Consider the following 57671-nt stretch of genomic DNA (forward strand, 5'->3'; position numbering starts at 1 on the left):
GCTAAGGCGTTGATTTTAATGGTGCCCGGAGCCGGAATCGAACCGGCACGGCCCGAAGGCCGAGAGATTTTAAGTCTCTTGTGTCTACCAATTTCACCATCCGGGCATAGGAGGGGAAAATCTGAAGGCCGAGATTGTATAAGGCCTCGGAGCCTAACGCAATTCCGATGGCGCAGTTTGTTTATGATCTGGTTACTTCTTGAACAAAACCGCTATTTCAGCGCTTTCGTCGCCCTGCCCTTGTAGATATAACCTGCAATTTTCGGTGACTTGGGTATGTACAGGTTTTCCAGTTCCTGAATTTCAAACCCTGCGTGTTTGATCAGGTCTGCTATGTTGCGGTTCAAATGACAACCACCGGCTACTTTTTTCCAGCTTGGGTTTATGCGGTGCTGCCATTTATTTGTGTTCATGTCAGGCGACTCACCGTGCTCCAGGAAAAGCAGATCTCCCCCCGGTTTTAATACGCGTTTCATCTGTTGCAGGGCTTTGTGCCAGTCGGGGATTGTACATAGTGTGAACGTCAGCAATATTGTGTCGATAGAGTTGTCCTGCAGCGGAATTTGTTCTCCCGGAAGATCCAGCCACTCAACTTTGATGGGGGACCGGCTCAGATTAACCTGGGCTTTTCGGCGCATGCCCGCAGAAGGCTCAAGGCCGTAGATCATCTCTACCTGCTCATGATTGTAGTACTCAAGATTGATGCCTGACCCCATTCCAACTTCCAGCACTCGCCCTTTTGCTCTGGGCACCACCTGGCTACGAAGTTTCATAAGCTGGCCAGACGAGCAGACTTTATCAATGATATGCGGAAGTATGCGGTTCTCGTAAAAGCTCATCAGGCCACCATTTTGTTGTAGGTATTTCGTTGTCATATATCAAGGGTGCGACAAACTGCCCTACCCATCTCTGCTAAAATATTAGTACTATCAGATGTAACCGATGGTAATAACAATATAACTAACCGTCTTGTGCTGGTGAGCGGGTGCAGATCCGCTTGTTAAGATTGTCGTGTATTGCCGGAGGTTCCTATGGAACTAGATCCCCTCATCTTATCGCGAATCCAGTTCGCGTTTGTCGTGTCATTTCACGCCATTTTCCCGGTATTTACTATCGGGCTTGCTTCCTACATTGCCGTTCTCGAAGGCCTTGGGTTCAAAACCAAGAATCCTGTCTGGTTTAAGCTTTCCGGGTTCTGGACCAAGGTGTTTGCCGTAGTGTTCGGCATGGGGGTCGTCTCTGGTATCGTGATGTCGTTTCAATTCGGCACCAACTGGAGCAACTTTTCCCAGGCATCAGCCAACTTCCTGGGGCCGATTCTGAGTTATGAGGTGATCACCGCCTTTTTCCTGGAAGCGGCCTTTTTGGGTGTTCTGCTGTTCGGGCGTAATAAGGTACCGGCAGGTGTTCACCTCTTTGCCGCAATCATGGTGGCATCAGGTACCTTCATATCGTCTTTCTGGATTCTGTCGGCTAACAGTTGGATGCAGACTCCGGCCGGCACTGAGCTTCGCGATGGAGTCTTCCATGTTGTGTCATGGAGTGATGCCATCTTCAACCCTTCATTCTGGTATCGCTTCAGCCACATGGGTTTGGCGTCATTCCTGACTGGCAGCTTTGTCGTTGCGGGCGCGAGTGCCTGGTATTTGCTCAAAGGGCGGGAAGTTGAAGCCAACCGTAAAGCATTGTCTATGTGCTTATGGCTGTTGTTGTTCATTGCCCCTGCTCAATTACTGGTCGGTGATTTCCATGGTCTGAACACTCTGGAACACCAGCCTATGAAGGTCGCTGCAATGGAAGGCAACTGGGAAACTTCCCGGAATGTGCCTCTGCTGTTGTTTGCCTTACCGGATCAGGAAAATCAGACCAACCATTTCGAGATTGGTATTCCCAGCATGGCAAGCCTGATTCTCACGCACGATTGGGATGGAGAGGTGCCAGGGCTTAAGGAGGTTGCTGTCGAAGAGCAACCACCGGTTGCGATTGTGTTCTGGGCGTTCAGGATCATGGTCGGCCTGGGTACTTTGATGATTCTGTTTGCGTTGGTTGGCTTTGTCCTGCGTAAAGGTGGCCGTTATTACCAGGCCCGCTGGTATCTTCAAGGCTTGCGGTTTATGAGCATTACGCCCTTTATCGCGGTGTTGACTGGTTGGTTTGTAACGGAGGTCGGGCGTTCTCCCTGGTTGGTCTACGGGATAATGACTCAGGCAGAATCCGTTACCCCGTCACTGACAGGTGGCATGGCTCTGTTTACGTTGATTGGCTACATCCTTGTCTATGCATCGGTGTTCTCTGCCGGTGTCTATTACATGATGCGTGTGCTTTACGTTGGGCTGGAAGGCGATGACAGCGATATTGAGAACGAAGCTGACCGCCCTGCACGTCCGCTGTCTGCAGCCCATGTACCGTTCGAATATGAATCCGGTGATGGAGCATTGAAACACGCCATACCTGCCAACAATGGAGGTCAGTCATAATGGAAATGTTCGATCTTGCCCTTATCTGGGCATTTATCATCGGCTTCGGGCTGATTATGTATGTGCTGATGGATGGTTTTGATCTGGGCGTAGGAATTCTGTTCCCTTTCGCTCCATCAGAACAGGACAGGGATACTATGATGAATTCCGTTGCCCCCGTTTGGGATGGTAACGAGACCTGGCTTGTTCTGGGTGGCGCGGGCCTGCTGGCAGCCTTCCCGATGGTCTACACCATCCTTCTGCCCGCCATGTACATTGGCGTATTCCTGATGCTCGCGGGCCTGATCTTCCGCGGTGTTGCTTTTGAATTCCGGTTCAAAGCCCGTACCTCCCGCTACTTGTGGAACTGGGCTTTTGCCGGTGGTTCAATCGTCGCTACTTTTGCGCAAGGTGCTGTTGCAGGTGCCTATATTCAGGGTTTCAATACTGTTGATGGCGTCTATGTAGGCGGCGCTCTGGACTGGCTGACCCCCTTCACCGTGCTGACGGGTCTGGGTACAGTGGCTGGATATTCGTTGCTGGGTTCCACCTGGCTCATTCTGAAAACCGAAGGTCACCTGCAAGACTGGGCCTACCGGATTACCACGCCCTTGCTGGCTACGGTATTGGTGATCTTTGGTATCATCAGTGTGTGGACGCCGTTTGTGGACGACATGGTTCGGGAACGCTGGTTCTCCAATCTGGGCGTAATCTGGATTCTGCCGGCGTTAACACTGCTTTGCGCTTTCCAGATCTGGAACTCCGTGCGTAACCGTTCCGAAGGCATGCCGTTTGTGTCCACAATGGGCTTGTTCATCACCACTTACCTGGGGCTGGTTGTAAGCCGGTGGCCTTATGTTGTTCCACCTAATCACACCCTGTGGGATGCGGCCTCTGCCTATGACTCTCAGTTGTTCCTGCTGATTGGTCTGCTGTTTGTTATCCCCATTGTCCTTGTGTATACCGCCTGGACTTACTGGGTATTCCGCGGCAAGGTTCGTGCTGGCGAGGGGTATCACTAAGTGAGTTCGCCGGCCCAGTCAGATGTCAGGCACTGGCTGTCCGGGTTAGCCCGGAACAGCCGGCGCTGGGTTCAGGCAACTGTTTGGGCTGGCGTTCTGGTTGGGCTGGCGACCATCATTCAGATGGTTTTGCTGGCCTGGATTGTTTACCTGGGCGTTATCGAGGAACAACCTGTATCGAGCCTTACTCCCTGTTTTCTGGCTTTGATTTTGGTACTTGTGGTTCGGGCTGTTGGTCAGGCCCTGCAATCACGCTTTGCTGCTCGTTGCAGTGAGCAGGTTCGGAAACACGTTCGCCTGCAGCTCCATGAGCACTGGCAGTCACTTGGGCCGGTTGCCCTGTCAGATGCCTCATCTGCCTCCCTGACACGGGAATGGCTTGACCACGTTGAAGCGTTGCACGGTTACTTTGCCCGCTTTCTTCCGCAAATGATGTTGTCTGTTATTGTTCCGCTGGCAATACTGGCTCTGGTGTTTTGGCTGGACTGGTTAGCGGGTATTTTCCTTCTGCTATCTGCGCCTTTAATCCCCCTGTTTATGGCTTTGGTGGGTATGGGGGCGGAAAAAGTAAATCAACAACATTTTGAAACAGTCAGCCGGTTATCCGGCCAATTTCTCGACAAGGTGCGGGGGTTAACCACCCTGCAGCTTTTTGGCCAGACAGAACAGGCCAGCGAGACTCTCTACAAACGTTCTGACCAGTTTCGATTGATTACCATGAAGACTCTGAAAATCGCCTTTTTGTCTTCTGCGGTATTGGAGTTCTTTGCTTCGGTGGCCATTGCGGTCATCGCTATTTATATCGGTTTTGGCCTACTGGGCTACATTACCTTTGGCCCAAGCTCTGAGCTGACCCTGTTTTCGGGCCTTTTGATTCTTCTGCTTGCACCGGAATTCTTTCAGCCTTTACGTACGCTTTCCCAACACTATCACGACAGAGCTGCCGCCCTTGGCGCCAGTGCTGAGATTCTGGCCCGACTTAGCCAGCCAGCCACCGGTTCTGGCAGGCCGGCCAAGTTACCTCAAACGGTTTACGACAACACCGTGAATCTTAACGGCGTCAGTCTGAGCTACGGCGATGGCCCGGCGGTGTTCAACAATATTTTTCTTACGTTTAAACGGGGTGAAACCATTGTCCTTACTGGCCCTTCCGGAGGTGGGAAGTCTTCTTTGCTGCACCTGCTGGCCGGTTTCATCAATCCCGATACTGGTTGTATTTCTGTATTCGGACAGTCTCCCGGTGCTGCGCCATTTGGCTGGCTTGGCCAGAAAGGTTTCTGGATTCAGGGTTCATGGGCCGACAATCTTCGCATGACTAGCCCGGATGCTTCAGACGCAGCCATTGAAGCGGCACTGCGCAAGGTTGGGCTGGCGGATTTACTGGATAGCCGGGAGCAAGGTATCAATAGCCGCATTGGTGAAGATGGCCAGGGTTTATCGGGCGGACAGGCCCGCCGGCTTAGTCTGGCCCGGATCTTTCTGGCCGATTATGACCTGATTCTTCTGGATGAACCCACGGCCGGGCTGGATGCCACCAGCGAAATTTGTATTCTTGACGCTCTTCACAAGCTTTCTGAAGCCGGTAAGACTCTGATTTTATCCACCCACCATCAGGCGCTTTTCACGCTCGCTGACCGGGTGCTGGTTGTGAGCGATGGAGAAGTTCAAAATGCATGAACTCCGGCCCTGGCTTACTCTGATATTCCAAAGGCGGCGTCGCCTGTTCGTTGGTGCGCTGCTTCTATTGGCTACGTTTATATCCGGCATCGCATTGCTGGGCCTGTCAGGGTGGTTCCTCACTGAAACAGCTCTGGTTGGGCTAATGTTTGCTGCAGGCATTCAGGCTTATATCAATCTGTATGTGCCAGGTAGTGGCATTCGGTTTTTTGCAGTATCCCGAACGGTGGCACGTTATTTCGAGCGGTTGTATAACCACAACACGGTTCTGCGTCTGCTGACCGACATCCGTGTCACTCTGTTCAATCGGATGGCGGTTGCCGGCCACCGCGACAGGGGCCGTAAAACCGGTGCGCATTGGTTGTCACGACTGACTGCCGATGTAGACGCTCTGGATACGCTGTATTTAAGGCTGGTAGCGCCTGCGGCTTTGGCGGCCGTTGTTGCTTTGATGGTGGTTGTCCTGGCGTGGATACTGTTTAGCCTTCAGATTGCCCTGGTGTTACTGGCACTTCTGGCGCTAGCCTTTGTGATGGCCACCTGGAGTGTTTATCGAAGAACCCGGGAGCTGGCGGGGCAACTGAATGATCGGCAAGAGCATTTGCGTAGTGAAGTTATTGAACACCTGGAGGGGTTTGCCGAGCTGACAGCATCGGGTCGTACCGGTAAGCATGCTTCCCGCTTGATACGCCATTCGTTGACTCTGTCTAAAGAACAGGCCGTTGTCGACGCTCAGGTGGGCTGGCACCTTGCCCTTACCCAGTTTTTGATCAATCTATCATCAGTTGTGGCACTCTGGGCCGGGTTTGAGCTGTTCCAGAGCGGTGTTCTTTCGGGGCCTGTATTGGTTTTACTACCGATCGTTTTAATGGGGCTGGGAGAAGTTTACGCCATGCTGCCAGATGCATTCGGAAAGCTGGGAGCCACGGTGTCTGCGGCAAAACGCCTGAATGAAGATATTTTACCGGCTCCGGCGGGCTCTGTTTCGGGGATACTGAGCGCCACGTCTGATCACTCAGAACTAGCGCTCACCGCCACGGACATTACAGTTGGCCATCCCGGTTCTGCGCCAATCCTCAATCACTTTTCGATTGAAATCAAAGCGGGCGAGCGCCTTGGTATCGTGGGCGCGTCCGGGAGCGGTAAATCCTCCCTGGCAGACACCTTTGCCGGCGTTATACCGCCAATATCTGGCAACATCACTGCCCTGCCCTGTGCCTACCTCACTCAGACGACGGTGGTGTTTGAAGACACCGTTAAAGCCAACCTGTTGTTAGGTAATCCTGAGGCTTCGGATGCTGAGCTCTGGCGTGTACTTGAGTTAGTAGAGTTGGCAGATCGCTTTGCCCGCGAAGCAACTGGACTGGACACCTGGCTGGGCAGTGGAGGAAACCGGTTATCCGGAGGAGAAGCCCGCCGATTGGTTTTAGCGAGGGTATTACTCAGTAATGCGCCCTTGCTGATCCTGGATGAGCCCTTTACTGGCGTGGATTCAGAAACCCGAGACCGTATTGCACCACACATTGATCACTGGCTGGAAGGTCGGGCGGTTATCAGTCTGGGGCATGGGCCGGAAGCATTACTGCCATCCGGCCACACACTGCACCTGAATTAAGCTCAGCGGGTCTCAACCACCTCGAAAGTCAGGCCTGCGTTGCTGGTCAAACGCTCTAAAAGATGGCCGTTCAGGGCGGAGGCAGGTGTCCAGAAACCACCCGGAAGATCGTCTTTAACGTCTAAGGCCAGGCACAAACCTGCCTCGCCGAGCATTTTCCCGGTAGAACCGTACCCAGGGTCCCGATCTCCGGTTACTTTGGTGATCATGGTTTTGCCGTCTGGAGTACGCCCGACAAACCGGATATCGTAGAAACCCTTTTCCTGAGCCTCAGGGCTTGGGCCTTCTCCGGGTTTTGGTACCAGTTTTTCAACGATCCAGCGCGTTGGTTTGATGGCCGATGCGGTGAAAAAAGCGCCCAGTGCAGCCACCATACTATACGCGGTCAACCGGCCTTTGGTGCCCTTACCTGTCATGATGGCTTCATCGTATGTGAATTCCTTGCCATAGCGAGCATTCTGTAAGGCATTGGAGCGGTGTACAACACGTATGTTAATCGCCCCCATCACGAAGGGAGCTATCCATGAATTGAAGTCTTTGTCGAATTCGGCAGATTTAATGCCTGGCTGTCGCGTTTCTGATCTATGTTCAGGCGGGCAAATGGAGAACGGGTTAGCAAGTTCTTTTCGTAGCTTGGGATCAGCCCCGGCTTCCTTAGCAATGTTGATCATTGAAGCCACTGTGCCACCGGACAGGCCACCCTTGGCAACTTTAACCCTCAACCGTACGTCCTGGCAGGGTTGCCCAAAGGTTTTTTCGGCTTGCTGTTGAAGGAACCATACACCCATATCTGAGGGGATAGAGTCGAAGCCACAACAGTGAACAATACGCGCCCCGCTCTTTTTTGCCTGGTTTTCATAACGTTCAATCATCTTGCGAATCCACTGAACTTCGCCGGTCAGGTCACAGTAATCCGTTCCTGTTGCAACGCAGGCTTTAATCAGCGGTTCACCATACAGTGCATATGGGCCTACGGTTGAGATAACCACCCTGGCCTGATTGCACATGGCGGCTAGTGCTGCGTCATCGCTGGCATCGGCGAGGATAACGGGCAGGTTATCTGCGTTAGCGCCCAGCTCAGATTTAAGACCCTTGAGTTTACCTTCCGACCGACCTGCTATAGCCCATTTGATTTCTGCCCCCACGCCATAGTTTTCTGCAAGATAGTGGGTAAGAATCTGGCCCACAAAACTGGTCGCACCGAAGATGATCAGGTCGTAATTTGCCTTTGCCGTAGTGGTCATTTTTATTGTCCTTTTTCAAATGGATGACTGGCAATGATGGTAACAGGTTTATACAAAGGTTTTTCGCAGATTGCCTACCAATTAAGGGTTCATCACCCGGTATATCAAACCATTGCCCTGATCGTTAAAAAAACAAAAAAAGGCACCCGAAGGTGCCCTTTTTATAAGAGAATACAGAAAGTTACAGAACTTTCTTCAACTCTTCTTCAAGCTGAGGAACAGCTTCGAACAGATCTGCTACCAGGCCGTAATCGGCAACCTGGAAGATCGGTGCTTCTTCGTCTTTGTTGATCGCAACGATCACTTTGGACTCAGACATACCCGCCAGGTGCTGAATAGCACCGGAGATACCAACAGCTACGTACAGCTGAGGAGCAACGATTTTACCGGTTTGACCAACCTGCATATCGTTCGGTACGAAACCAGCATCAACTGCGGCACGGGACGCACCCACAGCTGCGCCCAGCAAATCGGCAACCTGCTCAAGCATCTTGAAGTTGTCGCCGTTCTGCATGCCACGACCACCGGAGATAACGATACCGGCGGATGCCAGGTCAGGACGGTCAGACTTAGCTTTCTCTTCACCTACGAAAGAAGACAGACCTGCGTCTTTAACAACATCAATCTGCTCTACAGAAGCTGAACCACCTTCGGCGGCAACCGGATCAAAACCAGTCGGGCGTACGGTGATTACTTTGATGCTGTCGCTGGCTTTAACAGTAGCAATAGCGTTACCAGCGTAGATCGGGCGTACAAATGTGTCAGCAGATTCAACACGGATGATGTCGGAAACCTGAGCAACGTCCAGCAGCGCTGCAACGCGCGGCATGAAATCTTTACCCGTAGTACCGGCAGAAGTCAGGATGTGGCTGTAGCCTTTACCTACTTCAGCAACCAGTTCACCCAGGTTCTCAGCCAGGAAGTGGCCGTATGCTGCATTATCTGCAACCAGAACCTTGTTAACGCCTTCTGCTTTAGCAGCGGCTTCAGCGATGGCACCTACGTTTTCACCAGCAACCAGCACGTCGATGTCACCACCGATGGCCTTGGCTGCCGCTACAACGTTCAGAGTAGCCTGCTTCAGGCTGCTGTTGTCGTGTTCAGCAATTACCAGGATGCTCATTTAGATCACCTTCGCTTCGTTCTTCAGTTTATCAACCAGCTCAGCAACGTCAGCTACCTTGATACCAGCCTGGCGTGAAGCAGGCGCTTCTACTTTCAGAGTGGTCAGACGTGGAGCGATTTCAACACCCAGATCGGCTGCGCTCATAACATCCAGAGGCTTCTTCTTAGCCTTCATGATGTTAGGCAGAGATGCGTAGCGTGGCTCGTTCAGACGCAGGTCTGTGGTAACGACCGCAGGCAGATTCAGAGCAACAGTCATCAGACCGCCGTCTACTTCGCGGGTTACGTTAACTTTGTCGCCGTCAACAACCACTTCAGAAGCGAAAGTACCCTGACCCATACCAGTCAGAGCAGCCAGCATCTGGCCAGTTTGGTTGTTGTCGGAATCGATAGACTGTTTGCCCAGAATAACCAGCTTCGGCTCTTCTTTCTCAACGACAGCTTTAAGCAGCTTGGCCGCTTCGAGGGACTGAACTTCTGCGTCAGTCTCGATGTGGATACCACGGTCAGCGCCCAGCGCCAAAGCAGTACGGATCTGCTCTTGAGAAGCTTTAGGGCCAATGGATACAACAACGATTTCAGTGGCAACGCCCTTCTCTTTCAGACGAACCGCTTCTTCTACAGCGATTTCGCAGAACGGGTTCATTGCCATCTTGACGTTGGCGAGATCAACACCGGTGTTGTCCGGCTTGACGCGCACCTTTACGTTGTAGTCGATAACTCGTTTTACAGCGACCAGAACCTTCATAGATTCCTCGTTCTTCTACAATGGGTTAAATGATGCACAATCCTTGACGAAGCGCCTGCTAAATAGTGCGTAACAATAATGCAGGGGATGCCCAAATGGGTAAATGCCCATTCGACGCGCCAGGACTGCGTTCACAGCCAATAGACCGGGTTGACCCAGCCAGGCAATGAGACGATACTAAAAATCGACTCAAAACACACGAAATTTCGGTGTATACGTACAATGCCAAAGGTGAGTGCAAATTTCAAACAAACGTTTGTTTGATTTGTCAATTGCGTTTATCCTTCGGCCTAATAACATTCATTAAAGCTGTATGAGGAGACCAACGTGGAACGCGAATCAATGGAATTTGATGTTCTGATCGTAGGCGGGGGCCCTGCGGGCCTATCGGCAGCCTGCCGCGTCATGCAACTGGCGCAAGAAGCCGGTGAAGAACTGACTGTCTGTGTAGTTGAAAAAGGTTCCGAGATTGGTGCACATATCCTCGCAGGCACCGTATTTGAGCCCACCGCTCTTAATGAGCTCTTTCCTGACTGGAAAGAGAAAGGTGCGCCTCTGAATACCCCTGTTACCCGTGACGATATCTTCCTGCTGAAAAACCAGGAAAAAGCCACAAAAGTTCCGAATGCCTTTGTGCCCAAGAACATGCACAACCACGGCAACTACATTATCAGTCTGGGTAACCTGTGCCGCTGGCTCGCTGAACAGGCTGAACAGCTGGGCGTTGAGGTTTACCCCGGTTTTGCCGCTTCTGAAACCATCATCGAAGATGGTCAGGTTAAAGGTATTATCACCGGCGATATGGGCGTAGCCCGTGACGGATCCCATAAAGACAGCTACATGCCTGGCATGGAACTGCGAGCTAAGTACACGTTGTTCACCGAGGGTTGTCGTGGTCATTTGGGCAAGCGCCTGATCAACGACTTCAAGCTGGATGAAGGTAAAGACCCGCAACACTACGGTATCGGTATTAAGGAATTGTGGGACATCGATCCGGCTAAACATGAGCCAGGCCTGGTTATTCACACCACTGGCTGGCCGCTCAACGAATCCGGCTCTACCGGCGGTTCTTTCCTGTACCACCTCGAAGGTGGCCAGGTGTATGTGGGCCTGATCACTGATCTTTCCTACAGCAACCCGCACCTGAGTCCGTTCGAAGAGTTCCAGCGCCTCAAGCACCACCCTGAAATCAAGAAATACCTTGAAGGCGGTAAGCGTGTTGCTTACGGTGCCCGCGCTATTGCCAAAGGCGGCTATAACGCTCTTCCGAAAATGAGTTTCCCGGGCGGTCTGCTGCTGGGTTGTGATGCCGGTACGCTGAACAGTTCCAAGATCAAAGGCTCTCACACAGCCATGAAATCCGGTCTGCTGGGCGCAGAAGCTGTGTTTGAAGCTCTTAAAGAAGGCAAAACTGGCGAAGAAATCACCAGCTTTGCGCAACGCTTTGAAGATAGCTGGCTGTACAAAGAGCTCTACGCGGAACGTAATTTCGGCCCGGGTATGCACAAATTCGGTAACATTGTTGGTGGAGCAATTGCATTCTTCGAGCAGAACATTCTGAATGGTAGTCTGCCCTTCACGTTCCACGACACCACTCCTGATTATGCCACCATGAAGCCGGCTGCAGAGTGCAAGAAGATCAACTATCCGAAGCCGGATAACAAGCTGACCTTTGACCGTTTGACCTCAGTGTTCATATCGAATACTAACCATGAGGAAGATCAGCCTATTCACCTGAAGCTGGCTGATCCCGACATCCCACTGAAGGAAAACCTTCCGAAGTACGACGAGCCCGCACAGCGTTACTGCCCTGCTGGCGTCTACGAGGTGGTTGAAGCGGAAGACGGTAGTGGTAAGAAGTTCCAGATTAATGCCCAGAACTGCGTTCACTGTAAGACCTGTGATATCAAGGATCCTGCACAGAACATTACCTGGGTCACGCCAGAAGGCAGTGGTGGGCCAAATTACCCCAACATGTAAGTTGCTGTTCTGAAAAAAGCCGGGATATTCCCGGCTTTTTTTTGTTCTTTGGCACAATAAAAAAACGGCTCCCGAAGGAGCCGTTTTCAATCAACCTTTCGGAAGAAATCAGTGCACGTGGCCGTGCTCTTTTTCTTCGTCAGTTGCTTCGCGAGCTTCTACCACTTCAACATCGAAATGCAGAGTCTCACCCGCCAGAGGGTGATTAGCATCGATAGTGACAGTTTCTTCGCTTACTTCAATAACACGAACAACCTGAGGGCCGCCCGGAGTCTGTGCCTGGAACTGCATGCCCGGCTCGATGGTGTCTACACCTTCAAAGGCGGAGCGAGGAACAGGCTGGATCAGCTCTTCGTTAACTTCGCCGTAGCCTTCAGCAGGAGCTACAGAAACTTTAACCTGATCGCCAGCGTTCTTTTCGTTCAGTGCGCTTTCCAGTCCACCGATGATGTTCTGTGCACCTTCCAGGTAAGACAGGGGCTCGCGACCTTCTACGCGGGATGAGTCAAGCTGCTCTCCCTGGTCATTAGTGAGCGTATAGTGGATGGTGACAACACGAGGTTGGGCCATGTGATCTCCTTGCGAGTCGCAGTGACTGTTTATTTAAATTGAAGGTAATCGAAAGTGAACGTGAACAGCCATACTGCACAGAGGAACTAACGACCACCGGCCTCGTTAGAGAGCCAGGCTCGATAACAAGAAAGAAAATACAGTTTAACAAGTGAGGGACTGCGTTTTCTACCTTCTTTATTGAGACGGCTTAACGGTTTTCAAGCGCTCGCCCCGATTTTCCAGAACTTTCCGTTGCTGACAACGCCAACAACGGACTTCCCGCCTATCTCACGCTCTTCAGCCAAAGCGACTAAATCATAAAATGTCTGGGTTCCCAGACGCGCTTCCACCCCATGACGCACAAGGATGACCGGCCGGGGCTCATCACTGCCTGGGTAGTTGCATACGATCAACGGGTGCTCGTCACTGATCTCAAGGGTTTCATCCATGTTTGTAGTGAGCGTCAGAACCTGGCTCTCACCTTCTCCGGTGGTATTCAATGTGTGCGCCAGTAACGGTGCATCTTCCACCTTGATTCGCCACTTTTCGACGGGCGTCAACAGGTAATAATGTCCATCGTCTTCGCGGCGCAAAATAGTGGAGAAAAGCTTAATTGTTGCGGTGCGCTTAATCGGCTCGCCTTTGAAAACCCACTGGCCATCCCGGGTTATCACCAGGTCCATGTCACCAGATAATTCGGGGTGCCAATTTTCAAGGGGCGGCAACCCCTGTTGCCCGGTATTCTGTGTCACGGCTTTAGCGATATCGTCTGGTTTTGCGCTCACTACAGAACTCCTGCTTCGTCAGTAAAGCCGTGGTTAAAGGCCGCGCATTGACTCAGGCCTCAAAGGCACTGCGCCAGGCTGAGTAATGGCAAGATTAACCTGATCAAGCAAACGCTTCTTGTCTTTTCCGAGCGTACCTTTCAGAACCAGGTAGTTTGATGCGTGGTCACTCCGGAAAATGGTATTTTCCAGTTCAAGATGCTCAAGAAACAGACGAATCTCTTCAAACAGCCCTTGCTGATTGAGGGGTTCAAAATCATCACCAAAACCTTCACGAAAACGTTCTTCACCTTGCGGAAAACTGACCACCAAGGTTGACAGGTAATCTGGCTGTGTTTCGTTGCACAGAGTCGCTGTATTGATCGCATGCTGCCGGGACAGAGTCTGGCCTCCGAGCCCATTCAGCACCATCACAGAGCTTGTCAGGCCGGCCTGCTTGATTTTATTCAACGCAGCCCGGGTAGATTCCCAGCTTTCCCCTTTGTTCACCCGTCGCAGTACTTCGTCATCACCTGACTCCATACCAACATAAAGGATTCCGAGCCCCGCATCGCGGAGCTCTTTGAGCTCTTCTACTGATTTTTTAGCCAGGTTTCTGGGAAGACAGTAACTGGATACTCGCTGAAGCTCCGGGAAGCCCTTTTTCAAGTCCTGAAGAATGTCGAGTAACCGGCGGGTAGGCAAAACCATGGCATCACCATCTGCCAGAAATACGCGAGGAACTCGACCAAAAGCCTTGGCGGCTTTCTCTATATCGGTACGGATATCGTCAGGCTTACGGGCGCGGAATTTCTTCTGGGGCTGCGTGTACATTTCACAAAACGTACATTTATTCCAGGAACACCCGTTAGTCACTGGGAGGATAAGGGATTTTGCCTCACTGGGAGGCCTGAACACTGGTTCGATATAGTCAATCGGAAAGCTGTACATAGTGGCTCAGCATTAAAAACAAGAATGAAGGTTCGTTATAACTATCGGGGCAAAATTTGTCTTTTCAAACTCGCACAGCCCGGCCCGACAACCTGCATATCTAACAACACCGCCTGGGATGTCATGAATGGCATGCCTCTGCGGTGGCCTTCCGTTAATAATGTGGTCAGGGTTCCAACCAGTGGCATATGGGAAACCAGCATTAACGGAGACTCGTGGTTTTCCAGGAGAGCATCAAAGCAGTGCCCTGGGTCGTCATCGGGTGTAATGAAAGGCTTTTCTTCTACCGGACAGCCCAGAATATCCGCTACGATAGCCGCCGTTTGTTGTGCACGAACCAAAGGGCTGCACCAGATCAGGCTTGGTCTTGAAGATGATTGGGCTATTTGTTCAGCCACTTTAGCTACAGCCTTACGGCCGGATTCTGTCAGCTCTCGCTCATGGTCCAGAGAGTGCCAGTCTGCCTCACCGTGGCGCATGATGATCAGTTCCATAACACTCTCTCCTTTGTTTCTTACCCGGCTTACGGGGTAACAACCGTGCGAGGCAGAATAAATTCAACATCAGAATTCTGGATAGCGCCCATCAAGCTACTGATAACCGCTTCAATAGAAGCCTCTTCATATAGAATTGCGTAAAGGCCTCTTACCAGAGGCATATGAATGCCAATCGCTTCTGATTTTTCACGAACCAGTTTCAGAGTATAAATTCCCTCCGCAACCTGCCCCAGCTCCTTAGCGGCTTCTTCCAGCTTCTTGCCATGCCCCACCGCACATCCAATCCGGAAGTTCCGGCTTTTGCTTGAGGTGCAAGTGGCAATTAAGTCCCCTACGCCAGCCAGCCCCATGAAGGTCATTGGGTTAGCGCCGAGGCTCACCGCAAACCGGCTCATTTCCGCGAGCCCACGGGTTATCAGCATGGCCTTGGCGTTCTCACCCAGCCCTTGGGCTGAAGCCAGGCCGGCAACTATGGCGTAGATATTTTTCAGAGCACCAGCGAGTTCAACGCCATATACATCAACGTTGGCGTATACACGGAAATATTCGCAACCCAAAAGCTCCTGAACCGCATGACGAACCTCTGGATCTTTGGCGGCAATAACGGTTGCTGTCAGCTCTCGGTTAACGATCTCACCTGCCAGGTTCGGGCCACTGAGAACACCGGAGCGACAGCGTGGAATTTCTTCGAGCAGTATTTCACTCATCAGCTTGAAACCGTGCTCTTCAATACCTTTGGTCAGGCTGACAACTATTTGACCGTCTTTGAAAGATGCACTGTTATCCCGGATAACGGAGCGAAAGGCCTTGGATGGAATAGCAACCAGGACAACCTCGGCGCTATCAACTGCTTCGGCAAGGTTGGTAGTTGGACGAATGTCGCCCTCAAGGACTATGCCCGGCATGTAGCGAGCGTTGATGCGAGTTGTGCGAATTTCCTCAACTTGTTGCTCATCGCGCATCCAAAAATGCACGGTATGGCCATTCTCACCAAGTACCTTGGCCATAGCCGTTCCAAAGCTGCCACCGCCGAGCACAGTTACATTCTGTGAACTAGCCAGTTCTTTCACGGGCGTTGGATTTTCTGCCATATCTTTTCCGTTAGTTGATGTTGGGCACTGCCATAGATGGGGCTGGCTTATCAGCCAGGCTCTTCACATTCGAGGGCGCGCACAAGATTCTTGAATTCTTCCCGGTTTTTGCTGTTCATCCCCATCAAAACCTTATGGGCGTCCAGCACTTTCTCACGAACCTGTTGCTCGCTGGCTTTCAGAACGGGAATTTCTTCGAGGTCTTCAATTCGGGATGCGGGCTCACGGACAATAATGAAAATCTTGTCAAAGCCCATGGAGGTAATAATGCGGGTGACATCGGGGTTAGTAGAAATCAGTGTCGGTAAGAAGTGACTCTGCTTATGAGCCGCCAATGCAATCTTGGCAAGCAACCCTAGCGTAGTACTGTCGACAATTTCTGTTTCAGTAAGATCGATAACAACGGTTTTGAAATCAGGATCCCGCGTTATGGACTCAACAAGATTATCCAGCGTCGAACACAGGTTCAGCCGGATTTCTCCAATAAACTTCAGGACATAAATTCCCTGCTTATCTGCTTGCAGGATCTTGTAGCCAGCCATTTTTTTCACATTGCCACTAAGTCGACGACGTTTTATCTGACCCATTTAACTGGTCAGTTACCGATACTATCGCTATATCGTCAGGCAAGTCTGAGATTGTACATAACCCCAAGGCTTTGCTCAGCGATGCGATAGTGTGACTACCTCCTGAAACGAGTTCAAGTAGTGTCCTCTCCTTTTCATCCAGAGACTTCTCGGAAATCACCTCCAGAATACCGTCTGAAAACAGCAACAGCCGGAACGGGCGGTCCAGCCTGACCTGATATAACTCCCATTCCGGATCTTCAAAAAGACCAACCGGCAGGCCGCTTCCTTCAAGAAACCGAGTCTCACCGTCAAGAAAAGAAAGAATCGGCATTGGGAAGTGCGCACCCACCGCATAACTTAACATTCGCTCAGAGAGCGAAATAATGCCAACAAATACTGTAACGTGTTTACCTAGCCCGGTATCCATTAATTCCGAGTTAATGCGCTCAAGAAAACGTTCCGGGTGAAGAATGTCATCGCTGGACTGGCGACGGAAATTACGCTTCAGGCGATTGGTCAGGTTTTTCAACAGCACAGTGACGAAGGCTGAGCTGGCTCCATGGCCAGACACATCTGCGATATACACCAGCACTTTGTCTTCCGACAGGCGAAAATAGTCCAGAAAGTCACCACTCAGGTAAAGTGATGGTTTGATCAGATGGTCCACGTGAAGGCCACACAGCTCAAGTTCGTGATCCGGAAGCATCTTGAGCTGTACTTTCCGGCCGGCGTTCTGGTCTGCTCTCAGCTCAGCAATACCACTACGCAGATCGACGTTCGTTTCTTCGAGTTCTTGCCGGTAGAGTTTGTTCAGGCGGTTAACGCGAATCCGGTCAAATAATTTTTTAACGACATCATCCAGCGCTTCTTTGTCAGTATTGCAGGGTTTGAGGACTACGTCTGCTGCACCGGCACGAAGAAGCTGGACAACCACGGCACTGGAAGAACTGTTGGTACAGGCAACAATGGGAGTAAACCGCTGGGCGTCGTCCAGGTAAACCGACAAGTCCCGAATGACATCCGGTGCAAGGTCAGCAAAGATAACATCAGGAATGTTTTCGCTGAAAAGAGTGCGCGCAGCACTTAAATCCGAGCACCCCGTCACGTAGAAGCCTCTGGCATCCAGGTAACTGGTCAGGTCCGCTCGGGCTTGTTCATCGGCGTCAATAATCAGTATGCGCTCGGTGCGCGAAGTCATGTTGTTTGCCCTAAACTACCAGCGGTAAAAGAAAAACAGGCTTTATAAAGCCTATTCTGGCATGCCCTTGTGATATAACAAGGGCAGACTGGCTTTTTTGGGAGATTTGCAACGATGCGACGTGCCGTCAATGACCTGCTCGGTGCTTACGACAAACTGATTATGGACCCTGTGCACGGTGGAATCCCCCTGTACAGGCATGAGATACAGGTTATTGATCACCCTCTGTTTCAAAGGCTAAGAAATATCTGCCAGAACGATATTCTGAGCCTGGTGTTCCCGGGCGCAACGCACTCCCGCTTCCTCCACAGTATTGGCGTGATGCATGTGGGCACTCGCATGTTTCGCTCGATGATCGACGCTTACCTTCGGGAACGCCAGCTCAGCGAGCGAATGGAGCTCAGCCTGAGCCAGCTGGATGCGATTGACTACCTTGTTAAAATTATTCGCTTAGGGTGCTTGTTACACGACAGTGGCCACTCAAGCTTTTCTCACCAATTTACCCAGGCTCAACGAATTCGGGAGCTGATGTCTCGCCCTCAACGTTTTCGGGATCTCTGGCAGGGTGAGGATTACACCCGCTATCATCCGGTAGAGCCCGGAGAGCTGGAGCATGAACATTATTCCGTACGGGTGGCCCATGAGGTGCTCTCTTCGATAGATCTGGATAACGCAGGCCTGTATTCCGAAGATATTATTGGCATCATGGAAACAACGCAGGTAACGCCCAGCAGTACTTTCTGCCGCCACGCATGTACATTCTGGGATTTCATCGCCGGCGACAAAGCTGTATCCGGTTCCCTCACCAGAGAAAACGTCCCTGCCCTTGTCATGGGCCTTCTGTCTTCTATCGTTTCCGGAGAGATTGATGCAGACCGGGCGGACTACATGCTCCGGGACGGATTTCACAGTTCTGTCACCATTGGCGGCTTTAACCTGGATCACCTGCTAAGCAACCTCCGTTTTGGCTGGGATGTGTCTGAACCCTGGATGGGCCTGGCGATTACTCAAAAAGGCCTGGGCGCGCTGGAGGACTTCGTTTACAGCCGGTATCAGATGTACCGGAAAGTTTATGGCCACAAAACCGCGCTCGGTTTTGACTGGCTTTTGCGGGAAGCCATAAATGAAGTTCTGGAGGATGCTGAGAGTTTTGAGTGGATTGATACCTGCCTGAGCGACATGACCTTTTTTGCGGAGCTGACCGATAACTTCTTCTGGGAAGCCTTCCGGAAAGTTGCCCGAAGGCAGCCGAAGAGTTACTCCTTCTGCATTGTGAATCGCGTAAAACTAAGCCACCTTGATACTCGGGAGAACATGAGCAAACCTGAGATCCATAATCACAGTCATTGGCTGGCCGGTGAGCTCGGGATGGACGCCGATAACGTGGTGACATGCTCTATGCGAGCACGTTTCTCGAACATTCAGGACAACTTCAATGGTATTAAGGTGCTCGTTAAGAATCCGATCACCCGAGAGCGTTCACTTCGCAAGATCACCGATGTCAGCGCGTTCTTCTCCAAATTTTCAGACGGCACCATCACCCACTTTTACAGACGCCCGGAAGTCGCCTCCAACACGGCTCCGGATATTACTGAATAGCACATATAAAGGATCTGTCAGCCTGCCCCTGTGTACCAATCGTACGCTACACAGAGTGTAATCATGACATTTCTTAAGGTGCGTCGGCGTCCACACAGCAACACTGTGACTGTGTGGTAAACTCCGTGAAAACCCATTCGGAGACCCCGCAGCCATGATGTTCGTGTCGTTCAACGTCAACAGTATCCGCACCCGCCTGCACCAGCTTGAGGCTGTGATTGAGCAGCTTAATCCCGATTTTATCGGGCTTCAGGAAACCAAGGTCAGGGATGAGGAATTTCCGGAGGAAGCCATTCGGAAACTGGGTTACCACGTTCACTTTCATGGTCAGAAAACCCATTACGGTGTTGCACTGTTATCAAAACAGGCACCAGATAAAGTGGATAAGGGCTACCCTACAGATACCGACGAGGCTCAGCGCCGCCTGATTACCGGTCATTTCACCGTCAACGGGGAGCCTTTAACTGTTATAAATGGCTATTTTCCCCAAGGTGAAAGCCGGGATCATCCTGTCAAATTCCCGGCCAAACAAAAGTTTTACGCCGACCTGATGGCCCTGCTCGACGACCTGAACAAACGCCCCGGACATATTGTTGTGATGGGCGACATGAATATTTCCCCAACAGACCGTGATATTGGTATCGGCCCGGAAAACGCAAAGCGCTGGCTGCGCTCCGGTAAATGCAGTTTCCTGCCAGAAGAGAGGGAATGGTTAAGCCAGGTTGAAGCCCGGGGGTTTACTGATGTTTACCGACACCTTCACCCAGATGAGTCTGATACGTTTAGCTGGTTCGATTACCGGAGTAAAGGCTTCGAACGGGAACCCAAGCGCGGCCTCCGGATTGACCTGGTTATGGCCAATGACAGCCTGCTGGCCAAGGCTAAAGATGCGGGTGTCTCCTATGAAGTTCGCGCAATGGAGCGGCCTTCTGATCATTGCCCCGTTTGGGCCAGCTTCGACCTGTGACGGGCCACTAAAACCTTTATGAAAAAAATAAAAACCAGGGATCGGATCCTCGACATCAGCCTGCAACTGTTCAACAGTCACGGCGAGCCTAATGTCACTACCTTGCTTATTTCTGACGAGCTGGATATCAGCCCGGGTAATCTCTATTACCATTTCAAAAGCAAGGGAGATATTGTTGAAGAGCTGTTTGACAGCTATGAAGCGGACATGCTGGATCTGCTAGAGGTGCCAGAAGATGCCGATGTTCCGCTGGATCAATTCAGCTTCTTCCTGCACCTTCTTTTTGAGACGGTCGCACGTTATCGGTTCATGTATCAGGATCTGGTGAATGTGCTCTCGCGTTACAGCCAGCTACAGGTACGCTTTCGCCGTATTTTGAAAAAAAAGAACCAGGCCTTTCATTATTTGTGCGAAAGCTTCAGGCGGCAGAACATTATGGAGGTGGAGGCTGCAGAGCTTGAATCGGTGTGCCAGCAACTCACCCTGACGGTCTGTTACTGGAGCAGTTTTGACACTCTATCTCATTTGGATGACCGGGAATCCGTAGACCCAGGCAAAGGGGTGTACCAGACGCTGCATCTGATACTTCCCTATCTGGCTGAGGAGGCAAAGGAGCAGATCAGGCTGACCAGCGAAGCTTATCTTTAAAGATCACTCTTCACTGTCGCTATCGAATGAGCCGCCATGTCGTAGTTTGGCGAGTTCACTTTCCAGAAGTTCGATACGGCGTTCTAAAGCTTCAACATCTTCATTACGGTAAATACCCAGCCTACGCAAGGCGCCCGAAACTCGTTGATCAAACATATGTTCAAGCTTATCCCAGGTACCGGTGGCACGCTCACGCACTTCACCGACTCTATCTTCTACCGTTCGGATTTGTTTGCCGACCACACCCCGGGTTTTCGATTCGAGCTGTTCGCCTTCCTGCACCAACCGATCAAAGAATTTGCCGGCGTCTTCCTCGGCTTTGGTATAGGCTCCAAGCCCAGCGAGCCAGATTTGCCGGGCAGAATCCTTGATTTTCCCTGGCAGTTGCGGATCATGCTCGGGAATTTGATCGTCTTGTTCAGACATGAATACCTCTTAGGGGCGAGCCGTGGAATTGATTTCCTATTGTATTACAGACATTCCATGATTTCAGTGTTTAAGCTTTCACGACTGAAACCCGCTTGGTTAGAGGCCGCAGTATAAACACCGGCGGCATATGAAAAAATGTTTTCAAACAAAAAGGCTTCAAACTTGAGTTGTTTAAAATATGGTCAATACTTCCCGATACCGGTGTCCCCGTTGATGCCGGTTTGTCTGGAAGTCCTTCATGGATACTACTCGCACGCCTCTGCCCGGCATCCCATGCCGGGCTTTTTTTGTCGTTATTACCTGTTATTATATGCTTATTCCCTTAAAATAATTTCCATGGAGCTTTTGTATGATTGATATTGCCTGGAGCCAGTTCACACCGGGTACCGCTCTTGCCGGCGGCCTTCTGATAGGTATCTCCGCCGCCAGTTTTCTTTTACTAAACGGCCGCATTGCAGGGATCAGCGGGATCCTCGGCGGGCTACTTACGCCGATGCGCAACGACATTATCTGGCGAGTAGCCTTTCTTGCCGGCCTGATCGGCGCTCCCATAATCTGGCAGCTCTTTGCTGACCTGCCAGCAATCGAGATCAACGCAGGTTATCCTGCAATCATCATGGCCGGCCTGCTGGTAGGCCTGGGTACCCGTTATGCCTCCGGCTGTACCAGCGGTCATGGCGTGTGCGGATTATCCCGGTTGTCATTGCGTTCACTGGTCGCCACTTTGAGCTTTATGGCCACAGGTTTTCTGACCGTTTTTGTTATTCGCCATCTTATTGGAGCCTGATGTCATGAAATATACTCTTACGTCTCTTTTCGCGGGCTTTCTATTCGGGCTGGGCCTGATTATTTCCGGCATGGCGAACCCGGAGAAGGTTCTTGGCTTTCTCGATATTGCCGGGCTCTGGGACCCGTCGCTCGCTTTCGTAATGGGTGGCGCAATCATTGTCGGTCTTATTAGCTTTACCTTTGCGAAAAAGCGCACCCTTTCTTTTCTCGGCTTCGACATGAAAATGCCGACTAAAACGAAGGTGGACAAGCGTATCGTTTTCGGCAGCATGATGTTTGGTATTGGCTGGGGAATTGCCGGCTTCTGCCCTGGCCCTGGCCTTGTTGCCTTTGGTGCAGGCGAAATTAAAGGTGTAGTCTTTGTCGCCTCTATGGTGGCAGGTATGATGTTGTTTGAAATTATCGAGCGGAAGCGGGCACGATCAGCCTGATTAACACCACTCTGCTCACCCCATCCGACCCTCGGAGAACTTCAGTGGATATCAGAAAAATCGACGAAGACATTTCAGTAGCGCCACAAATCGCTCTGGAAGATGTGGCCGAAATTGCTCGCCTTGGTTTTAAAACGCTTGTTGCCAATCGCCCAGACGGCGAAGAGCTTGGTCAGCCAGCCATGACCGAGATCAAAGCCGCTGCGACAGAACATGGTTTAAAGTGGATTTACCAGCCTGTTATTTCAGGTAATGTGACAGATCATGATGTTGATCAGTTTGCGGCGATGTTCCGTGATGCAGACAAACCTGTACTCGCTTTTTGTCGCTCTGGCACGCGCTCTACCATATTATGGGCGCTTAGCTCTGCCCGGGTTCAAGAGCCCCAGGACGTACTTTCCAAAGCTCACCATGCTGGCTATGACATCACCGGATTGATAGGCCGCATGTTGCAGCAGCACAAGCAAAGTTAAAACCCAACAACCGGATAGCTTTAATGCCATACAAAGGGACTGAAAACTTCAGCCACAGTCAGGCCGAGCGCCTGGGAGTTCTTGTCACCAACCTCGGCACTCCGGATGCTCCAACCCCATCGGCGTTGCGCAGGTATCTGGCTGAATTCTTATGGGACCCCAGGGTTGTTGAGGTTCCTCGCCCCATCTGGTGGCTCGTGTTACACGGCATTATTCTGCGCATCCGGCCCAAGAGAAGCGCAAAAGCCTACGCCGGAGTCTGGCAACCAGAAGGCTCTCCCCTTCTGGTGCATACCGCCAGGCAGGCTGAAGGCATCCGTGAGAGACTGCAGGCCCGCTACGGAAGCAACGTGGTTGTAGGCTTTGCCATGCGTTATGGCAACCCCTCGATTACCCGGGTTCTGGACGAAATGCAGCAACAGGGCGTTACCAGATTACTGGTACTTCCCCTCTACCCGCAATATTCAGCGTCTACTTCTGCTTCGACGTTTGATGCTATTTCAAAAGACTTTGCAAGCCGTCGCTGGTTACCGGATTTTCGCTTCATTACTCATTACCACGATTACCCGGCGTACATCGAGGCAATGGCGAAGCACATTGAGACTTACTGGGCTGAAAATGGCCGCAAGCAAAAGCTTGTTCTTTCCTACCACGGCATTCCTTTGAAGTATCTGCTGAAAGGTGATCCGTACCATTGTGAATGCTACAAGACTTCACGGTTACTGGCAGAGCGACTTGGGTTGGGAACCGATGAGTACATGACCACCTTTCAGTCTCGCTTCGGGCGTGAAGAATGGTTAAAACCATACACCGATCACACACTCAAGGCCCTACCTGGTCAGGGTGTAAAAACCATCGATGTATTTTGTCCTGGCTTTTCTGCAGATTGTCTGGAAACCATTGAGGAAATTAACGAAGAGAATCGCGATTACTTTATTGAGGCTGGTGGGGAAGACTTCGGGTACATACCCTGCTTAAACTCTACGCCCGGGCACATCGATGCACTTGTGCAGCTTGTAGAAGAAAATCTGAAAGGATGGGTGATACCAGTCAACAATAGTGAACAGCTTGAATCCAGAGCCAGAATGGCCGAGGCCCGTAAACAGGCCAGCTACCCCGGCCGCTCCGATATCTGATCTGTCTGGTAATAATGAATCCGCCTGTTACTGCCCCTCTTCGGGGCGGTGGCAAGGCGTTATTCTGGCTTCTTTTACTTCTCCCTTATGTTCTGCATCAGGCACAGCCTGACAAAACGTACACTCTTCCGTATCAACCGCAGCACCGCCCGTTTCTACATAACGCACACGATGACTTGCCTGCCCTCGATTGGCAGAGACTGAAAAACGCCGGTCTTTACGATCGCTGTCTTCTGGAATTTCGTTATTCTGCGCCATAGCTCATCCCGCATGATCAGAATTCAACATGAACAGAGTACAGTGTAAGGGATATGCCGTTGTAATTCGAAGAGAGCTTAGTCAGATTGACTGAAGGAATACTGGAGGGTGTTGACTTGAAAAGAAAATGGCGGTGGGCCAGGGATTCGAACCCCGGGAAGGCTACTAACCTTCGGCGGTTTTCAAGACCGCTGCATTCGGCCACTCTGCCAGCCCACCGCATCTTTTCTCGCCGTCATGTCGACAGCGGTGTGCATGATACCGGAATCCCCTATTCTGTCAACGGCCTGTATGGAATTCATTAAAAATTTGATGATTTTTTTTAGATCTTGCTCATCCTGTGAGCAATCACCGCCAGATAAACTATGTGTAATGAAATTCTCCGCGGTGTTTATTGTCGTAAATGATTGAAAGTTACGTATACACCATTATTATGGACATAAGGTTTAGAGGGGTGTGAACGAAGCAACCGCAACGTCATGACCCCGCCGTTTGATAAATCCGGAGAATAGAATGAATAACAGGCAATACAACGTTCAGAACCAGGGCGGCGTTCAGGTGGCCCGCGGTTCCGCAACAGGCGCTATCAGCCCTGAAGCGACCAAGGTTCTACGTAACACCTACACTCTTTTGGCAATGACCCTGCTGTTCAGCGCTGTCATGGCTGGCGTTTCCATGAGCATCGGCCTTGGCCAAGGCGCAAGTCTGGTGTGCAGTCTTGGCGCACTCGCTCTGGTGTGGCTGGTTCTGCCAAGAACCGCTAACAGCGCTGCGGGTATTGGTGTCGTGTTCGCCTTTACAGGCCTTCTGGGCCTATCACTTGGCCCAATCCTGATGTACTACCTGCAGTTCGCTAACGGCAGCCAGATTGTCATGCAGGCGCTGGGTGGAACTTCAATCGTTTTCTTTGGTTTGTCTGGCTACGTTCTGACAACCAAGAAAGATTTCAGCTTCATGCGAGGTATGCTGGTCGCCGGAATGATGGTTGTGATCGTTGGCATGCTCGGCGCCCTCGTCGCAAGTCTGTTTGGCGTTCAGGTGACAGCGTTCAGTCTGGCCATGAGCGCTGCAATCGTGCTGCTGATGTCCGGCTTCATCCTTTACGATACCAGTCGCATCGTTAACGGTGGTGAAACCAACTACATCATGGCTACAACCGGCCTGTATCTGAACATCTACAACCTGTTCGTAAGCCTGCTGCACTTGATTGGCGCGTTCTCAGGCGACGACTGATTCAGTTATCTGACTCAGACTGGAGAAACCCCGGCCTTTGCCGGGGTTTCTGCTTTAGGTACACTCTTAAATCGCACCTCTTTACGATCAGAACCGAAACATGCCGAACTCTGTTGTCTACACGCTCGTCATCACAGCTGCCCCCTGGGTGTCCCAGGCTCCCCAGACAGCATTGATGTTTGCCAGAGAAGTTCTCCTGGCCGGGCATCACATTGATCGCGTCTTTCTTTATGGAGAGGGGGTTCATCTCGCGTCCAGCCTTTCCACCCCTCCCTCCGATGAGGTGAACTGGTCAAAAGAGTGGTCACAGTTTCTCAACCAGCACAAGATTCCTGCCACTGTATGCATTGCGTCTGCTTTGCGCCGGGGAATAATTGATGAAACAGAACAATCACGATATGAACTCGCGGCAAACAATCTCCGGATGCCCTTTGAAATTGCGGGGCTTGGTGAATGGGTAGAGAGCAACCTGAGCTCTGACCGAGTTATCTATTTCCACGGAGCAAGCTGACGATGACCACTCTCATTATTGTAGACCAGCCACCCTATGGTTCCTGGGCCGGACGTGAAGCGCTTGATATGGTTTTTTCACTGGCGGCCTTCGACCAGCCTTCCGCTCTGCTTTTTATTGGTCCAGGCGTAAACTGGCTCCGCACCCATCAAACTCCTGCAGAGCTGGGGCAGAAATCCGCTGAGAAAAATCTGTCGGCAGCCTCACTGTTTGGGGTTGAAAGTATTTTTGCGGATCAATCAGCGTGTGAACAGTACCGGGTGACTCAAGAGCGCATGCTTCCGGGCGTAGCCCTGACAAGCAATATTCAAAAAATCCTGAATGCCCACAACCGCGTTGCATTTGCAGGCTAAAGAACCAATACCATGACCAACAACCACCATAATTCTGGCACCCTGCATATTCTGAACAAAGCTCCGGAGCATCCAAGATTTGCGGCTTGCCTGGAGGCACTTTCACCAAGCGATACGTTAGTGTTGATCGAAAATGCCGTGCTGGCCTGTGCCAGCGTACCCCTACCGGATCAGAGCCTGGCACTCACAGCGGATATAAAAGCAAGGGGGCTTACAGCGAGTTGCGAAGGCATTCAGACGATTGGTTATGGAGATCTGGTTCAATTGACTGAAACACACACAAAGATTATTAGTTGGTAAAACATGAATACCGTCGCCATCCCCGAACGCAATAATGAAGGTTTTCTGGAAGATGCTAGCCGCTGGTCTCAAAAGGTCGCGGTATTAATCGCCAATGAAGATGGCATAAAGTTAAATGAAAAACACTGGGAAATCATAGAGTTTTTAAGGTGTTTTTATAAAGAACATGAAATGTCCCCCCCCTCAAATCGACTTTTCGTAAAAGCCGTGAAGGAGTCTCTGGGAGAGGAAAAAGGAAACAGTATCTATTTGATGCAATTATTTCCGGGCACGCCTGCCAAGACTGCCTGCAAGATTGCCGGCCTGCCAAGGCCAACAAACTGCCTCTGATAAGCCCGGTCGTCACGAGCAGCCCCACACCAGCCTCCATGGCTACAACCCGAAAGACGCCAGGGAAAAATGATTGACAGCGACGAATTGCATCAAACCAGCAACAGCACCAAACGCACCGCCTACCATCATTAGCATTAATTCCTCTTCCCGGAAGGCCGGACGGAGAATGTCCTGAAATTCTTCAGGGCGCAGAGCTTTCATCTGTTGCGCCAGCACGGCGGCCACCACCGGTGCCCTTTCTCTGTTGAAATCCGGGTCGGCAAACACATCCTGAGTCGCCCCCACAGCCTTATCATTCATTGCCCGTTTCAAATCGGCATACCCTGTCACACCCACGCTCACCTGTGCCGCCAGCTTCAAAACAACAGACTCATCCAGCATTGGTCGTAAGTGTTTCTGGAGAATAGCTCTGGTACGAGCCCCTTGATCACCGTGAATCATGGCACTGGCTACCTTTTCAACAGTCATCAATTCATCAGCCACCAAACGAGCCCAAACTTCACTGATTTCATCCTGACGACGAAGAAACAACCCCTGAATCTTCCAAAAAAAGAAACGGCGTGGTCTTAACGGTGAAAATATCAGATGTATAGCCAGCCAGTTGGTGAGGAACCCCACCAGAAATCCACCCAGCGGCAAGGCCCAAACCACTGGATACCAAAGCCAAAGTGGCGCCAATAAGCCCCCAAGAATACCGCCAATCACGGCACCGCGATTAATCACGGATTGCAATTCTACTGAACCGGCTTGTTTAAAGATTCGGTTCATAAGGTCGGGATGATGCTGCAATTCCTGGCTTAACAGCGCCTTGAGATCAACCAGACTGTCAAGATCATCCCCGATATCCTCAACCAACTCTTCAATCCGTGAAGGCAGCTGCTCCCTTGCCCACTTATAAATTCTGGCTCGCACAAATAACGGCAGGTTATCCCACAATACGGGCTGAACTTCGTACATTATCTCATCGATGTACTCATCCATTCTGGGAACAACCTGAGCCACCACCTGCTGCACAATCAGCTGCGGCTCGAGCTTCTGGTAAACCAAGTTGAGATCGCCAAAGTGTTGCAGTGTCTGGTCTATACAGATATGCGCCATCTTCTCAGTCTTGCGGGGAATCACTCCCTGCCAGCCAATAACGCCAAAACCAACAAACTGAAGAGGATAGAAAGACATGTGTATGGCCAGCCAGTTTGTAAACCAGCCAACCAGCGCAGCCACTACAGGCACTGATATAAGAGCAATGTCAGACAAGTGCTACCCCACCATAAACCCGCGAGCTTGCAGATTCCCATCATTTCACCCGGCACAATTGCCACGTAAAACATCCATTTTTTGAGAGGAATAATGACGCAACAGAGAAAAGCAGGCATTGGCCGTGTTGCCGGAAAAAACGGGTGTCTTCGGCAGGCAACCGGAGGTAACCCCGGTTCCTGCTCAGGAAAAGAAAGGAATTACTGGTAGTAAGCGTTTTCGGTCTGAGTGTGATCAGTCACATCACGCACGGCGGTGATTTCAGGGACACGCTCTTTCAAGGTTTTCTCAACACCCTGCTTCAATGTAAGACTTACTGCAGAGCACCCCTGGCAACCACCCCCGAATCGTAGCACGGCAACAGATTCTTCAACGATCTCCACCAGCGAGACATCACCACCATGAGTGGCCAGATTAGGGTTGATCTCAGACGCCAACACGTATTTTACGCGTTCTGGCAGAGGCGCATCGTCAGACACCTGGGGCACTTTGGCGTTCGGAGCCTTGATCGTCAGCTGGCCACCCATCTGGTCTTTGGAATAGTCAACGTAGGCATCTTCCAGAAAGGGTATCGAGTTGTGATCCAGATACAGCATGAACTTTTCCAGATCTTTCACTTCGTCTGTGGGTACCACTTCATTCGGCGGACAATAGGCCAGACAGGTCTCCGCATTCCGTGTGCCGGGCTGGGTTACGAAAATGCGGACACCCATACCCTCGACATCCTGCTTCTCAATAAGGCTTGCGAGATAGTCTCGTGCGGAATCAGTCACAGTTACCAGAGCCATGGTTCCTACCTGTTTTCAAATGTGGTTTCTATTTTAAGAGACTTCGACGAAACTTGAAAGACCAAGTAAAACAGTCGGGCATTATGAAGGTAATGAATTTCCCGTATAATGCCAGTTACAACCACCTCATTTTCAGTCACTTGATAATGATCATCTGTACTAAGACGTACTGCTGCAATTTTGTTATGATCCCGCGCCATTGACTGTATTACGACGTTATTCACGACTTCCGGAAGATTTCCCTATGACCGATCGCAACAGCCGTCTGGAACAGCTTCACCTCGCCCTCAAGCAACGCATACTTATTCTTGACGGCGCGATGGGCACCATGATCCAGAACCAAAAACTGGACGAAGCCGCTTTCCGAGGTGATCGGTTCAGGGATTTTGATCGAGAAGTTCAGGGTAACAACGACCTGCTTAACCTGACTCAGCCTGCCCTGCTACGCAATATCCATGCAGAATATCTGGATGCCGGCGCGGACATTATTGAAACTAACACATTCAACTCAACCCAGCTGTCTCAGGCAGACTACGGCATGGAATCGCTGGCCCGGGAACTTAATGTCGCCTCGGCACAGCTGGCACGACAGGTTGCCGACGAATATACCGCAAAAAACCCAGATAAACCCCGTTTCGTTGCAGGTGCCGTAGGCCCTACTTCACGCACAGCCTCACTATCGCCGGATGTAAACAACCCGGGATTCCGGAATGTAGACTTCCAGACACTGGTAGACAACTATTACGAAGCCGTCTCCGGTCTTGTAGAAGGTGGGGCAGACATCATCCTGATCGAAACTATTTTCGATACCCTTAACGCCAAGGCCGCAATCTACGCTACCCAGCAGTTCTTTGAAGACAGCGGAATTGAATTGCCAATCATGATCTCTGGCACCATAACCGATGCTTCTGGCCGGACACTGTCCGGACAAACCACCGAGGCCTTCTACAATTCGGTCGCCCACGCCAAACCTATTTCCATCGGCCTGAACTGTGCTTTGGGCGCTGACGCCTTGCGCCCATATGTGGAAGAGTTGTCCAATAAAGCAGAAACCTATGTTTCTGCCCACCCTAATGCTGGTCTGCCCAATGAGTTTGGCGAGTATGACCAGACACCGGAAGAGATGGCTGAGATAATTGAAGGTTTTGCCCGTGATGGTTTCCTGAATATTATCGGTGGCTGCTGCGGTTCCCGCCCGGAACATATTGAAGCCATCGCCAGAGCCGTTGCCAAATATCCGGCTCGAAAAATCCCGGTTCGCCCTGTGGCCCTGCGCCTGGCGGGCCTTGAACCGTTTACTGGTGACGAGAACACCCTGTTCATCAATGTCGGTGAGCGTACCAACGTTACCGGCTCAAAGCGTTTTCTGCGCCTGATTAAAGAAGAACAGTACGAAGAAGCCCTGAGCGTTGCCCGCGAACAAGTTGAGAACGGTGCTCAGATCATCGATATCAATATGGATGAGGGCATGCTGGACTCCAGGGAGGTCATGATTACCTTCCTGAATCTGGTGGCGTCCGAGCCAGATATTTCACGCGTCCCTTTAATGATCGACTCTTCGAAGTGGGACGTTATCGAAGCCGGCTTGCGCTGCATTCAAGGCAAAGCTGTAGTGAACTCCATCAGCCTGAAAGAAGGTGAAGAAGCCTTCATTAAACGGGCCCGTGACTGCATGCGCTATGGTGCAGCAGTTGTGGTGATGGCGTTTGATGAAGACGGCCAGGCTGACACTTTCGAACGTAAAACACAGATTTGTAAACGCTCCTATGATGTACTGATGAGCATTGGCTTCAACCCGGGCGACATTATTTTTGACCCAAACATTTTTGCCATTGCTACAGGCATTGAAGAACACAACAACTACGCTGTGGACTTTATAAATGCCACACGCTGGATTCGTGAACATCTGCCCCATGCATCTATCTCCGGCGGCGTAAGTAATGTGTCGTTCTCCTTCCGCGGCAACGACGCCGTGCGTGAAGCCATTCATTCAGTATTCCTGTATCACGCCATCAAAGCCGGTATGAACATGGGTATCGTGAATCCCGGTCAGTTGGTGATTTACGATGAGATAGAACCGGAACTGAAAGAACTGGTTGAGGATGTTGTACTCAACCGCCATGAAGATGCCACCGATCGCCTATTGGACATTGCGGAGCGCTTTAAGGGAAAAGGCGGAAAAACCCAGGAAGAAGATCTTGCATGGCGCGAATGGCCAGTGAACAAAAGGCTTGAGCACTCCCTGGTTAAAGGTATTACAAACTTCATCATTGAAGATACCGAAGAGTGCCGTCAGCAAGCAGAGCGCCCTATTCACGTGATTGAAGGCCCTCTGATGGAAGGCATGAACGTGGTTGGTGACCTGTTCGGTGACGGCAAAATGTTCCTGCCTCAGGTCGTTAAAAGCGCCCGCGTCATGAAGCAGGCGGTAGCCCACTTAATTCCGTACATCGAAGCAGAAAAGTCTGAAGACCAGCAGGCCAAGGGTAAAATCCTGATGGCCACCGTTAAAGGCGATGTTCACGATATTGGCAAGAACATTGTTGGCGTGGTGTTGCAATGCAATAACTACGAAGTCATCGACCTGGGTGTGATGGTGCCTTGTGACAAAATCCTTGCAGCTGCTAAAGAGCACAATGTTGACATTATTGGCCTGAGCGGCCTGATTACCCCTTCGCTGGATGAAATGGTCCATGTGGCTCGTGAAATGCAGCGTCTGGACTTTCATATACCGTTGATGATTGGTGGCGCAACCACTTCTAAAGCCCACACAGCGGTCAAAATCGAACCCCACTACAAGAATGACATTGCGTTGTATGTGTCTGACGCTTCACGCTGCGTAAACGTTGCTTCGCAATTGCTGAGCAAAACGGCCAAGCAGGCACATGTGGAGGCCGCCCGCAAAGAATACGAAGAAATTCGTGAACGTCGCAAGAATCGTGGCGACCGCACCAAGCTTGTATCGCTCAGCGAAGCGCGAGATCGTGCGCCAGACATAAGCTTTGAGGATTACGAACCTCCTCGGCCATCCTTTACCGGTGTTCGCGTGTTCGACAACTACGACCTGAGCGAATTAATCGATTACATTGACTGGACACCGTTTTTTATCTCCTGGGACATCTCTGGCAAATATCCGGCGATTTTCGACGACCCCAAACGGGGTGAAGCTGCACGAAATCTGTTTGACGATGCCCAGGTAATTCTCAACCGGATGATCAATGAAAAACGGATTACTGCTCGTGCGGTCATTGGATTCTGGCCGGCGAATCGCAGGGGTGATGATATCGTTGTCTTTACTGATGATTCCCGGACTGAAGAGCTGACCACCCTGCATCACCTGCGCCAGCAAGATGAGAAAGCTCCGGGCAAGGCCATGATGGCGCTGTCAGATTTCGTTGCTCCGGAAGAGTCACACAAGCGGGATTACGTAGGCGGTTTCGCTGTTACCACGGGCATTGGTGCGGAAGAGTTTTCCCAGGAGTTCAAAGATAAACATGATGACTACAACGCCATCATGGTCAAAGCCTTAGCCGACCGCCTCGCCGAAGCACTGGCCGAGCGCATGCACGAACGCGTTCGGAAAGAGTTCTGGGGTTATGCCTCCGAAGAAGAACTTCAGAACGAAGACCTGGTCAAAGAGCGTTATCGTGGCATACGGCCAGCTCCGGGTTACCCGGCCTGCCCGGACCACACGGAAAAGGCGACTCTGTTCAAAATGCTGGATGCCACTGCCAACATTGACCTTGTACTGACTGAACATTTTGCCATGTTCCCGACTGCGGCAGTGTCTGGCTGGTACTTCGCTCACCCGGAATCCAAATATTTTGCGGTCGGCAAAATTGGCGTGGACCAGGTTGAAGACTATGCTGAACGTAAAGGCATATCTAAAACTGAAGCAGAACGCTGGCTAATGCCCAGCCTGGCGTACGATCCTGCCGAATAGACCAGGACTTACAACATGAAAGACGTTGCTCAAAACAAGAATAAAGACAACGAACAAAAAACGCCCGGCTCACCGGGCGTTCTGAAAATAATGCAAAGTATTCTGGCAGGCGCTCTAGGCGTTCAGTCAGACAAACGTCGGCAGGAAGATTTCGCAAGCCACAGCCCCGCCCCCTACATTATCGCGGGGTTGCTATTCACTGCAGCCTTTGTGGGAGGGCTGATAATCGTGGTCAATCTGGTATTGCCCGGTCAGTAGTATCATTACTGGCCGGACACCCATAACACCGCAAATGCCACCACCAGAAATACCAGCACTACTGCCGCCATCGAATCCACAACACTATCTGAATGATCCGCTTGTTTCATAAAACACCTTCCTGATCAGGTTTCATTGAGTTACCGGTGTACTCATGAAATTAAAGCAGAGAATTGACATCCGTCCAGTTCCCGCCGCGCCTACTTATCACTTAAATCGATAATGATATTTTGAAATAATCGTTTTGAGAATAAAAACCCACTGGTATCCTTCATCTCAGGAATAAGGCGCAATCAATACGACTTATGCCAAACTTATGCGATTTTTGATGTTAGCAGGCAGGACGTTCCACTATGTACGTTTACGATGAACACGACCGGCAGATAGCCACAGAGCGCGTTGCCCAATTCCGGGACCAGACTGAGCGTGCCCTTGCGGGTGAACTATCAGAAGAAGAATTTCTTCCCCTTCGTTTGCAAAACGGTCTTTATGTCCAGCGTCTTGCGCCCATGCTGCGTATTTGTGTGCCTTACGGCATGCTCCGCTCAGAGCAGCTGCGCCGTTTGGCCAGAATTACCCGTGATTACGACAAAGGCTACGCCCATATCACGACACGGACCAATATTCAGCTTAACTGGCCTCGCATTGAGGACGTCCCCGACATCCTTGCTGAATTGGCCGAAGTGGAAATGCATGCAAACCAGACCAGCGGCAATTGCATCCGGAACACCACCACCGATCAGTATTCCGGAGTTCAGAAAGATGAACTTGCAGACCCTCGCCCTTATTGTGAAATCATTCGGCAATGGTCTACATTCCACCCGGAATTTGCCTTCCTGCCACGCAAATTCAAGATTGCAGTGAACGCATCAAAGAACACAGACCGTGCCGCAATTCAAGTTCACGACATTGGGCTACAGATCATCAAAAACGACGAGGGAGAGCTAGGCTTCCGCGTTCACGTAGGCGGCGGCCTGGGCCGCACGCCTATGGTTGGCCCTGTCATCCGCGAATTCCTGCACGAGCTCGATCTTCTGACATACCTGGAGGCTGTTGTCCGGGTATACAACCGTTATGGCCGGCGTGACAACAAGTTTAAGGCTCGCATCAAAATTCTTGTTAAAGCCCTGGGCCCGGAAGCTTTTGCTGAAAAAGTAGAAGCCGAGTGGGAGCAAATAAAAAACTCCCCTACCCGCCTGACACGCAAAGAAATCGAACGAGTACAAAGTTACTTCACAGAGCCTGCCTATGAGACTCTTGATGATGCAACTGAGGCACTGAGCCAGCTCCGGTTTGAGAACAAGAAGTTCGACAACTGGCTGACCCATAACGTACATGAACACAAGAAGTCCGGTTACGCCATAGTGACACTGACGTTGAAACGCACTGGCACGCCCCCGGGAGATTTAACAGACCGCCAGCTTGAACAGATCGCAGATCTTGCAGACGAGTACAGTTTTGGCGAGGCCCGTGCAACGCATGAGCAAAACGTTGTACTGGCCGATGTGCGTCAGGATCGGCTGTTTGAACTTTGGCAGGCTATTAGCGGGATGGGCTTTGCTACCGCTAATCTTAATATGCTGACCGACATCATCTGCTGCCCTGGCGGGGATTACTGTGCTTTAGCAAACGCCAAATCAATTCCTGTTGCCGATGCTATTCAGCGTCAATTTGACGATCTTGATTACCTCTATGACCTTGGCCCGATAGACCTGAATATTTCAGGCTGCATGAATGCCTGTGGCCACCACCACGTAGGTCATATTGGTGTGCTGGGTGTTGATAAAAAAGGCGCTGAGTTTTATCAGGTGAGCCTTGGCGGCTCCTCTCACCATGATGCCAATATCGGTAAGATTCTCGGGCCGTCTTTTGCCCGGGAGGATATGCCTCGGGTAATTTCTAAGATTATTGACGTGTTTGTTGAAAACCGAACTGAGGAAGAGACTTTCCTGGATACTTATCGCCGGGTTGGTCTGGATCCATTCAAGGAGCGGGTTTATGCCTGATGTTATCGCCGTTGACGGCACTGTTCATAACGATGATTGGGTAGTGGTTGCCCGCCCAGCGGATGGTGATTCCCTGGAACTTCCAGAGGGCCAGCCCGCCTTGATTCCTGCAGACCTGTGGCTTGCTGGCTATGAGCAATACGTCGGCCGTGCCGATATCGGAGCCTGGTTCGACAGCCATGATGAACCTGAATTACTTGAGGGGAAAGTTAATGAGCTACCGTTGATTGCCGTGAACTTTCCCCGTTTTGTGGATGGTCGCGGTTACAGTATCGGACGTTTGCTCCGGCAGAGATTCGGGTATACCGGCGAGCTTCGGGCCGTGGGTGATGTTTTGCTGGATCAGCTTCAGTTTATGAAGCGCTGTGGATTTGACTCGTACGTGCTTCGGGCAGACAAAGATATCTCTAAAGCAGCCCGGTGTTTAAACTTCTTCTCTGAAACCTATCAGGCCGCTGTAGATAACACCGAGCCCCTGTTCCGGCGCCGGGCCTCTTAATCCAGTTCAACGTGAGCAGGTGCTAACGCCTGCTCACGTTCACCTTGAGCAATACTATTGAATCTTTTGGTTCCTGAAAGCACTCAAGACTTTCCACACAGAGCGTTCTAAAGCGGTGCTGGTTGCAATGCCTATTTTTTCGGCCAGCGTGCGTTTGTGCTGGAATGACACCGAAACAACCTCTCCACGCTCACAGGCTTCAATCAGATATTCGTCGGAGGTTTTGATCTCGTCGATCAGATTAACCTCAAGTGCCCGCTGGCCAAACCAGATGTCACCAGTGGCTACTGCCTGGATATCCAGACCCGGCCTGCGCTGACTCACATAGTCCTTAAACAGAACGTGAGTATCCTCAAGATCTTCAAGAAACTTCTTCCGGCCCTTTTCTGTATTTTCACCAAAAACCGTCAAAGTACGCTTGTACTCACCCGCGGTCAGTACCTCAAAGTCGACATCATTTTTCTTGAGCAGGCGATGGAAGTTCGGTAGTTGAGCCACCACCCCGATAGACCCTAATACAGCAAATGGTGACGCTACGATTTTATCTGCGACACAAGCCATCATGTAACCACCGCTGGCTGCCACTTTATCTACACACGCCGTCAGGGGTACGCCTTTGCTCCGAATACGGTCAAGCTGGGCCGATGCCAGGCCATAGGCATGCACTAACCCCCCGCCGCTTTCCAGACGAATAACCACTTCGTCTTTTTCCGGGTTAGCCACACTGAGCACAGCTGTTACTGCACGGCGGAGTGTATCGGTATCGCTGGCTTTAATATCACCGTCAAAATCGATGACATAAATGCGTTTTTTGGAGTCTTCGGTATCGTCGGTATTTGCTTTAGCTGACTTGGCCGCTTTTTTTTCAGCCTTTTCTTCTTTTTTCTTTCTTTTCGCCCAAGCCTTGTATTCGTCATCAGACATCAGCTTGGCTTGAATGGATTCTTTCAGCTTTCGGTATTGATCATTGAGTTTTCGTATTTTCAGCTCGCCTTCGTCTTCGTGATCATCCCGGCCACGCTGGCCTGCTGTAAGTACCAAAGTTGCGAGAATAATCGCAGCCACAACAAAGGTAGCCACCTTGGCAAGGAATAATCCGTAATTACTAATGAATTCCAAAATGCAGTCTCCAGTGCGCTAAATTCAGACATCAGAGTGTACTCTGTCGCGCCTGGAGTGATAAGCCCGGAATAAATTAAAACAAGCGTTCGATCGAGCTTGACATGAACCTACGCTAACCATAAAGTCGGATTGCGAGGTCGGCGCTACCCAGCCTGAAATGTAGCCATCTTATGCTAGGGATGTTGAGCCGCAACCATGACAAGACAAACCACCAAAAAGGGTAAACTAATGTCTGTAGCTCAGATTTTTGAAAAACTAGAACAGAATTTCAACGCAGACGCAGCACAGGGCTTGGACCTGGTGTTTCAGTTTGACATCGAAGATGACAAACCATACAACCTGGAAATCAAAGACGGTTCCTGCAAAATGAATGAAGGCGCTCACGACGATCCTTCTGTTACCCTGATCATGAACACTGAAACCCTCCAGGGCATTGTGTCCGGCGAAACCGACGGCATGCAGGCATTCATGGCTGGTCAGCTGCGCGCTGAAGGCGACATGATGCTGGCTACCAAGCTGGGTGAACTGTTCAACATGGGTTAATCCCTGCTGAATGTTCCACAAAAAAACCTGCGAATTTACGCAGGTTTTTTTGTGTCCGGGATTCCGTTTGGTAATCCCGTTTAAAGCCCCACATCTGCCAACGAGGACTCGGCCAGGTTCAGCAAATCTGCATTACTTTCTTCACGCCGACCAACACTCTCAATGTAATATTCCAGTGACGTCAATGCATCCGCCAAAGCTTCCAGCACCTGAGTTGCCGGCGCGTCTCTCTCGTCCAGAAGGCGCTCCTGAATCGAGCCGGCGACCCTGGCAATCACACCTGCAGCTTTAGCATCGTTAACCATGACAAGCCCACCCCAAATGCTATGTAAGGTTCCCGGCAGATTAGCCAGGTGCAACTTGTCGTAGTCAGATTCAATAAACGCTGTAATCGCACGCTTAGCCAAAGTTAAAGCGCCGCGAGCTTCTTCAGCGACCACCCAGATAGCCTCCTGCAAATACACAGATTCATCGTTTTTCGCACCAATACCTGCAAGAGCATCGGTTTCAGAGGTAATTCCACGGGTGACAATCTGCATCACGGCATCTTCTACACCCAGAACCGAGTCAGCCAGCTGATAAAGTTCATCTTCTGCCGGTAAGCGATTCTCCGCCTCCCACTTGCGCAACCTGATGGCCTCATCACGAGTAATGGCTGCCAGACGGTTTAAGTCCAGCATCACCAGTGTATTCCCAAGTCTTTCGAGAGCATCCGCTATTGATGACAGCTCCGCCAGGTCAGGCTCAATGCCTCTTTCAATAATATCCAGTTTGTCTTTAAGTTGGTTGAGTTCTTCAAGAAGCGCTTCTGACAAAGACTTGAGAACATCACTACCGGGGCCGTAAAGCCTCCGGGAATGCGCCTCAAGCATAGAGTCTGGGAAATCTGACGGTGTGAGGTTATATGCGCCAAGCACTCTGGTAACTTCGGGATTTGCCGAGCCGCTGCGATAAAGCAAATAGATGAGATCTTTAACTATCGAATCCGGCGCATCTTTCGTTGTAGCGACCTTCCCCACATAAACCATTTCGCGAGCGTATTTTTCCAGACGCATCAGCAAACGCTTACGAGCCTTATTAAACCCCATCGCTCTGTCGAGCATGGCATCAGATGTAATTGCCAGAAGACACCACATCTGGCCCATTGGAGCGCCCTGACAAAGCCGTGCAAACCCACGGGCAGAACGAGCCATCAGCTTCTTGCTGACGGTCTCGTTACGTTCACGCAGTATCCCAAGCAGCGCAACCTGGAAGGTTAACCTCATGCGGCGCGCAAAAATTTCGTACTCGCTTTCATCTTCCACAACGGAGTGAAGCGACAGGTCACAGCAAAAGTCTGGCCGCTCACGAACGTCTATGTCAAAGAAGCAGGATTCCGGATAGGGTTTTTCTTTCCGGGCTTCCCGCAATTCGTTAATAATCGGAAGTAATAACTCCGGGTGATCTGCACGCTGCTGGTGGTAGTACTCAACATAGCGACGAAGAGTGAACAACGCACTGTTAAGCGTAGTAAGCAGTATGTTTTTATCGTCGTTTGCGCCCACAGGTACATCATTGGCCAGATTCACCGCTTCCTGACAAATCAGTGTGCCACCACGAAGCTCAACGAGGAGGAAAATTCCTCGTAACTGGTTCAGGTAGTCAACACAGTTCTGCAGGTCTTCACCACTTTCTCGATTTTCCTGAAAGCGCTCAAGGCTGGATTCTGCCTGTTTGATGGTCTGTTCTATTTCGCTTTTAACCAGATCAAACGACTGCGATTTCGTCGCCAGAGACGATTGAACCATAAACACTTCCTGTTACTTCGCGGAGACTACCGCTGCCCATATGTGAACGATAAATTCACAGGGCAACACAGCTATTTCAGCATCGTCTGCACCGCTCTGTGAACGCTATCGATTCGCTGAAAAAATAGCGAACTTATCATTACTTATAACACAAAACTCAAGTAGCTCAAGAAAGCCAGAATGTAACAAATGGTACAGATAGACACAGATCTCACTCTGAAGCATCCAGTTTGCTCCATAACGTCTGGCCAGCCTGCTTTTCTATGCTCGCCATCAGCGAATCATGTGCTTTGACTTCATCATCTGTAGCCTTGATAACGGCCAATCGGGGCCTGTCCTTCGGAACACGGCGCAAGCCGCTTGCCCCTTCCCCTTCGCCAGACCCGACATCCAGAGACAGCGCGGTCTGACCGCCGGTCATCAGCAAATACACGTCGGCCAGAATCTCGGCGTCAAGCAAAGCGCCGTGGAGTTCACGATTAGAGTTATCTACTCCATAGCGCTTGCAAAGAGCATCCAGGTTGTTTTTTTGCCCCGGGTGCTTGGCTCGGGCAATGGCCAGGGTATCGACAATACCGCAGTGATCGGCGGTTTTTCTGACCGGATTTAGCCTTGCGAATTCGGCATCCATAAAGCCAACGTCAAACGCTGCGTTATGGATAACCAGCTCTGCCCCTTCAATAAACGCAAAAAATTCGTCAGCTACTTCTGAAAATTTAGGCTTATCTTTAAGGAATTCGTTAGTGATGCCGTGGACGGTAATTGCCTCGGCCTCAACTTCTCTATCCGGATTAATATAGACGTGATAATTCCGGCCAGTTAACTGGCGTTCCACCACCTCAACGCAGCCAATTTCAATAATCCGGTGGCCGGCACTCGGGTCAATACCCGTGGTTTCTGTATCCAGTACGATTTGTCTCATTAAAAACCTTCAGAAGAGCTTCAAAGTTTAAAAATACGCATGCTAGGCGCCCTTAATCCCGGCGACACCGAGATTGGCAAGCTCGTCAGCCAACTCATTACCAGGGTGACCCGCGTGGCCTTTTACCCAGTGCCAGGTAACTTGGTGCCGCGCAGATTCAGCATCAAGTTCCTGCCATAAGTCAGCGTTTTTTACTGGTTTTCGGGCAGCAGTTTTCCAGCCGTTTCGTTTCCAGCCTGCCATCCACTCAGTAATCCCTTTCCGCACATACTGAGAATCCGTATATAGATCAACCTTACAATTACGATTGAGCGCTCTAAGGCCCTGAATGGCGGCTATCAGTTCCATTCGGTTGTTGGTGGTCAGGCTTTCGCCGCCGTGCATTTTTTTTTCCGCGCCACCATAACGTAATACCACGCCCCAACCACCCGGCCCGGGGTTACCTTTACACGCACCATCGGTGTATATCACTACTTTGTCCGTCATCAATACTCCCGGGGATTCCTTCTGATTTCAGTTTTGCTGGTGGTGTTATTTGCGCACCCTCTGGAAGCACCAACGGCACCTGGAAGAGACATCACTTTACTCTTACGCCAGCTGACGCCCCTTCGGATAGGCGCCTGCACCCTTTTGCGCGCAAGGATACAGTAATACGCCCCGACAGGAATAATGTTGGGATGGCCAGACAAAGACCCCAAAGGGGCCTTGCCATACCCGTCTCTGCGCTGCACGGGCGCGGTGCAAAAATACGTTGACGAAGACTCCAGAGCAAACCCCAGCAGCCTGAGCCAGTCTTCCATACGCGAGCGCAGCAAAAAACGCCCTCCCCAGGGGCCCTGCCGGTGCCGCGAAATCATTTTTCGTACGCCCCACAGGCTAATGGGGTTAAACCCGATCAATGCCATCACACCCTCGCCTCTTAGCACTCTGGCAGATTCCCGGAGTACCTGGTGGGGGTCGCGGGAAAAGTCCGCTGCATGATGCAAAATAACGAGATCCATAGAGTCTCCCGGAAACGGCAACTCTTCGGAGTCACAAACTGCTACGCCGTCGGGCATGTGGGGGTGCCACCCGGGCGAAGTAATAATTTTCTGGATAAAATCCGTACCGCTCGCCAGCGGTAACCGATGGCTCAAGCCAACCTGCAGCTGCCGTGCGCCAGACAGTTCTTCCAGTTCACGATCAAGAACACCCCGCTGACTCGCCAGCAAACCACGCCCTAGCGGCGTCTGAAACCAGCGTTCAAAACTTTCGTGCCGTGCGGCAAAATCAATTGGCCCTGAAGATCCCACATTGTATTCCTCTATACAGGTAGCCTTAAAAGCCTGGCTCCTTGGGGTGGACGCTCTGTTGCTTTATCATATCAGGCACATTCCTCAAGCACATGTGGTGATGATGTTCAGCATTAATCCTATCCCGGCGTTTTCTGACAACTATATCTGGTGCCTCTCAGACGTTGAGGCAGGCAAAGCTTTGGTGGTAGATCCCGGGCAAGCTCAGCCCGTTGCTGATTACTTAAAAAGCCAGAGTCTGACACTGGACACCATTCTGGTTACTCACCATCACTCAGACCACACGGGTGGTATTTCAGAACTTCAGGAGTTGTACCCGGATGTGCGAATCATTGGTCCTGCTGACTCACGGTTCAAGAACCTGACCGAAAGTGTTAAAAACGGCGACATAGTTAACTGGCAAACGATCCGGTTCAAGGTTACTGCCACTCCTGGCCACACTCTGGACCATATCGTGTACTTTACCTCCACTGAAATTAATGGCGAGCCCGCTCTGTTTTGTGGCGACACGCTTTTTGTCGGTGGCTGTGGAAGGTTGTTTGAAGGCACAGCAGAGCAAATGTTTAATTCGTTAAATACCCTCAGGGCGCTACCAGACAATACAGCCGTTTATTGTGCCCACGAATACACACTCGCCAATCTCCGGTTTGCTCGCCACTGGCTGCCGGAAGACCTGGCTCTGGCGGAATTTGAACAACACTGCCAGCGATTAAGAGAAGCCGGGCAACCAACAGTACCTGGTTCCCTTAAAGCTGAAAAAGCCTTGAACCTCTTTCTGCGCTGGGACGACCCGGTTGTTGTACAAGCTGCGCAAGCCTATGGCCAGGCTAAAGGGCTACAGGTAACCAAACCGTCTGAAGTGTTTGCTGCTGTCCGGCATGGCAAGGACCACTTCTGACACCAGGTATTCAGGGGCCGCGTTAACAAGATATCTCAAAGCGGTAACATCACTGGCCTTGACCGCTTTAAAAATCGTCCCATAGAATCCTCAGTTAATACTACTTGTAACTCCTTAAATATGCCGGAATTTTATACATGAACCCGGCAAAAACATCCGGAATCCAACTTATGCCGGTTAAGCGAATTTCTCTTATTCTGCTCGCCACCTCGATGACCGCAGGATGCAGCAACACCCAGATCATCGAAAATTTACGTGCACCATCGGCCTGGTTCACCGATTCATCTCAAAATGAAGACGGCAACCCACTGGAATCCGAAAATATTGTTGTTGCCCAAGGAGACGAAGAGTTAATAGCTGACATTGAATTCGGGCAAGTAAATGCGGCTAACGCGCTACTCGATAACGCCATCTCGCCAGAATTAAAGTCTGAAGCAAAGCACGCACGGAAGACGCTGGACGCGCCTCCGGAGACAACAACAAGCCCCCACACAGAGAGCGATATGTGGAACCGTTTACGTGCCGGTTTCGCTCTGGATCATTCAGTAGAAAATCAAAGGGTTCAGTCACAACTCGATTGGTATACCCGCAATCCTCGTTATATTCAGCGTGTGGTCGAACGAGGTTCCCGGTACCTTCATCATATCGTTAGTGAGACTGAAGCTCGGGGCCTGCCTACCGAGTTTGCTCTGTTACCCGTTATAGAGAGCGCCTTTGATCCGTTTGCGTATTCTCACGGACGTGCCGCAGGTCTTTGGCAATTCATCCCCTCAACCGGAAAATACTTTGGCCTGACCCAAAGTTGGTGGCACGATGACCGCAGGGATGTACTGTCCGCGACAGACGCTGCCCTAACGTATCTTGAGCGTCTGGCGAATCGGTTCGATGGCGATTACACCCTGGCCCTGGCTGCCTACAACTCTGGCGGCGGAACGGTATCCAGTGCAATGCGCCGCAACAGAAAAGCAGGCAAACCCACCGATTACTGGTCGCTGGGTCTTCCAAAAGAAACTCAACATTACGTTCCGAAACTGATTGCGCTGGCGAAGGTGATTGACAACCCCGACGCCTATGGCATCGAGTTACCAGAACTTAAAAATGAGCCTTACTTTGAGATCGTAGAAACCGGTTCACAACTGGATCTTGCCCAGGCTGCAAAACTTGCCTCGGTTGATATCGACGAAATCTATCTGCTAAACCCTTCCTATAACCGCTGGGCAACTAACCCGGATGGTCCGCACCGGCTTCTGATACCTACTCAAAATGCTGAGACCTTCCGGAAAGCGTTGGCAAATTTCCCGGCTAAGCAGAGGGTTTCCTGGCAGAACTATAAAGTATCGAGCGGGGACAGCCTGAACAGTATCGCTCGCCGGTTCTCGACCACAGCGGCTGTGATCCGACAGGTCAACAAGCTCGATACCGACCTGATTCGCATAGGCCAGCAACTACTGATTCCGTCATCAACCAAAGGTTCTGAAGCATACGCTTTAAGCCAACCCCAGCGCCTTGAACGTAAACAAGAGCGCAAACGCTCAGGTAATAAGGTGCGCTATAAAGTCCAAAGTGGTGATACCTTCTGGGACATCGCACGCGAGCACCGGGTAAGTGTGCGGGAAGTTGCTGCGTGGAACGGTATGGCACCGGGCGACCCGCTACACCCCGGCAAAGAACTGGTGATTTGGAGCAAAACCAGGCCACCAGCAACAACCGCCAGCAATACACGAAGCAAAGCCATGGTCCGCAAGGTCGGTTATCGCGTTCGCAGTGGTGACTCGCTTTCGGCTATTGCCTCACGATTCTCTGTGAATGTGCGGGATATCGCATCATGGAACGATCTTAATACCAAGCGTTATCTTCAACCCGGCCAAAGTCTGGTACTCTACGTTGATATAAGAAACAGCCCATAACGTGCGAGAACCATGACAAAAACACGGAAAGCATCAAGCCTCACAGGACTGATAACTTTGCTGGCCCTGATGGCCACCAGCCTTGTTACTCACGCAGATAGCCAAGCCGTCGAAACGCTCAAACCCATGCACGGCATAGCTATGCACGGCGACGTTAAATACCCCCCAAACTTCAGCCATTTTGACTATGTAAATCCGGAGGCGCCGAAAGGAGGCCACCTGAAGCTCAGCGTAGTGGCCAATGGCTTTGACAGCTTTAATCCTTTCGCTGTCCGGGGCGTCGCAGCTGCAGGCATCAGCACCTATGTGTATGACACACTACTGGTGTCATCTGATGACGAGCCTTTTTCGGAATATGGCCTGATTGCTGAAAGCATCGAAGTCCCGGAAGATCGAAGCTACGTTATTTTCAACCTTCGGGATGAAGCCCGCTTCCAGGATGGAACGCCGATTACCGCGAAAGATGTCGAATTTTCATTTCGCATACTGACTACCGAGGGACATCTCTTTTACCGCAGTTATTATGCAAATATAAAAAGTGTCTCCGTTGAAAATCCCCACCGTGTCCGTTTTGATTTTGGTGAGGCAAAAAATCTGGAACTCCCGCTAATTATCGGCCAGATGCCGATTCTTCCCGCTCACTACTGGGAAGGTCGGGAGTTTGAAGGTAATGGATTGGCGATACCCGTTGGCAGTGGTCCATATCGCATTGAATCGTTTGACGCTGGTCGGTCCATCACCTTTGAGCGCGTGCCTGATTACTGGGCAAAAGATATTGCGGTGCGAAAAGGCCGGTTTAACTTCGACAAAATCACCTACGAATACTACAGCGACGACACAGTAGCGCTGGAAGCGTTCAAAGCAGGTAATTTTGACTTCCGTCAGGAATTCTCGGCCAAAAACTGGGCCACCGCATACACCGGCACCCCGTTCGAAAACGGGTCTATCACTAAGATTGCTATCGAGCATCACAGCCCAACGGGTATGCAGGGTTTCGTTTTCAATACTCGCAAAGATATGTTTAAACACCCAAAAGTTCGCGAGGCTTTAGCCTACGCTTTCGATTTTGAGTGGGCCAACCGCAACCTTTTCTTTGACCAATACACACGTACCGACAGCTTCTTCGAAAACAGCGAGCTGGCGTCTGACGGCTTGCCCGCCGGGCGCACACTGGAAATCCTTGAACCTTTCCGCGACCAGCTGAGCCCTGCCGTATTCAACACTGAATACACGCCCCCTGACACCGGTAAATCGCAAAGCCTTCGCGACAATCTCAGGCAGGCACTGAAACTGTTATCCGAAGCGGGTTATAGCATTCGTGATGGCAAAATGGTGGAAAATGAAACGGGTGCGCCACTGGCCTTTGAGATTTTGCTCGCACAAAAAAGCTTTGAGCGTGTAGTACTGCCATTCACTCAAAATCTGAAAAAACTGGGTATTGATGTCACCGTTCGCCTCGTTGACAGTAATCAGTATATCCGGCGTGTACGCAGTTTTGACTTCGACATGATCACTCATAGCTTCAGGCAGTCAGATTCACCTGGTAATGAACAGAGGGACTATTGGCATTCCTCGAACGTAAATAAGGAAGGCTCCGGTAATATCGCAGGCGTTAACGACCCGGTCATTGACCAACTGGTGGAGATGGTCATCCAGGCACCTGATCGCGAAGAATTGTTGCATAGGGTGCGTGCTCTCGATTACGTGTTGCTGCACGGTCACTATGTCATTCCACATTGGCATGTGAGCAAAGACCGGGTTGCCTACTGGAATCAGCTTGAACGACCAGGCGTCACCCCAAAAAGCGGAGTCGATCTGAACAACTGGTGGATAACCCCCTGACTGATCGAACTTGAACCAGGCTGTAAAGGAAGGACTCCTCCTCTAGATGAGTACATACATACTCCGGCGATTAGCACTGATTATCCCTACACTGATTGGGATCATGCTACTCAACTTCGTCATCGTTCAGGCAGCTCCCGGTGGCCCCATTGAACAGCTGATAGCAGAAATGGAAGGCTTAGGCGGGAATGCCCTGGCTCGCGCTGGTGGTGGCGATATGCGGGGAGAAGTGTCTTCGGCCTCCGGCGAAAGCCGTGGGTCACGAGGCCTGCCACCAGAATTGCTTGAGCAAATGGAGGCTCGGTACGGGTTCGATAAACCTGCACATGAACGCTTCCTGAAGATGCTGAAGGATTACGCTACCTTTGACTTCGGTAATTCTTTCTTTCGCGACCGCTCTGTTGTCGGACTGATCATCGACAAAATGCCCGTCTCCATTTCTCTCGGCCTTTGGTCAACCTTGATTATCTATCTGATATCCATTCCTCTGGGTATTCGGAAGGCTGTCTCCGACGGTTCCCGTTTTGATGTCTGGAGTAGCTCCGCTATTGTTGTGGGCTATGCCATACCGGGTTTTCTGTTTGCCATTCTGCTGATCGTTCTTTTTGCCGGCGGCAGTTATTTCGACTGGTTTCCATTAAGGGGACTGACCTCGCCGGACTTCGACACCATGACCTGGTACCAGAAAGTCGCCGACTATTTCTGGCACCTGGTTTTGCCAGTCACCGCGAACGTGATCGGAGGGTTTGCCACCCTGACCCTGCTGACCAAAAATTCTTTTCTCGATGAGATTGGAAAACAATATGTAGTCACAGCAAGAGCCAAAGGCCTGGAAGAAAAGCAGGTGCTATACGGGCACGTTTTCCGCAACGCAATGCTGATTGTTATTGCAAGCCTTCCTGGAGTGTTAGTGTCTTTATTTTTTACCGGCTCATTACTGATTGAAGTCATTTTCTCTCTGGATGGATTGGGGTTGCTAGGTTTTGAAGCCGCCCTCAACCGTGACTACCCGGTTATCTTTGGCACACTTTACATCTTTACCCTTATGGGGCTGCTGCTGAAACTCATCAGCGATATAACCTACGTTCTGGTAGATCCACGGATCGATTTTGAAAGCCGGGAGGGGGCCTGATCGTGGTTAAACTGTCCCCTATTCAGCGCCGGCGGTTAAGCAACTTCCGTAATAACCGCCGTGGGTTCTGGTCACTCTGGCTGTTCCTGTTCATCTTCGGACTAAGCCTCTGCGCCGAACTGATTGCCAACGATAAACCGCTGTTTGTCTCATACAACGGAGACTGGTATTTCCCTGTCGTACAAAGCATTCCCGAAGAAACCTTCGGAGGCTTCCTGCCCACCGAAACGGATTATCGGGATAGCTTCATTACAGAAGAAATCAACGCCAATGGCTGGATGGTGTGGCCGCCAATTCCATTCAGCTACGACACGATTAACTACAACCTGGACGTCCCCTCACCGGCACCGCCCAGTTCGGTTAACTGGCTTGGAACAGATGATCAGGGGCGAGATGTCGCAGCCCGGGTAATTTACGGCTTCAGAATCTCGGTAGCCTTTGGTCTGACACTAACCATTACCAGTTGTATTGTTGGTGTTGCTGTTGGAGCCATTCAAGGCTATTACGGCGGCAAGGTCGATCTTCTGGGGCAGCGCTTTCTGGAAATCTGGTCCGGACTGCCGATGCTGTATTTACTCATTATTCTTTCGGCCATTGTGCAGCCCAACTTTTGGTGGCTCCTGGGCATCATGCTCTTATTTAGCTGGATGGGGCTGGTAGACGTGGTTCGGGCCGAATTCCTTCGAGCCAGAAATTTCGAATATGTGCGCGCAGCAAGAGCCCTGGGCCTCGATAACCTGCACATTATGTTCCGGCATGTTCTGCCAAACGCAATGGTAGCCACACTGACCTTCATGCCGTTTATTCTGGCGGGCGCGATTACAAGCCTGACCTCACTCGATTTCCTTGGATTCGGCCTACCTTCGGGTTCACCCTCACTCGGTGAGTTAATTGCTCAGGGTAAAGCTAATCTGCATGCACCCTGGCTGGGTATTTCCGCGTTTGTATCCTTGTCACTCATGCTTACGCTTCTGGTGTTTACTGGTGAAGCGGTGCGTGATGCTTTTGACCCGAGAAAGAACTGACATGAGTGACCTGATATCAATTTCAGACCTTTCCATCCAATTTGATAATGGTCCCCTGGTTGTTAACAACCTGTCCTTGACTGTAAAACCAGGGGAAACCTTGGCGGTTGTGGGTGAAAGTGGCTCAGGGAAATCGGTTACGGCACTTTCCGTGCTTCGCTTGCTCGACGAACGTCATGTGAAATACCCGTCTGGCCGTATCCTTTTTCACGATCAAGACGTGTTAAAAGCTTCCCAAAAGCAGATGCAGAAAATTCGTGGAAGGAAAATCAGCATGATTTTCCAGGAACCCATGACATCTCTTAACCCTCTGCATACCGTTGAAAAACAAATATCCGAAACCTTACAGTTGCACTTAGGCATGCGGGGGCCTCAAGCTCGTGAACGATGTATCGAATTGCTGGATCTAGTTGGTATTCAAAACCCCGGGCAGCGCCTGAAAAGCTACCCTCATCAACTTTCAGGTGGTCAAAAACAACGGGTCATGATTGCCATGGCGCTGGCAAATGAACCGGAGCTTTTGATAGCTGATGAACCTACCACTGCACTAGATGTAACTGTCCAGAAGCAGGTCTTAGAACTTCTGAAAACTCTCCAGAAAAAGCTTGGCATGGCCATGCTTCTGATCACCCATGACCTGACCTTAGTCAGGCGCTATGCCGACCGGGTATTGGTAATGGAGCGAGGCATCAAAGTAGAGGAAGGCAATACCAACCGGTTGTTTTCCTGTCCTGAGCACGCCTATACCCGGACATTGATCGACGCAGAGCCCCCTGAACACCCTCGTCCTCCGGCGGGTAATATCGCTCCGTTACTGGACGTATCCGGCCTGAACGTGGCATTCACGATTAAGAAAAACATGTTTGGAAAGGTCACAGAGTCCTTCCACGCAGTAAAAGATGTCAGCTTTAACTTAGGTCAGGGAGAAACACTTGGCATTGTGGGAGAAAGTGGTAGTGGTAAAACCACCATTGGTCACGCGTTATTGAAGCTGACGGGCAGTACGGGATCAATCAAGCTCGATGGTACGGAATTATCCGACCTGTCCCAAAAACAGTTCCGCCCCTGGCGGCGGCGAATTCAGATTGTGTTCCAGGATCCGTTTGGTAGCCTTAGCCCTCGCATGTCGATTAATGAAATCATAAAAGAGGGTCTTGAGATTCATGATCAGGCCAATGCTGACCAACATGAAAACAAAGTAATTCAGGCCCTGAAAGATGTCGGGCTCGATTCTGATGCCCGGTACCGGTACCCGCATGAATTTTCCGGAGGTCAGCGACAGCGCATTGCTATCGCCCGCGCTTTGGTATTACAACCTGAATTAATTATTCTTGATGAACCAACCTCAGCTCTTGATCGAACAGTTCAAAAGCAAGTAATTGAGTTACTGCAAGAGCTTCAGGTGCAGTATGGGCTAAGCTATATTTTCATCAGCCATGATCTCAACGTCGTTCGGGCATTAAGCCATAAACTGTTAGTGCTCCAGCACGGTAATATTGTCGAGTACGGAGATGCGGAGGATATCTTCCGTAAACCCGAAAAGGCCTATACACAAGAACTGCTTAAAGCAGCATTTTTTTATAGTACAACCTAATTCACTACGACCAATTGACGTTACCTTCCCCGACCCTTGTCGGGGATAATGCGCCAAAATCAAGGAACATAGGGAGCAGATACCCATGGGAATCCTCAGTGGTAAGAAAGCACTGATTGTTGGCGTTGCCAGCAAACATTCCATTGCTTACGGCATTGCCGAAGCCTTTGCCCGTGAAGGCGCTGAATTAGCCTTCACCTATCAAAACGAAAAGCTTCAATCGCGCGTTGAAAAGTTTGCAGAACAATGGGGAAGCAACATCACCATTCCCTGCGACGTTGCTAGCGATGAGGAAATTGAGGGCGTCTTTACCGAACTGGCCAAGCACTGGGACAACGTCGACATCATCATTCATGCGGTTGGCTTCGCTCCAAGCCATGAATTGAACGGAAATTATGTAGACGTAACCACCCGTGATGGCTTCCGTATAGCTCACGACATCAGTTCGTACAGCTTTGTAGCCTTGGCCAAAGGTGCTCGCAAGATGTTGCATGAGGGCAGCAGCCTGATGACGCTCAGCTACCTGGGCGCTGAAAAGGTACTGCAGAACTACAACGTAATGGGTCTTGCAAAGGCGTCACTCGAAGCCAACGTGCGCTATATGGCCGCCAGCCTGGGTAAAGAAGGAATTCGGGTAAACGGAATCTCTGCCGGCCCAATTAAAACTCTGGCCGCATCTGGCATCAAGAGCTTCCGCCGCATGCTCGCAGAAAATGCAAAACGCGCGCCTTTACGTCGTAATGTTACAATTCAGGAAGTTGGTAACGCTTCTGCGTTCATGTGCTCAGATATGGCTTCTGGTATTACCGGCGAAATTCTTTATGTTGATGCTGGTTTTAACATCACCGGAATGGGTGAACTGGAAGACTAAACATTTCCTGTTTTCTCAACAAACAAAGCTGGCAAAGGCCAGCTTTGTTTGTTTTTAGCTGTCAGTAAAAGCTTGAGCCACCGCATCCAGCCAGGCAAGGTAATCGGTTTCATCAGAGTCCAGAACACGAACGCCCATCAAGTACCCTCGCCCATCCTCTCGACACCAAATCACTTCAATCATTAAATGAAACGGTTCTGACAAAGAATCGAGGCGAACATGAGCGCTTAAAATCGAATCAACATTCAAGGCCTGCTGTGAAACAAGGCTCATACCCCGGACTGAAATGTCTCTTATCTCGCAGCTAACCGTATTGAAACTTGCCGAGCCGTCATCCCCCTCATGGGGCTCTAACGACTCAATCTGTATTTTTGCAATTGCACGCGCCGTTAGCCGGTAGTCTTCCCGCATATCCTGACCGTCGGGTGCCACCTGATCTGCGCCGAAGCTGTAATCTTTGTCTTCCATATTCAATCCTTAATTCCGGCCCACACGAATACGTCCAACCACCCGACTCAGCGTGTCATCAAACTCAGCCCCACCACCCAGGATCCGTATCCTCCCTTCAACTATGCCGGCCACCAACTCGTCATGCATGAACTGATGACGGTTCAACCCCAAACGGTCGACAAATATAAACTTTCTCGAAGCCGCTATTTTTACGGCCAATTTTAAACGCAATGGCTCATTTTCCTGAGATTCGCCCTGAAGAGAAATCCACCCCTCCAGCCCGATACCTTCAACAAGTTTGGTTGCCGCAGCTTCTGCCTCCTTCCGCAACCGCTCAAGCTCCAGTTGTTCATCAGCCAGCCTTCGTTCTTCTGCAATCGCTTTCTGCCTGGCCAATTCCGCTTTATGAGCAGCTTCTTGTTCTGCCTGGATACGCAGAGCCTCTTCTTTCTCGCGGCGCAGAGCTTCTGCTCTGGCTCTGGCTTCTTTAGCTGCAAGCTCCCGTTGTTGTTGTTGCTTGTCACACACGTTTACAAGCACCCCAACTGTTTCGTTTAAAACCTCTCCAAATGGCTTAGAGTCGGGCATTTCCCTCAGAATCTGGGCCTCACGCTTCATCCTGAACTCTGACCAACTTTGCAGGCCTAGCTTTACTCCGGCCCCGTTGGTCCAGACAACTTCCTGGCTTTCTTCAAGCAGTGTGAAGAAAAACCGCCGCTGCTCCTGTGCTCCCTCACCTTCTACGAACCAATGCCCGATATAAGGCTCATAATCAGAAGCCTGAACCGGTTCCATTCCCAGCCAGCGATTATCCCACATGAAATTGATTTCCGGCGGCAAGGCCAAGGCCAACTCCGGAACCTCCCCCCGGATCCGATCAACAATAACCGCGTGGATACCCTCACCTGAGGTCGCAGGCATATCCTGTCCCAAGGCCCTACGCCAGACGTCCTGTATTCTATCCCCCAGCTGTTCACCAACCTGGTACAACTTGTTACGGTCTTTATCAGACAACTCCGGGTCACCAACCCAGACCAGCCATTCGAGAATTTTATTTGCATGCCGATACAGTTCACTATCAACACCATCGCCAAGCACGCTCTGCTTAAGTACTCTGAACCAGTCATCCATGATGAATTGAGAGATGACCGGTGGTAGGTTTCGTCCTGACAAGGCTCTACCCACCAGCGCTCTGGCAACCTGTTCAGCAAGGCGCTGTCGTGAAGCTCCCAGCTCAGTTTCGTATAACCGTTCACGAAGTCTGGTTACCTGAGCGCCTCGCCTAAACATGTCATCAAGCGATTGCCGACAGTAATTCTCCAGGGGTTCGATGGTCTGACTCTCGAAACTTCCAGCCACAGCGATGATTAAACTATCGAGCTGTTCGAGCAGAATCCGCGAAGAGCGTCCACCGTTATCGCTCCAGCCGCGCCATTCCTGCAAGTGATCAAGCCATTGCAGAATCACATCGCTTAATGCGGTATTACCGGCGTCATCCAGGCGCCAGGCCAGCCAGAACCGCAGCCGGGCAACACGACTGACCAATGAGGTATGAAGACCACTGGTTTTCAGGAAAACATCCATGATGCGATCTGATAAATAGGCCGCATTCACCTGGCGGACACTCCATTGAATCTGGACCGATCGGAGCACCTTGGTAACACGCTCATCTCGTTGCTCAGACCAGCAAGACAAGAGTAACGGACGCCAGTCAGGGGTGGCTTCTGGCGCGGCCTTGGCTGTCGGATAAGGTAAATCGGGCACTCGGATGCCAGCAAGAACCTGGTCGATCCTGTCGGACACCACTTTTCTTGGTGAGAAGACTGCCTGTGGCCTCTGGGGCTTGGGATACATCCGTTACCTGTTATCTGGAAGCGTTGAAATGGACCTTCAAATAACGCAGTATAACCAACTCGCCGGGGTTTGCTGCAACCGTGTACCGGCACCATTCGCGTTAATCTTCAATCACCGGGCAAGTAAACACGGAGTTGCCCCGGTGATGCAACGATCTGATTCGGGGAAGCACAACAAGATGTCGGGCAAGAAACTGGAAAACCTGAACGTGGCCAGCCAGGAACCACTGATTACTCCTGAAGCTCTGAAAAAAGAACTGCCACTCTCTGACAAGGCTGCAGACACTGTAGCTGCGGGCCGTCAGGCCATTTACGACATCATGGACGGCAAAGATAAGCGTTTATTTATTGTTGTGGGTCCTTGCTCGATACACGATGTAGATGCTGCCCTTGACTATGCGTCCCGCCTGAAAAAACTGGCCGATGAAGTCAGCGACACTCTGCTACTGGTTATGCGCGTTTACTTCGAAAAACCACGCACGACGGTAGGCTGGAAAGGCCTGATCAACGATCCACACCTGAACGATTCTTTTGATATAGAACAGGGCCTTCACATTGGGCGTCGTCTCTTATTGGACATCAATGAGATGGGGCTTCCGGTAGCCACCGAAGCATTAGACCCAATATCTCCTCAATACCTGCAAGATGCCATTGCGTGGTCAGCCATTGGTGCACGCACCACTGAGTCACAGACACACCGTGAGATGAGCAGTGGCTTATCAATGGCCATTGGTTTCAAAAACGGCACAGATGGCAATCTGGATGTTGCTGTCAATGCAATGAACTCCGTCTCCCACCCTCACAGCTTCCTTGGCATTGACCAGCAAGGCCGTGGCGCGATCACCCGTACCAAGGGCAACAACTATGGCCACGTGGTTCTGCGGGGGGGCGGTGGAAAGCCAAATTACGATTCCGTCAACGTAGCGCTGTGCGAGCGAGCGCTGGAAAAAGCCGGGCTGCGTAAATCCATCATGATTGATTGCAGCCATGCAAACTCCAACAAAGACCCCGCCATTCAACCATTGGTTATGCAGGACGTTACCCGCCAAATTATGGAAGGTAATGATTCCATTCAAAGCCTGATGGTTGAAAGCAACATCAACTGGGGAAATCAGCCTATTCCAGAAAACCTGGCTGACCTTAAATATGGTGTATCGGTGACTGACGCCTGTATTGATTGGGAAACAACAGAGAAAGCTATCCGTGATATGCGCGAGAAGCTGAAAGACGTTCTGCCAAAACGCGGAAACTGATCAAAGGGGTCCGGATCAATGAATGATGCGGACCCACATTCAGTGCATCAATTGACGGGCTGAGCACCAAGCCAGTCCAACTTACGCCTCAAGCTGACAACCTGACCAATAATCACAATCGTCGGCGCCTGGACACCACTTTTCTCCACAACGCCTGTAATCGTTTCAAGAGTCCCTGTCACAACTCGCTGTTCCGGCGTTGTCCCCTTCGAGACTAAAGCCACAGGCATGCCTGAGTCCATCCCATGTGCAATGAGCTCTCGGCAAATGATCGGCAGACCCACAAGCCCCATATAGAACACGAGCGTCTGATTGGATTGAACAAAATCAGACCACGGCAAGTTACAGGTGTCATTTTTCAAGTGCCCGGTTATAAACCGAACCGATTGAGCGTGATCACGGTGCGTTAGCGGGATACCAGAATACGCTGCACACCCGGAAGCCGCAGTTATGCCTGGCACGACCTGAAAACGGACCCCCGCAGCCGCAAGTGTTTCGATTTCCTCACCACCACGGCCAAATATAAAGGGGTCCCCCCCTTTAAGCCGAACCACTCTGAAACCTTCCCGGGCCAGATCTACCAACCGCTGATTGATCTCATCTTGAGGTAAGGTATGGTTTGAACGTTGTTTGCCAACGTGAATCTTCTCAGCCTGTTCGGGTATCAAAGCCATAATTTCGGGTGACACCAGGCTATCGTAAAGCACCACTTGAGCAGCCTGGATGAGTCTCCAGGCTTTCAGTGTCAGTAATTCCGGATCACCAGGCCCTGCTCCGACAAGAGCGACCTCCCCTGCAGAATTATTCGGATTATCAGTGATGGGATTCACTTTGAACCGAACCGGGGCAGTTCCGGGCTTTACACCTTTGCCCGGTACATCATTCTGATGGCTCATTGGATCCGCTCAACGCCGCCCATGTACGGTTTGAGCACCTCAGGAACGAGGATGCTGCCATCCGCCTGCTGGTAGTTTTCCATGACAGCAATCATGGCACGACCAACCGCCAGACCAGACCCGTTCAATGTATGAACAGGTTCAGGCTTTCCGGTTTCCGGGTTGCGCCAGCGTGCCTGCATCCGGCGTGCCTGGAAGTCCCGGGTGTTTGAACAAGAAGAAATCTCCCGGTATTTACCCTGCCCGGGCAACCACACTTCAAGGTCGTAAGTTTTAACCGCTGAGAACCCCATATCACCACCACACAGCGTGACAACCCGGTACGGCAGCTCCAGCAACTGCAATACTTTCTCTGCATGGCTGGTGAGTTGTTCCAATGCCTCCGCAGACTCGCTTGGGCGAACCACTTGTACCAACTCAACCTTATCGAACTGGTGCTGGCGAATCATGCCACGAACATCCCGTCCATATGAGCCGGCTTCGCTGCGGAAGCAAGGTGTATGACAAACCATCCGCAATGGTAACTCGGAATCTTCCAGAATTGTGTCTGCCACCAGGTTAGTTACAGGCACTTCCGCGGTAGGAATCAGGTACAGGGGATTATCGCCAACCGTACGGAACAGGTCCTCCTCAAACTTTGGGAGCTGACCAGTACCAAACAAAGCGTTGCCATTAACCAGATACGGAACGTAGGTTTCAGTGTAACCGTGTTCGCTCGTATGCAGATCCAGCATGAACTGAGCCAGGGAACGGTGCAACCTGGCCAGCTGGCCGCGCATGACGGCAAAACGGGAATGAGCAAGATTCGTCGCTTTTTCAAAATCCAGCCCTTTAATCGCTTCACCCAAGGCAACATGATCCTTCGGCTCAAAATCAAACGTCCGCGGCGTACCCCAGACCCGGGTTTCAACGTTATCGTCTTCACTTTTACCCGGCGGAACATCTTCATCTGGCAAGTTAGGAATACCCGCCAGGAACGCATTCAGAGACTCCTGAACAGACCTCAGCTCATCTTCTGCTTCGCCCCGCTGTTGCTTGAGATTATCCACTTCATCCAACAACGGCTTGATGTCTTCACCAGAGGCCTTCGCTTTACCGATCATTTTAGACCGTTTGTTCTGCTCGCCCTGCAGAGCCTCGGTACGAACCTGAATGGCTCTGCGACGCGCCTCCAACTCTTCGAAGGTGGCAACGTCAAACTCAAAGTTTTTGATAGCCAGCCGACGGGCGATCTCTTCAGTCTGTGAACGGACACGTTTGGGATCGAGCATGGTGTTCCTGAATTATCCAGTTAACGAATGGGTGAATAACTCGACATTATACCCGCCGGAAACCTGCTGACCACCATCGGCCAGCGCAGCATTAACAAATCAGTCATTGGTGCGGATTAATATCGTTTTGTTGGGCTTTGAGCATCAAGTGCTTCAAGCCGTTTCCGCTTTTCAGCCAACTTGATTTCGAGGCCCCGCATTACGGGTTCGTAGTATCGGCGTTGATGTATGGCCTCTGGCAGATAATTCTCGCCAGCAGCATAAGCGTCGGGCTCATCATGGGCATAACGGTACTCTTTCCCGTGCCCCATGCTTTTGAGCAGTTTGGTGGGCGCATTCCGTAAGTGAACAGGAACTTCATAATCCGGGTCTTTGCGAATATCTGCCATGCACTGATTAAAGGCGGTATAAACCGCATTACTCTTGGGGGCCATCGCCAGGTAGGTAACGGCTTGAGCCAAAGCCAGCTCACCTTCAGGAGACCCCAGTCGCTCTTGGGCATCCCACGACTGCAAAGTGATCTGTAACGCCCTGGGATCCGCATTACCGATGTCTTCGCTGGCAATCCGGACCAACCGGCGAGCTATATAAAGCGGGTCGCAACCGCCGTCTAACATCCGGCATAGCCAATACAAAGCACCATCAGCATTGGAGCCTCGGACTGATTTATGTAACGCGGAAATCTGGTCATAAAATACGTCCCCGCCTTTATCAAAGCGGCGAAGGCTCGTTTGCAGGACCTGCTCAAGAGTTTCGGAGGCGACCCTGTTGTAGCCTTGTTCATCCACCTCTGCCAGATCTGCAGCCACTTCAAGAATATTCAGTGCCCGCCGCGCATCACCACCAGAGGCCGCCGCCATGGCGCCAAGAACAGATTGATCAACCTGGAGATCACCCCCAAAGCCTTCGTTACTTTTCAGGGCCCGGTCGAGCAGCGTCAGAATGTCATCGGGCTCAAGGTTTTTCAAAACGTAAACGCGCGTACGGGATAACAAAGCACTGTTCAGTTCAAAGGAAGGATTTTCCGTAGTTGCGCCGACAAAAATGAAGGTGCCATCTTCAATATGGGGCAGAAAAGCATCCTGCTGACTTTTATTGAAACGATGCACCTCATCCACAAACAACAGTGTGTCACGCCCCTGTGACTGCTTGCGATTCTTTGCCCGCTCAACAACCTCTCGAATTTCCTTCACACCACTAAGCACGGCCGAGAGAGTTTCAAAAGTCAGTTCGCCCACGTTGGCGAGCAACCGGGCAAAAGTAGTTTTACCTACGCCCGGTGGCCCCCATAGGATCATAGAATGTAGCTGCCCCTG

General features: G+C 51.0%; 54 protein-coding genes, 2 tRNA genes and 1 pseudogene (1 of these 57 running past the window's edge). 30 read left to right on the top strand and 27 right to left on the bottom strand.

Annotation, left to right across the window (positions count from 1 at the left end):
* Positions 1 to 19: 19 nt before the first annotated feature.
* Together ABYA77_RS06255 and ABYA77_RS06260 are read right to left on the bottom strand one after the other, a co-directional pair.
* Positions 20 to 106, bottom strand: a tRNA-Leu gene (locus tag ABYA77_RS06255).
* 106 nt (positions 107 to 212) lie between these two features.
* The gene (locus ABYA77_RS06260; protein ID WP_372965097.1) at positions 213 to 839 is read right to left on the bottom strand and encodes a class I SAM-dependent methyltransferase; all 627 of its coding nucleotides are present in this window, start codon (positions 837 to 839) and stop codon (positions 213 to 215) included.
* A gap of 192 nt (positions 840 to 1031) precedes the next feature.
* On the opposite strand from ABYA77_RS06260, the gene ABYA77_RS06265 reads away from it, so the two are divergent.
* The 4 genes from ABYA77_RS06265 to cydC are packed head-to-tail and all read left to right on the top strand — an operon-like array spanning position 1032 to position 6770.
* Positions 1032 to 2477: a cytochrome ubiquinol oxidase subunit I gene (locus ABYA77_RS06265; RefSeq protein WP_372965098.1), complete on the top strand. Its 1446-nt coding sequence runs from the start codon at positions 1032 to 1034 to the stop codon at positions 2475 to 2477.
* Positions 2477 to 3478: a cytochrome d ubiquinol oxidase subunit II gene (gene cydB / locus ABYA77_RS06270; protein ID WP_372965099.1), complete on the top strand. Its 1002-nt coding sequence runs from the start codon at positions 2477 to 2479 to the stop codon at positions 3476 to 3478. Before ABYA77_RS06265 ends, cydB begins: the two co-directional genes overlap by 1 nt.
* Positions 3479 to 5155 (top strand): thiol reductant ABC exporter subunit CydD, encoded by a 1677-nt coding sequence (cydD, locus tag ABYA77_RS06275; protein WP_372965100.1) that lies wholly within the window; start codon positions 3479 to 3481, stop codon positions 5153 to 5155.
* Positions 5148 to 6770, top strand: a complete 1623-nt coding sequence (gene cydC, locus ABYA77_RS06280) for a thiol reductant ABC exporter subunit CydC (RefSeq protein WP_372965101.1) — start codon at positions 5148 to 5150, stop codon at positions 6768 to 6770. Before cydD ends, cydC begins: the two co-directional genes overlap by 8 nt.
* Positions 6771 to 6772: 2 nt before the next feature.
* On the opposite strand, the gene ABYA77_RS06285 is transcribed toward cydC, so the two are convergent.
* From ABYA77_RS06285 to ABYA77_RS06295, 3 genes are all read right to left on the bottom strand, one after another.
* Complete coding sequence (locus ABYA77_RS06285) at positions 6773 to 8014, bottom strand: trans-acting enoyl reductase family protein (protein WP_372965102.1); 1242 nt, start codon at positions 8012 to 8014, stop codon at positions 6773 to 6775.
* 181 nt (positions 8015 to 8195) lie between these two features.
* Positions 8196 to 9137, bottom strand: coding sequence for an electron transfer flavoprotein subunit alpha/FixB family protein (locus ABYA77_RS06290; RefSeq protein ID WP_372965103.1), 942 nt, complete (start codon positions 9135 to 9137; stop codon positions 8196 to 8198).
* A complete protein-coding gene (locus tag ABYA77_RS06295) occupies positions 9138 to 9887 on the bottom strand; it encodes an electron transfer flavoprotein subunit beta/FixA family protein (protein WP_372965104.1) in 750 nt (249 codons plus the stop codon).
* Between the two features lie 327 nt (positions 9888 to 10214).
* Here ABYA77_RS06295 and ABYA77_RS06300 point away from each other — a divergent pair, with 327 nt between their 5' ends.
* Positions 10215 to 11867, top strand: coding sequence for an electron transfer flavoprotein-ubiquinone oxidoreductase (locus tag ABYA77_RS06300; RefSeq protein WP_372965105.1), 1653 nt, complete (start codon positions 10215 to 10217; stop codon positions 11865 to 11867).
* Between the two features lie 108 nt (positions 11868 to 11975).
* Here the strand turns inward: ABYA77_RS06300 and ABYA77_RS06305 are convergent, their stop codons facing one another.
* The 7 genes from ABYA77_RS06305 to ABYA77_RS06335 all read right to left on the bottom strand — a co-directional run bounded on the left by ABYA77_RS06305 (position 11976) and on the right by ABYA77_RS06335 (position 17489).
* Positions 11976 to 12437, bottom strand: coding sequence for a peptidylprolyl isomerase (locus ABYA77_RS06305; RefSeq protein WP_372965106.1), 462 nt, complete (start codon positions 12435 to 12437; stop codon positions 11976 to 11978).
* A gap of 200 nt (positions 12438 to 12637) precedes the next feature.
* Entirely contained in the window at positions 12638 to 13204 is a 567-nt protein-coding gene (locus tag ABYA77_RS06310; RefSeq protein WP_372965107.1) for a DUF1285 domain-containing protein, read from the bottom strand.
* 33 nt (positions 13205 to 13237) lie between these two features.
* Positions 13238 to 14134 (bottom strand): radical SAM protein, encoded by an 897-nt coding sequence (locus tag ABYA77_RS06315; RefSeq protein ID WP_372965108.1) that lies wholly within the window; start codon positions 14132 to 14134, stop codon positions 13238 to 13240.
* Between the two features lie 41 nt (positions 14135 to 14175).
* A complete protein-coding gene (gene sixA / locus ABYA77_RS06320; RefSeq protein ID WP_372965109.1) occupies positions 14176 to 14628 on the bottom strand; it encodes a phosphohistidine phosphatase SixA in 453 nt (150 codons plus the stop codon).
* Positions 14629 to 14657: 29 nt separating this feature from the next.
* Positions 14658 to 15692 carry an NAD(P)H-dependent glycerol-3-phosphate dehydrogenase gene (locus ABYA77_RS06325; protein WP_372965161.1) on the bottom strand — a complete coding sequence of 345 codons (1035 nt, stop codon included), beginning with the start codon at positions 15690 to 15692 and terminating at the stop codon, positions 14658 to 14660.
* 80 nt (positions 15693 to 15772) lie between these two features.
* Positions 15773 to 16264, bottom strand: a complete 492-nt coding sequence (locus ABYA77_RS06330; protein WP_372965110.1) for an STAS domain-containing protein — start codon at positions 16262 to 16264, stop codon at positions 15773 to 15775.
* A gap of 16 nt (positions 16265 to 16280) precedes the next feature.
* The gene (locus tag ABYA77_RS06335; RefSeq protein ID WP_372965111.1) at positions 16281 to 17489 is read right to left on the bottom strand and encodes a PP2C family protein-serine/threonine phosphatase; all 1209 of its coding nucleotides are present in this window, start codon (positions 17487 to 17489) and stop codon (positions 16281 to 16283) included.
* A gap of 114 nt (positions 17490 to 17603) precedes the next feature.
* On the opposite strand from ABYA77_RS06335, the gene ABYA77_RS06340 reads away from it, so the two are divergent.
* From ABYA77_RS06340 to ABYA77_RS06350, 3 genes are all read left to right on the top strand, one after another.
* Positions 17604 to 19088, top strand: a complete 1485-nt coding sequence (locus ABYA77_RS06340) for an HD domain-containing protein (RefSeq protein WP_372965112.1) — start codon at positions 17604 to 17606, stop codon at positions 19086 to 19088.
* A gap of 154 nt (positions 19089 to 19242) precedes the next feature.
* Entirely contained in the window at positions 19243 to 20055 is an 813-nt protein-coding gene (gene xthA, locus ABYA77_RS06345) for an exodeoxyribonuclease III (RefSeq protein WP_372965113.1), read from the top strand.
* Between the two features lie 18 nt (positions 20056 to 20073).
* Entirely contained in the window at positions 20074 to 20703 is a 630-nt protein-coding gene (locus ABYA77_RS06350; protein WP_372965114.1) for a TetR/AcrR family transcriptional regulator, read from the top strand.
* 3 nt (positions 20704 to 20706) lie between these two features.
* On the opposite strand, the gene ABYA77_RS06355 is transcribed toward ABYA77_RS06350, so the two are convergent.
* Positions 20707 to 21129 carry a phasin family protein gene (locus ABYA77_RS06355; RefSeq protein WP_372965115.1) on the bottom strand — a complete coding sequence of 141 codons (423 nt, stop codon included), beginning with the start codon at positions 21127 to 21129 and terminating at the stop codon, positions 20707 to 20709.
* Between the two features lie 352 nt (positions 21130 to 21481).
* Here ABYA77_RS06355 and ABYA77_RS06360 point away from each other — a divergent pair, with 352 nt between their 5' ends.
* From ABYA77_RS06360 to hemH, 4 genes are read left to right on the top strand one after another with little or no spacing between them, the layout of a single operon-like run.
* Positions 21482 to 21919, top strand: a complete 438-nt coding sequence (locus ABYA77_RS06360) for a YeeE/YedE family protein (RefSeq protein ID WP_372965116.1) — start codon at positions 21482 to 21484, stop codon at positions 21917 to 21919.
* 4 nt (positions 21920 to 21923) lie between these two features.
* Positions 21924 to 22352, top strand: a complete 429-nt coding sequence (locus ABYA77_RS06365; protein ID WP_372965117.1) for a DUF6691 family protein — start codon at positions 21924 to 21926, stop codon at positions 22350 to 22352.
* A gap of 44 nt (positions 22353 to 22396) precedes the next feature.
* On the top strand, positions 22397 to 22825 hold the full coding sequence (locus tag ABYA77_RS06370; RefSeq protein WP_372965118.1) for a TIGR01244 family sulfur transferase: 429 nt from the start codon (positions 22397 to 22399) through the stop codon (positions 22823 to 22825).
* Between the two features lie 23 nt (positions 22826 to 22848).
* Positions 22849 to 23961 carry a ferrochelatase gene (gene hemH / locus ABYA77_RS06375; RefSeq protein WP_372965119.1) on the top strand — a complete coding sequence of 371 codons (1113 nt, stop codon included), beginning with the start codon at positions 22849 to 22851 and terminating at the stop codon, positions 23959 to 23961.
* Between the two features lie 27 nt (positions 23962 to 23988).
* On the opposite strand, the gene ABYA77_RS06380 is transcribed toward hemH, so the two are convergent.
* Positions 23989 to 24219: a hypothetical protein gene (locus tag ABYA77_RS06380; RefSeq protein ID WP_372965120.1), complete on the bottom strand. Its 231-nt coding sequence runs from the start codon at positions 24217 to 24219 to the stop codon at positions 23989 to 23991.
* Between the two features lie 128 nt (positions 24220 to 24347).
* Positions 24348 to 24438: transfer RNA gene (locus ABYA77_RS06385), tRNA-Ser, on the bottom strand.
* A 294-nt stretch (positions 24439 to 24732) separates the two neighbouring features.
* Here ABYA77_RS06385 and ABYA77_RS06390 point away from each other — a divergent pair.
* From ABYA77_RS06390 to ABYA77_RS06410, 5 genes are all read left to right on the top strand, one after another.
* Positions 24733 to 25452 (top strand): Bax inhibitor-1/YccA family protein, encoded by a 720-nt coding sequence (locus ABYA77_RS06390; protein WP_372965121.1) that lies wholly within the window; start codon positions 24733 to 24735, stop codon positions 25450 to 25452.
* 100 nt (positions 25453 to 25552) lie between these two features.
* The gene (gene tusD / locus ABYA77_RS06395; RefSeq protein ID WP_372965122.1) at positions 25553 to 25963 is read left to right on the top strand and encodes a sulfurtransferase complex subunit TusD; all 411 of its coding nucleotides are present in this window, start codon (positions 25553 to 25555) and stop codon (positions 25961 to 25963) included.
* Positions 25964 to 25965: 2 nt separating this feature from the next.
* Positions 25966 to 26316 (top strand): DsrE family protein, encoded by a 351-nt coding sequence (locus ABYA77_RS06400; protein WP_372965123.1) that lies wholly within the window; start codon positions 25966 to 25968, stop codon positions 26314 to 26316.
* A 12-nt stretch (positions 26317 to 26328) separates the two neighbouring features.
* Positions 26329 to 26616: a sulfurtransferase complex subunit TusB gene (gene tusB / locus ABYA77_RS06405; protein WP_372965124.1), complete on the top strand. Its 288-nt coding sequence runs from the start codon at positions 26329 to 26331 to the stop codon at positions 26614 to 26616.
* Positions 26617 to 26619: 3 nt separating this feature from the next.
* A complete protein-coding gene (locus tag ABYA77_RS06410) occupies positions 26620 to 26946 on the top strand; it encodes a TusE/DsrC/DsvC family sulfur relay protein (protein ID WP_372965125.1) in 327 nt (108 codons plus the stop codon).
* A gap of 42 nt (positions 26947 to 26988) precedes the next feature.
* Here the strand turns inward: ABYA77_RS06410 and ABYA77_RS06415 are convergent, their stop codons facing one another.
* Positions 26989 to 28203 carry a hypothetical protein gene (locus ABYA77_RS06415; protein WP_372965126.1) on the bottom strand — a complete coding sequence of 405 codons (1215 nt, stop codon included), beginning with the start codon at positions 28201 to 28203 and terminating at the stop codon, positions 26989 to 26991.
* Positions 28204 to 28403: 200 nt separating this feature from the next.
* Positions 28404 to 28991 carry a Fe-S biogenesis protein NfuA gene (gene nfuA, locus ABYA77_RS06420; RefSeq protein ID WP_372965127.1) on the bottom strand — a complete coding sequence of 196 codons (588 nt, stop codon included), beginning with the start codon at positions 28989 to 28991 and terminating at the stop codon, positions 28404 to 28406.
* A gap of 244 nt (positions 28992 to 29235) precedes the next feature.
* On the opposite strand from nfuA, the gene metH reads away from it, so the two are divergent.
* From metH to ABYA77_RS06440, 4 genes are all read left to right on the top strand, one after another.
* The gene (gene metH / locus ABYA77_RS06425) at positions 29236 to 32934 is read left to right on the top strand and encodes a methionine synthase (protein ID WP_372965128.1); all 3699 of its coding nucleotides are present in this window, start codon (positions 29236 to 29238) and stop codon (positions 32932 to 32934) included.
* Positions 32935 to 32949: 15 nt separating this feature from the next.
* Positions 32950 to 33192, top strand: coding sequence for a DUF2970 domain-containing protein (locus ABYA77_RS06430; RefSeq protein WP_372965129.1), 243 nt, complete (start codon positions 32950 to 32952; stop codon positions 33190 to 33192).
* 353 nt (positions 33193 to 33545) lie between these two features.
* On the top strand, positions 33546 to 35198 hold the full coding sequence (locus tag ABYA77_RS06435) for a nitrite/sulfite reductase (protein ID WP_372965130.1): 1653 nt from the start codon (positions 33546 to 33548) through the stop codon (positions 35196 to 35198).
* Positions 35191 to 35697 (top strand): DUF934 domain-containing protein, encoded by a 507-nt coding sequence (locus tag ABYA77_RS06440; RefSeq protein WP_372965131.1) that lies wholly within the window; start codon positions 35191 to 35193, stop codon positions 35695 to 35697. The genes ABYA77_RS06435 and ABYA77_RS06440 overlap by 8 nt, the downstream gene beginning before the upstream one ends.
* Positions 35698 to 35751: 54 nt before the next feature.
* Here ABYA77_RS06440 and sohB read toward each other — a convergent pair whose 3' ends face one another.
* Positions 35752 to 36816 (bottom strand): protease SohB, encoded by a 1065-nt coding sequence (gene sohB / locus ABYA77_RS06445; protein WP_372965132.1) that lies wholly within the window; start codon positions 36814 to 36816, stop codon positions 35752 to 35754.
* 231 nt (positions 36817 to 37047) lie between these two features.
* Here sohB and ABYA77_RS06450 point away from each other — a divergent pair, with 231 nt between their 5' ends.
* Positions 37048 to 37362 (top strand): SCP2 sterol-binding domain-containing protein, encoded by a 315-nt coding sequence (locus ABYA77_RS06450; protein ID WP_372965133.1) that lies wholly within the window; start codon positions 37048 to 37050, stop codon positions 37360 to 37362.
* 80 nt (positions 37363 to 37442) lie between these two features.
* On the opposite strand, the gene ABYA77_RS06455 is transcribed toward ABYA77_RS06450, so the two are convergent.
* From ABYA77_RS06455 to ABYA77_RS06470, 4 genes are all read right to left on the bottom strand, one after another.
* Entirely contained in the window at positions 37443 to 39149 is a 1707-nt protein-coding gene (locus ABYA77_RS06455; protein ID WP_372965134.1) for a chemotaxis protein, read from the bottom strand.
* Between the two features lie 211 nt (positions 39150 to 39360).
* Positions 39361 to 40071, bottom strand: coding sequence for a DNA polymerase III subunit epsilon (gene dnaQ / locus ABYA77_RS06460; RefSeq protein WP_372965135.1), 711 nt, complete (start codon positions 40069 to 40071; stop codon positions 39361 to 39363).
* Positions 40072 to 40113: 42 nt separating this feature from the next.
* A complete protein-coding gene (rnhA, locus tag ABYA77_RS06465) occupies positions 40114 to 40557 on the bottom strand; it encodes a ribonuclease HI (RefSeq protein WP_372965136.1) in 444 nt (147 codons plus the stop codon).
* A complete protein-coding gene (locus tag ABYA77_RS06470; RefSeq protein WP_372965137.1) occupies positions 40557 to 41363 on the bottom strand; it encodes a class I SAM-dependent methyltransferase in 807 nt (268 codons plus the stop codon). Before ABYA77_RS06470 ends, rnhA begins: the two co-directional genes overlap by 1 nt.
* 103 nt (positions 41364 to 41466) lie before the next feature.
* Here ABYA77_RS06470 and gloB point away from each other — a divergent pair, with 103 nt between their 5' ends.
* The 7 genes from gloB to ABYA77_RS06505 all read left to right on the top strand — a co-directional run bounded on the left by gloB (position 41467) and on the right by ABYA77_RS06505 (position 50632).
* A complete protein-coding gene (gloB, locus tag ABYA77_RS06475) occupies positions 41467 to 42261 on the top strand; it encodes a hydroxyacylglutathione hydrolase (RefSeq protein WP_372965162.1) in 795 nt (264 codons plus the stop codon).
* Positions 42262 to 42431: 170 nt separating this feature from the next.
* Entirely contained in the window at positions 42432 to 44168 is a 1737-nt protein-coding gene (locus tag ABYA77_RS06480) for a LysM peptidoglycan-binding domain-containing protein (RefSeq protein WP_372965163.1), read from the top strand.
* A gap of 12 nt (positions 44169 to 44180) precedes the next feature.
* On the top strand, positions 44181 to 46010 hold the full coding sequence (locus tag ABYA77_RS06485; RefSeq protein ID WP_372965138.1) for an extracellular solute-binding protein: 1830 nt from the start codon (positions 44181 to 44183) through the stop codon (positions 46008 to 46010).
* A 46-nt stretch (positions 46011 to 46056) separates the two neighbouring features.
* Entirely contained in the window at positions 46057 to 47142 is a 1086-nt protein-coding gene (locus tag ABYA77_RS06490) for a microcin C ABC transporter permease YejB (protein ID WP_372965139.1), read from the top strand.
* Positions 47143 to 47144: 2 nt separating this feature from the next.
* Positions 47145 to 48167, top strand: coding sequence for an ABC transporter permease (locus ABYA77_RS06495; RefSeq protein ID WP_372965140.1), 1023 nt, complete (start codon positions 47145 to 47147; stop codon positions 48165 to 48167).
* 1 nt (position 48168) lies between these two features.
* Complete coding sequence (locus ABYA77_RS06500; protein WP_372965141.1) at positions 48169 to 49761, top strand: ABC transporter ATP-binding protein; 1593 nt, start codon at positions 48169 to 48171, stop codon at positions 49759 to 49761.
* 85 nt (positions 49762 to 49846) lie between these two features.
* Positions 49847 to 50632, top strand: coding sequence for an enoyl-ACP reductase (locus ABYA77_RS06505; protein ID WP_372965142.1), 786 nt, complete (start codon positions 49847 to 49849; stop codon positions 50630 to 50632).
* A 54-nt stretch (positions 50633 to 50686) separates the two neighbouring features.
* On the opposite strand, the gene ABYA77_RS06510 is transcribed toward ABYA77_RS06505, so the two are convergent.
* Together ABYA77_RS06510 and ABYA77_RS06515 are read right to left on the bottom strand one after the other, a co-directional pair.
* Entirely contained in the window at positions 50687 to 51100 is a 414-nt protein-coding gene (locus tag ABYA77_RS06510; protein WP_372965143.1) for a PilZ domain-containing protein, read from the bottom strand.
* A 9-nt stretch (positions 51101 to 51109) separates the two neighbouring features.
* The gene (locus ABYA77_RS06515) at positions 51110 to 52885 is read right to left on the bottom strand and encodes a DUF1631 family protein (protein ID WP_372965144.1); all 1776 of its coding nucleotides are present in this window, start codon (positions 52883 to 52885) and stop codon (positions 51110 to 51112) included.
* 229 nt (positions 52886 to 53114) lie between these two features.
* Between ABYA77_RS06515 and ABYA77_RS06520 the strand changes: the two genes are divergently transcribed.
* Complete coding sequence (locus tag ABYA77_RS06520; protein WP_372965164.1) at positions 53115 to 54188, top strand: 3-deoxy-7-phosphoheptulonate synthase; 1074 nt, start codon at positions 53115 to 53117, stop codon at positions 54186 to 54188.
* Positions 54189 to 54235: 47 nt separating this feature from the next.
* Here ABYA77_RS06520 and cobA read toward each other — a convergent pair.
* The 3 genes and pseudogenes from cobA to ABYA77_RS06535 all read right to left on the bottom strand — a co-directional run.
* Positions 54236 to 55042: pseudogene (gene cobA, locus ABYA77_RS06525) on the bottom strand (uroporphyrinogen-III C-methyltransferase); the annotation flags it as partial.
* 38 nt (positions 55043 to 55080) lie between these two features.
* Positions 55081 to 56355: a serine--tRNA ligase gene (gene serS / locus ABYA77_RS06530; protein ID WP_372965145.1), complete on the bottom strand. Its 1275-nt coding sequence runs from the start codon at positions 56353 to 56355 to the stop codon at positions 55081 to 55083.
* 116 nt (positions 56356 to 56471) lie between these two features.
* Positions 56472 to 57671, bottom strand: the 3' portion of a protein-coding gene (locus tag ABYA77_RS06535; RefSeq protein ID WP_372965146.1) for a replication-associated recombination protein A. Its footprint extends 135 nt past the window's final position; 1200 of the gene's 1335 nt are visible here — the last part of the coding sequence; the start codon falls outside the window, past its right edge; it ends in the stop codon at positions 56472 to 56474.

The organism is Marinobacter sp., assembly GCF_041595835.1.
Classification (GTDB): Bacteria; Pseudomonadota; Gammaproteobacteria; order Pseudomonadales; family Oleiphilaceae; genus Marinobacter.

Coding starts and splice junctions, on each gene's coding strand:
- ABYA77_RS06455 (WP_372965134.1), bottom strand. CDS start 39,149: ATGGTTCAATCGTCTCTGGCGACGAAATCGCAGTCGTTTGATCTGGTT.
- ABYA77_RS06505 (WP_372965142.1), top strand. CDS start 49,847: ATGGGAATCCTCAGTGGTAAGAAAGCACTGATTGTTGGCGTTGCCAGC.
- dnaQ (WP_372965135.1), bottom strand. CDS start 40,071: ATGAGACAAATCGTACTGGATACAGAAACCACGGGTATTGACCCGAGT.
- serS (WP_372965145.1), bottom strand. CDS start 56,355: ATGCTCGATCCCAAACGTGTCCGTTCACAGACTGAAGAGATCGCCCGT.
- nfuA (WP_372965127.1), bottom strand. CDS start 28,991: ATGGCTCTGGTAACTGTGACTGATTCCGCACGAGACTATCTCGCAAGC.
- ABYA77_RS06355 (WP_372965115.1), bottom strand. CDS start 21,129: ATGTCTGAACAAGACGATCAAATTCCCGAGCATGATCCGCAACTGCCA.
- ABYA77_RS06440 (WP_372965131.1), top strand. CDS start 35,191: ATGCCTGATGTTATCGCCGTTGACGGCACTGTTCATAACGATGATTGG.
- ABYA77_RS06365 (WP_372965117.1), top strand. CDS start 21,924: ATGAAATATACTCTTACGTCTCTTTTCGCGGGCTTTCTATTCGGGCTG.
- ABYA77_RS06360 (WP_372965116.1), top strand. CDS start 21,482: ATGATTGATATTGCCTGGAGCCAGTTCACACCGGGTACCGCTCTTGCC.
- cydC (WP_372965101.1), top strand. CDS start 5,148: ATGCATGAACTCCGGCCCTGGCTTACTCTGATATTCCAAAGGCGGCGT.
- ABYA77_RS06410 (WP_372965125.1), top strand. CDS start 26,620: ATGAATACCGTCGCCATCCCCGAACGCAATAATGAAGGTTTTCTGGAA.
- ABYA77_RS06480 (WP_372965163.1), top strand. CDS start 42,432: ATGCCGGTTAAGCGAATTTCTCTTATTCTGCTCGCCACCTCGATGACC.
- ABYA77_RS06430 (WP_372965129.1), top strand. CDS start 32,950: ATGAAAGACGTTGCTCAAAACAAGAATAAAGACAACGAACAAAAAACG.
- ABYA77_RS06295 (WP_372965104.1), bottom strand. CDS start 9,887: ATGAAGGTTCTGGTCGCTGTAAAACGAGTTATCGACTACAACGTAAAG.
- ABYA77_RS06305 (WP_372965106.1), bottom strand. CDS start 12,437: ATGGCCCAACCTCGTGTTGTCACCATCCACTATACGCTCACTAATGAC.
- ABYA77_RS06260 (WP_372965097.1), bottom strand. CDS start 839: ATGAGCTTTTACGAGAACCGCATACTTCCGCATATCATTGATAAAGTC.
- ABYA77_RS06330 (WP_372965110.1), bottom strand. CDS start 16,264: ATGGCTGGCTACAAGATCCTGCAAGCAGATAAGCAGGGAATTTATGTC.
- ABYA77_RS06380 (WP_372965120.1), bottom strand. CDS start 24,219: ATGGCGCAGAATAACGAAATTCCAGAAGACAGCGATCGTAAAGACCGG.
- ABYA77_RS06490 (WP_372965139.1), top strand. CDS start 46,057: ATGAGTACATACATACTCCGGCGATTAGCACTGATTATCCCTACACTG.
- xthA (WP_372965113.1), top strand. CDS start 19,243: ATGATGTTCGTGTCGTTCAACGTCAACAGTATCCGCACCCGCCTGCAC.
- rnhA (WP_372965136.1), bottom strand. CDS start 40,557: ATGACGGACAAAGTAGTGATATACACCGATGGTGCGTGTAAAGGTAAC.
- ABYA77_RS06500 (WP_372965141.1), top strand. CDS start 48,169: ATGAGTGACCTGATATCAATTTCAGACCTTTCCATCCAATTTGATAAT.
- ABYA77_RS06520 (WP_372965164.1), top strand. CDS start 53,115: ATGTCGGGCAAGAAACTGGAAAACCTGAACGTGGCCAGCCAGGAACCA.
- tusD (WP_372965122.1), top strand. CDS start 25,553: ATGCCGAACTCTGTTGTCTACACGCTCGTCATCACAGCTGCCCCCTGG.
- metH (WP_372965128.1), top strand. CDS start 29,236: ATGACCGATCGCAACAGCCGTCTGGAACAGCTTCACCTCGCCCTCAAG.
- ABYA77_RS06450 (WP_372965133.1), top strand. CDS start 37,048: ATGTCTGTAGCTCAGATTTTTGAAAAACTAGAACAGAATTTCAACGCA.
- ABYA77_RS06265 (WP_372965098.1), top strand. CDS start 1,032: ATGGAACTAGATCCCCTCATCTTATCGCGAATCCAGTTCGCGTTTGTC.
- ABYA77_RS06290 (WP_372965103.1), bottom strand. CDS start 9,137: ATGAGCATCCTGGTAATTGCTGAACACGACAACAGCAGCCTGAAGCAG.
- ABYA77_RS06285 (WP_372965102.1), bottom strand. CDS start 8,014: ATGACCACTACGGCAAAGGCAAATTACGACCTGATCATCTTCGGTGCG.
- ABYA77_RS06400 (WP_372965123.1), top strand. CDS start 25,966: ATGACCACTCTCATTATTGTAGACCAGCCACCCTATGGTTCCTGGGCC.
- ABYA77_RS06315 (WP_372965108.1), bottom strand. CDS start 14,134: ATGTACAGCTTTCCGATTGACTATATCGAACCAGTGTTCAGGCCTCCC.
- gloB (WP_372965162.1), top strand. CDS start 41,467: ATGTTCAGCATTAATCCTATCCCGGCGTTTTCTGACAACTATATCTGG.
- ABYA77_RS06435 (WP_372965130.1), top strand. CDS start 33,546: ATGTACGTTTACGATGAACACGACCGGCAGATAGCCACAGAGCGCGTT.
- tusB (WP_372965124.1), top strand. CDS start 26,329: ATGACCAACAACCACCATAATTCTGGCACCCTGCATATTCTGAACAAA.
- cydB (WP_372965099.1), top strand. CDS start 2,477: ATGGAAATGTTCGATCTTGCCCTTATCTGGGCATTTATCATCGGCTTC.
- ABYA77_RS06390 (WP_372965121.1), top strand. CDS start 24,733: ATGAATAACAGGCAATACAACGTTCAGAACCAGGGCGGCGTTCAGGTG.
- ABYA77_RS06485 (WP_372965138.1), top strand. CDS start 44,181: ATGACAAAAACACGGAAAGCATCAAGCCTCACAGGACTGATAACTTTG.
- hemH (WP_372965119.1), top strand. CDS start 22,849: ATGCCATACAAAGGGACTGAAAACTTCAGCCACAGTCAGGCCGAGCGC.
- ABYA77_RS06335 (WP_372965111.1), bottom strand. CDS start 17,489: ATGACTTCGCGCACCGAGCGCATACTGATTATTGACGCCGATGAACAA.
- ABYA77_RS06350 (WP_372965114.1), top strand. CDS start 20,074: ATGAAAAAAATAAAAACCAGGGATCGGATCCTCGACATCAGCCTGCAA.
- ABYA77_RS06510 (WP_372965143.1), bottom strand. CDS start 51,100: ATGGAAGACAAAGATTACAGCTTCGGCGCAGATCAGGTGGCACCCGAC.
- sixA (WP_372965109.1), bottom strand. CDS start 14,628: ATGGAACTGATCATCATGCGCCACGGTGAGGCAGACTGGCACTCTCTG.
- ABYA77_RS06340 (WP_372965112.1), top strand. CDS start 17,604: ATGCGACGTGCCGTCAATGACCTGCTCGGTGCTTACGACAAACTGATT.